Origin of the sequence: Campylobacter concisus, assembly GCF_003049085.1 — a bacterium.
Lineage (GTDB): Bacteria > Campylobacterota > Campylobacteria > Campylobacterales > Campylobacteraceae > Campylobacter_A > Campylobacter_A concisus_H.
In genome coordinates this window covers 229,697-284,846 of the sequence record NZ_PIQX01000002.1, presented here as the reverse complement: position 1 = coordinate 284,846, position 55,150 = coordinate 229,697, and the positions used below count along the sequence as shown (strand labels likewise).

General features: G+C 39.5%; 69 protein-coding genes, 1 tRNA gene and 2 pseudogenes (1 of these 72 only partly in view). 27 read left to right on the top strand and 45 right to left on the bottom strand.

Annotated elements, in window-relative coordinates:
• The 12 genes from CVT13_RS03815 to CVT13_RS03760 form a co-directional block, all read right to left on the bottom strand.
• Nucleotides 1–971, bottom strand: partial view of a DUF4055 domain-containing protein gene (locus CVT13_RS03815; protein WP_107811661.1) — the 5' portion only. It extends 427 nt beyond the left edge of the window; the window shows 971 of its 1,398 coding nt (coding positions 1–971); its start codon is at nt 969–971; its stop codon lies off the left edge, out of view.
• Nucleotides 972–1,000: 29 nt separating this feature from the next.
• The gene (locus CVT13_RS03810; protein ID WP_107811660.1) at nt 1,001–2,260 is read right to left on the bottom strand and encodes a phage terminase large subunit; all 1,260 of its coding nucleotides are present in this window, start codon (nt 2,258–2,260) and stop codon (nt 1,001–1,003) included.
• The gene (locus CVT13_RS10245) at nt 2,253–2,717 is read right to left on the bottom strand and encodes a hypothetical protein (RefSeq protein ID WP_199907270.1); all 465 of its coding nucleotides are present in this window, start codon (nt 2,715–2,717) and stop codon (nt 2,253–2,255) included. The genes CVT13_RS03810 and CVT13_RS10245 overlap by 8 nt, the downstream gene beginning before the upstream one ends.
• A gap of 9 nt (nt 2,718–2,726) precedes the next feature.
• Nucleotides 2,727–3,113 carry a hypothetical protein gene (locus CVT13_RS03800; protein ID WP_199907269.1) on the bottom strand — a complete coding sequence of 129 codons (387 nt, stop codon included), beginning with the start codon at nt 3,111–3,113 and terminating at the stop codon, nt 2,727–2,729.
• Complete coding sequence (locus CVT13_RS03795) at nt 3,114–3,509, bottom strand: VRR-NUC domain-containing protein (RefSeq protein WP_107811659.1); 396 nt, start codon at nt 3,507–3,509, stop codon at nt 3,114–3,116.
• Nucleotides 3,509–3,811: a hypothetical protein gene (locus tag CVT13_RS03790; protein ID WP_107811658.1), complete on the bottom strand. Its 303-nt coding sequence runs from the start codon at nt 3,809–3,811 to the stop codon at nt 3,509–3,511. Before CVT13_RS03790 ends, CVT13_RS03795 begins: the two co-directional genes overlap by 1 nt.
• Nucleotides 3,808–4,476 (bottom strand): DNA-methyltransferase, encoded by a 669-nt coding sequence (locus tag CVT13_RS03785; RefSeq protein ID WP_107811657.1) that lies wholly within the window; start codon nt 4,474–4,476, stop codon nt 3,808–3,810. The genes CVT13_RS03790 and CVT13_RS03785 overlap by 4 nt, the downstream gene beginning before the upstream one ends.
• The gene (locus CVT13_RS03780) at nt 4,476–4,658 is read right to left on the bottom strand and encodes a hypothetical protein (protein WP_107811656.1); all 183 of its coding nucleotides are present in this window, start codon (nt 4,656–4,658) and stop codon (nt 4,476–4,478) included. Before CVT13_RS03780 ends, CVT13_RS03785 begins: the two co-directional genes overlap by 1 nt.
• A 1-nt stretch (nt 4,659) precedes the next feature.
• Nucleotides 4,660–5,286, bottom strand: coding sequence for a DUF6475 domain-containing protein (locus CVT13_RS03775; RefSeq protein WP_107811655.1), 627 nt, complete (start codon nt 5,284–5,286; stop codon nt 4,660–4,662).
• Nucleotides 5,273–6,121, bottom strand: a complete 849-nt coding sequence (locus tag CVT13_RS03770; RefSeq protein WP_107811654.1) for a helix-turn-helix domain-containing protein — start codon at nt 6,119–6,121, stop codon at nt 5,273–5,275. The genes CVT13_RS03775 and CVT13_RS03770 overlap by 14 nt, the downstream gene beginning before the upstream one ends.
• 82 nt (nt 6,122–6,203) lie before the next feature.
• A complete protein-coding gene (locus CVT13_RS03765; RefSeq protein ID WP_107811653.1) occupies nt 6,204–6,473 on the bottom strand; it encodes a hypothetical protein in 270 nt (89 codons plus the stop codon).
• A complete protein-coding gene (locus CVT13_RS03760) occupies nt 6,460–6,693 on the bottom strand; it encodes a hypothetical protein (protein WP_107770841.1) in 234 nt (77 codons plus the stop codon). The genes CVT13_RS03765 and CVT13_RS03760 overlap by 14 nt, the downstream gene beginning before the upstream one ends.
• Before the next feature lie 109 nt (nt 6,694–6,802).
• Here CVT13_RS03760 and CVT13_RS03755 point away from each other — a divergent pair, with 109 nt between their 5' ends.
• The 3 genes from CVT13_RS03755 (at nt 6,803) to CVT13_RS03745 (ending at nt 10,149) form a co-directional block, all read left to right on the top strand.
• Nucleotides 6,803–7,474 carry an XRE family transcriptional regulator gene (locus tag CVT13_RS03755; RefSeq protein ID WP_107811652.1) on the top strand — a complete coding sequence of 224 codons (672 nt, stop codon included), beginning with the start codon at nt 6,803–6,805 and terminating at the stop codon, nt 7,472–7,474.
• A gap of 108 nt (nt 7,475–7,582) precedes the next feature.
• Nucleotides 7,583–9,265, top strand: a complete 1,683-nt coding sequence (locus CVT13_RS03750) for an AAA family ATPase (RefSeq protein WP_107811651.1) — start codon at nt 7,583–7,585, stop codon at nt 9,263–9,265.
• 11 nt (nt 9,266–9,276) lie between these two features.
• Nucleotides 9,277–10,149 (top strand): DNA adenine methylase, encoded by an 873-nt coding sequence (locus CVT13_RS03745; RefSeq protein WP_107811650.1) that lies wholly within the window; start codon nt 9,277–9,279, stop codon nt 10,147–10,149.
• A 190-nt stretch (nt 10,150–10,339) separates the two neighbouring features.
• Here the strand turns inward: CVT13_RS03745 and CVT13_RS10185 are convergent, their stop codons facing one another.
• The 3 genes from CVT13_RS10185 to CVT13_RS03730 are packed head-to-tail and all read right to left on the bottom strand — an operon-like array spanning nt 10,340 to nt 11,607.
• The gene (locus CVT13_RS10185; protein ID WP_159071100.1) at nt 10,340–10,765 is read right to left on the bottom strand and encodes a hypothetical protein; all 426 of its coding nucleotides are present in this window, start codon (nt 10,763–10,765) and stop codon (nt 10,340–10,342) included.
• Nucleotides 10,762–11,343, bottom strand: a complete 582-nt coding sequence (locus tag CVT13_RS03735) for a Panacea domain-containing protein (protein WP_107811649.1) — start codon at nt 11,341–11,343, stop codon at nt 10,762–10,764. Before CVT13_RS03735 ends, CVT13_RS10185 begins: the two co-directional genes overlap by 4 nt.
• A gap of 45 nt (nt 11,344–11,388) precedes the next feature.
• Nucleotides 11,389–11,607 carry a hypothetical protein gene (locus CVT13_RS03730; protein WP_107811648.1) on the bottom strand — a complete coding sequence of 73 codons (219 nt, stop codon included), beginning with the start codon at nt 11,605–11,607 and terminating at the stop codon, nt 11,389–11,391.
• 361 nt (nt 11,608–11,968) lie between these two features.
• Here CVT13_RS03730 and CVT13_RS03725 point away from each other — a divergent pair, with 361 nt between their 5' ends.
• The 18 genes from CVT13_RS03725 (at nt 11,969) to CVT13_RS03640 (ending at nt 21,720) form a co-directional block, all read left to right on the top strand.
• Nucleotides 11,969–12,187 carry a hypothetical protein gene (locus CVT13_RS03725; protein WP_107811647.1) on the top strand — a complete coding sequence of 73 codons (219 nt, stop codon included), beginning with the start codon at nt 11,969–11,971 and terminating at the stop codon, nt 12,185–12,187.
• 134 nt (nt 12,188–12,321) lie between these two features.
• Nucleotides 12,322–12,669, top strand: a complete 348-nt coding sequence (locus CVT13_RS03720; RefSeq protein ID WP_107811646.1) for a hypothetical protein — start codon at nt 12,322–12,324, stop codon at nt 12,667–12,669.
• 62 nt (nt 12,670–12,731) lie between these two features.
• Nucleotides 12,732–13,538, top strand: a complete 807-nt coding sequence (locus tag CVT13_RS03715; protein ID WP_107811645.1) for a PD-(D/E)XK nuclease-like domain-containing protein — start codon at nt 12,732–12,734, stop codon at nt 13,536–13,538.
• Nucleotides 13,539–13,570: 32 nt separating this feature from the next.
• Nucleotides 13,571–14,626, top strand: a complete 1,056-nt coding sequence (locus tag CVT13_RS03710) for a GTP pyrophosphokinase family protein (RefSeq protein WP_107811644.1) — start codon at nt 13,571–13,573, stop codon at nt 14,624–14,626.
• Nucleotides 14,627–14,628: 2 nt separating this feature from the next.
• Nucleotides 14,629–15,111 carry a helix-turn-helix domain-containing protein gene (locus CVT13_RS10385; protein ID WP_234411963.1) on the top strand — a complete coding sequence of 161 codons (483 nt, stop codon included), beginning with the start codon at nt 14,629–14,631 and terminating at the stop codon, nt 15,109–15,111.
• A gap of 176 nt (nt 15,112–15,287) precedes the next feature.
• On the top strand, nt 15,288–15,986 hold the full coding sequence (locus CVT13_RS03700) for a hypothetical protein (RefSeq protein ID WP_107811643.1): 699 nt from the start codon (nt 15,288–15,290) through the stop codon (nt 15,984–15,986).
• Between the two features lie 3 nt (nt 15,987–15,989).
• A complete protein-coding gene (locus tag CVT13_RS03695; RefSeq protein ID WP_107811642.1) occupies nt 15,990–17,042 on the top strand; it encodes a RecT family recombinase in 1,053 nt (350 codons plus the stop codon).
• A gap of 2 nt (nt 17,043–17,044) precedes the next feature.
• Nucleotides 17,045–17,239, top strand: coding sequence for a hypothetical protein (locus CVT13_RS03690; RefSeq protein WP_107811641.1), 195 nt, complete (start codon nt 17,045–17,047; stop codon nt 17,237–17,239).
• Complete coding sequence (gene ssb, locus CVT13_RS03685) at nt 17,224–17,697, top strand: single-stranded DNA-binding protein (RefSeq protein WP_107811640.1); 474 nt, start codon at nt 17,224–17,226, stop codon at nt 17,695–17,697. The genes CVT13_RS03690 and ssb overlap by 16 nt, the downstream gene beginning before the upstream one ends.
• A gap of 64 nt (nt 17,698–17,761) precedes the next feature.
• Nucleotides 17,762–18,610, top strand: coding sequence for a hypothetical protein (locus CVT13_RS03680; RefSeq protein ID WP_107811639.1), 849 nt, complete (start codon nt 17,762–17,764; stop codon nt 18,608–18,610).
• A 1-nt stretch (nt 18,611) separates the two neighbouring features.
• Nucleotides 18,612–19,040, top strand: coding sequence for a hypothetical protein (locus tag CVT13_RS10380; protein WP_234411962.1), 429 nt, complete (start codon nt 18,612–18,614; stop codon nt 19,038–19,040).
• Between the two features lie 380 nt (nt 19,041–19,420).
• Nucleotides 19,421–19,624, top strand: coding sequence for a hypothetical protein (locus tag CVT13_RS03670; RefSeq protein ID WP_107811638.1), 204 nt, complete (start codon nt 19,421–19,423; stop codon nt 19,622–19,624).
• A complete protein-coding gene (locus CVT13_RS03665) occupies nt 19,621–20,145 on the top strand; it encodes a Bro-N domain-containing protein (RefSeq protein ID WP_107811637.1) in 525 nt (174 codons plus the stop codon). Before CVT13_RS03670 ends, CVT13_RS03665 begins: the two co-directional genes overlap by 4 nt.
• A 187-nt stretch (nt 20,146–20,332) precedes the next feature.
• Complete coding sequence (locus CVT13_RS03660) at nt 20,333–20,641, top strand: hypothetical protein (protein WP_107811636.1); 309 nt, start codon at nt 20,333–20,335, stop codon at nt 20,639–20,641.
• Nucleotides 20,642–20,660: 19 nt separating this feature from the next.
• Complete coding sequence (locus CVT13_RS03655; protein ID WP_107811635.1) at nt 20,661–20,909, top strand: hypothetical protein; 249 nt, start codon at nt 20,661–20,663, stop codon at nt 20,907–20,909.
• Entirely contained in the window at nt 20,896–21,345 is a 450-nt protein-coding gene (locus CVT13_RS03650) for a hypothetical protein (RefSeq protein ID WP_234411961.1), read from the top strand. The genes CVT13_RS03655 and CVT13_RS03650 overlap by 14 nt, the downstream gene beginning before the upstream one ends.
• Before the next feature lie 10 nt (nt 21,346–21,355).
• Nucleotides 21,356–21,538 (top strand): hypothetical protein, encoded by a 183-nt coding sequence (locus CVT13_RS03645; protein WP_107811633.1) that lies wholly within the window; start codon nt 21,356–21,358, stop codon nt 21,536–21,538.
• Nucleotides 21,535–21,720 (top strand): hypothetical protein, encoded by a 186-nt coding sequence (locus CVT13_RS03640; protein ID WP_107811632.1) that lies wholly within the window; start codon nt 21,535–21,537, stop codon nt 21,718–21,720. The genes CVT13_RS03645 and CVT13_RS03640 overlap by 4 nt, the downstream gene beginning before the upstream one ends.
• On the opposite strand, the gene CVT13_RS10375 is transcribed toward CVT13_RS03640, so the two are convergent.
• The 15 genes and pseudogenes from CVT13_RS10375 to CVT13_RS03570 form a co-directional block, all read right to left on the bottom strand.
• A complete protein-coding gene (locus CVT13_RS10375; RefSeq protein ID WP_265094419.1) occupies nt 21,694–22,137 on the bottom strand; it encodes a tyrosine-type recombinase/integrase in 444 nt (147 codons plus the stop codon). The genes CVT13_RS03640 and CVT13_RS10375 overlap by 27 nt on opposite strands.
• 6 nt (nt 22,138–22,143) lie before the next feature.
• Nucleotides 22,144–22,884: an integrase arm-type DNA-binding domain-containing protein gene (locus CVT13_RS10370; RefSeq protein ID WP_234411959.1), complete on the bottom strand. Its 741-nt coding sequence runs from the start codon at nt 22,882–22,884 to the stop codon at nt 22,144–22,146.
• A gap of 200 nt (nt 22,885–23,084) precedes the next feature.
• Nucleotides 23,085–23,175 (bottom strand) — tRNA-Ser (locus CVT13_RS03630).
• Between the two features lie 106 nt (nt 23,176–23,281).
• Entirely contained in the window at nt 23,282–23,524 is a 243-nt protein-coding gene (locus tag CVT13_RS03625) for a helix-hairpin-helix domain-containing protein (RefSeq protein ID WP_107792775.1), read from the bottom strand.
• 89 nt (nt 23,525–23,613) lie between these two features.
• Nucleotides 23,614–24,294: an orotidine-5'-phosphate decarboxylase gene (gene pyrF / locus CVT13_RS03620; RefSeq protein ID WP_107792776.1), complete on the bottom strand. Its 681-nt coding sequence runs from the start codon at nt 24,292–24,294 to the stop codon at nt 23,614–23,616.
• Nucleotides 24,291–24,686 carry a transcription antitermination factor NusB gene (nusB, locus tag CVT13_RS03615; protein ID WP_021090843.1) on the bottom strand — a complete coding sequence of 132 codons (396 nt, stop codon included), beginning with the start codon at nt 24,684–24,686 and terminating at the stop codon, nt 24,291–24,293. Before nusB ends, pyrF begins: the two co-directional genes overlap by 4 nt.
• Before the next feature lies 1 nt (nt 24,687).
• Complete coding sequence (gene ribH / locus CVT13_RS03610; RefSeq protein ID WP_021090940.1) at nt 24,688–25,158, bottom strand: 6,7-dimethyl-8-ribityllumazine synthase; 471 nt, start codon at nt 25,156–25,158, stop codon at nt 24,688–24,690.
• A gap of 50 nt (nt 25,159–25,208) precedes the next feature.
• Nucleotides 25,209–26,345, bottom strand: a complete 1,137-nt coding sequence (locus CVT13_RS03605) for a DUF262 domain-containing protein (protein WP_107811631.1) — start codon at nt 26,343–26,345, stop codon at nt 25,209–25,211.
• On the bottom strand, nt 26,342–27,193 hold the full coding sequence (locus CVT13_RS03600; protein WP_265094417.1) for an adenine-specific methyltransferase EcoRI family protein: 852 nt from the start codon (nt 27,191–27,193) through the stop codon (nt 26,342–26,344). The genes CVT13_RS03605 and CVT13_RS03600 overlap by 4 nt, the downstream gene beginning before the upstream one ends.
• A gap of 130 nt (nt 27,194–27,323) precedes the next feature.
• Nucleotides 27,324–27,539 (bottom strand): adenine-specific methyltransferase EcoRI family protein, encoded by a 216-nt coding sequence (locus CVT13_RS10530; RefSeq protein WP_199907268.1) that lies wholly within the window; start codon nt 27,537–27,539, stop codon nt 27,324–27,326.
• A 50-nt stretch (nt 27,540–27,589) separates the two neighbouring features.
• Nucleotides 27,590–27,912, bottom strand: a pseudogene (locus tag CVT13_RS10365) (DMT family transporter).
• Nucleotides 27,909–28,238, bottom strand: a complete 330-nt coding sequence (locus tag CVT13_RS03585; RefSeq protein ID WP_107811629.1) for a DMT family transporter — start codon at nt 28,236–28,238, stop codon at nt 27,909–27,911. Before CVT13_RS03585 ends, CVT13_RS10365 begins: the two are co-directional and overlap by 4 nt.
• Nucleotides 28,228–29,034: a 3-deoxy-8-phosphooctulonate synthase gene (kdsA, locus tag CVT13_RS03580; RefSeq protein WP_107811628.1), complete on the bottom strand. Its 807-nt coding sequence runs from the start codon at nt 29,032–29,034 to the stop codon at nt 28,228–28,230. Before kdsA ends, CVT13_RS03585 begins: the two co-directional genes overlap by 11 nt.
• A gap of 10 nt (nt 29,035–29,044) precedes the next feature.
• Complete coding sequence (locus CVT13_RS03575) at nt 29,045–30,094, bottom strand: hypothetical protein (RefSeq protein WP_107811627.1); 1,050 nt, start codon at nt 30,092–30,094, stop codon at nt 29,045–29,047.
• Nucleotides 30,095–30,103: 9 nt separating this feature from the next.
• Entirely contained in the window at nt 30,104–30,994 is an 891-nt protein-coding gene (locus tag CVT13_RS03570; protein ID WP_107811626.1) for a DMT family transporter, read from the bottom strand.
• A gap of 152 nt (nt 30,995–31,146) precedes the next feature.
• Between CVT13_RS03570 and der the strand changes: the two genes are divergently transcribed.
• From der to CVT13_RS03540, 6 genes are all read left to right on the top strand, one after another.
• A complete protein-coding gene (der, locus tag CVT13_RS03565; protein ID WP_107811625.1) occupies nt 31,147–32,535 on the top strand; it encodes a ribosome biogenesis GTPase Der in 1,389 nt (462 codons plus the stop codon).
• The gene (locus CVT13_RS03560; protein WP_107811624.1) at nt 32,516–33,037 is read left to right on the top strand and encodes a shikimate kinase; all 522 of its coding nucleotides are present in this window, start codon (nt 32,516–32,518) and stop codon (nt 33,035–33,037) included. Before der ends, CVT13_RS03560 begins: the two co-directional genes overlap by 20 nt.
• Before the next feature lie 531 nt (nt 33,038–33,568).
• Complete coding sequence (gene trpS, locus CVT13_RS03555) at nt 33,569–34,531, top strand: tryptophan--tRNA ligase (protein ID WP_021090733.1); 963 nt, start codon at nt 33,569–33,571, stop codon at nt 34,529–34,531.
• 12 nt (nt 34,532–34,543) lie between these two features.
• The gene (locus tag CVT13_RS03550) at nt 34,544–34,984 is read left to right on the top strand and encodes a copper resistance protein CopD (RefSeq protein ID WP_087585163.1); all 441 of its coding nucleotides are present in this window, start codon (nt 34,544–34,546) and stop codon (nt 34,982–34,984) included.
• 9 nt (nt 34,985–34,993) lie between these two features.
• Nucleotides 34,994–36,238 carry a serine--tRNA ligase gene (gene serS / locus CVT13_RS03545; RefSeq protein WP_107811623.1) on the top strand — a complete coding sequence of 415 codons (1,245 nt, stop codon included), beginning with the start codon at nt 34,994–34,996 and terminating at the stop codon, nt 36,236–36,238.
• Nucleotides 36,238–38,607 carry a tetratricopeptide repeat protein gene (locus tag CVT13_RS03540; RefSeq protein ID WP_107811622.1) on the top strand — a complete coding sequence of 790 codons (2,370 nt, stop codon included), beginning with the start codon at nt 36,238–36,240 and terminating at the stop codon, nt 38,605–38,607. The genes serS and CVT13_RS03540 overlap by 1 nt, the downstream gene beginning before the upstream one ends.
• A gap of 145 nt (nt 38,608–38,752) precedes the next feature.
• Here CVT13_RS03540 and CVT13_RS03535 read toward each other — a convergent pair whose 3' ends face one another.
• The 15 genes and pseudogenes from CVT13_RS03535 to selA all read right to left on the bottom strand — a co-directional run bounded on the left by CVT13_RS03535 (nt 38,753) and on the right by selA (nt 55,116).
• Complete coding sequence (locus tag CVT13_RS03535; RefSeq protein ID WP_107811621.1) at nt 38,753–39,331, bottom strand: hypothetical protein; 579 nt, start codon at nt 39,329–39,331, stop codon at nt 38,753–38,755.
• Between the two features lie 8 nt (nt 39,332–39,339).
• Nucleotides 39,340–39,834 (bottom strand): TlpA family protein disulfide reductase, encoded by a 495-nt coding sequence (locus CVT13_RS03530; RefSeq protein WP_107811620.1) that lies wholly within the window; start codon nt 39,832–39,834, stop codon nt 39,340–39,342.
• Nucleotides 39,824–40,513: an ABC transporter ATP-binding protein gene (locus CVT13_RS03525; protein ID WP_021090626.1), complete on the bottom strand. Its 690-nt coding sequence runs from the start codon at nt 40,511–40,513 to the stop codon at nt 39,824–39,826. The genes CVT13_RS03530 and CVT13_RS03525 overlap by 11 nt, the downstream gene beginning before the upstream one ends.
• A 1-nt stretch (nt 40,514) precedes the next feature.
• Nucleotides 40,515–41,657, bottom strand: a complete 1,143-nt coding sequence (locus CVT13_RS03520) for an ABC transporter permease (RefSeq protein ID WP_107811619.1) — start codon at nt 41,655–41,657, stop codon at nt 40,515–40,517.
• The gene (locus CVT13_RS03515; RefSeq protein ID WP_107811618.1) at nt 41,644–42,936 is read right to left on the bottom strand and encodes an ABC transporter permease; all 1,293 of its coding nucleotides are present in this window, start codon (nt 42,934–42,936) and stop codon (nt 41,644–41,646) included. Before CVT13_RS03515 ends, CVT13_RS03520 begins: the two co-directional genes overlap by 14 nt.
• Complete coding sequence (locus CVT13_RS03510) at nt 42,933–44,312, bottom strand: Fe-S-containing protein (RefSeq protein WP_107811617.1); 1,380 nt, start codon at nt 44,310–44,312, stop codon at nt 42,933–42,935. The genes CVT13_RS03515 and CVT13_RS03510 overlap by 4 nt, the downstream gene beginning before the upstream one ends.
• 50 nt (nt 44,313–44,362) lie before the next feature.
• Entirely contained in the window at nt 44,363–44,884 is a 522-nt protein-coding gene (locus CVT13_RS03505; protein ID WP_107811616.1) for an iron transporter, read from the bottom strand.
• A 20-nt stretch (nt 44,885–44,904) separates the two neighbouring features.
• A complete protein-coding gene (locus tag CVT13_RS03500) occupies nt 44,905–46,845 on the bottom strand; it encodes an FTR1 family iron permease (protein WP_107811615.1) in 1,941 nt (646 codons plus the stop codon).
• Nucleotides 46,846–47,112: 267 nt separating this feature from the next.
• Complete coding sequence (fdh3B, locus tag CVT13_RS03495) at nt 47,113–47,673, bottom strand: formate dehydrogenase FDH3 subunit beta (protein WP_103629194.1); 561 nt, start codon at nt 47,671–47,673, stop codon at nt 47,113–47,115.
• A gap of 10 nt (nt 47,674–47,683) precedes the next feature.
• Entirely contained in the window at nt 47,684–50,338 is a 2,655-nt protein-coding gene (locus CVT13_RS03490; RefSeq protein WP_234411969.1) for a formate dehydrogenase subunit alpha, read from the bottom strand.
• Nucleotides 50,339–50,398: 60 nt separating this feature from the next.
• Nucleotides 50,399–50,593: pseudogene (locus tag CVT13_RS10635) on the bottom strand (hypothetical protein); the annotation flags it as partial.
• 77 nt (nt 50,594–50,670) lie between these two features.
• Nucleotides 50,671–50,877, bottom strand: coding sequence for a twin-arginine translocation signal domain-containing protein (locus tag CVT13_RS03480; protein WP_009294906.1), 207 nt, complete (start codon nt 50,875–50,877; stop codon nt 50,671–50,673).
• A gap of 302 nt (nt 50,878–51,179) precedes the next feature.
• Nucleotides 51,180–51,920, bottom strand: coding sequence for a thioredoxin domain-containing protein (locus CVT13_RS03475; RefSeq protein ID WP_103583332.1), 741 nt, complete (start codon nt 51,918–51,920; stop codon nt 51,180–51,182).
• A gap of 53 nt (nt 51,921–51,973) precedes the next feature.
• Complete coding sequence (gene selB / locus CVT13_RS03470; RefSeq protein WP_107811613.1) at nt 51,974–53,794, bottom strand: selenocysteine-specific translation elongation factor; 1,821 nt, start codon at nt 53,792–53,794, stop codon at nt 51,974–51,976.
• A complete protein-coding gene (gene selA, locus CVT13_RS03465) occupies nt 53,791–55,116 on the bottom strand; it encodes an L-seryl-tRNA(Sec) selenium transferase (protein WP_107811612.1) in 1,326 nt (441 codons plus the stop codon). Before selA ends, selB begins: the two co-directional genes overlap by 4 nt.
• Nucleotides 55,117–55,150: the final 34 nt, after the last annotated feature.

Here is a 55,150-nt window from a genome sequence, read left to right as displayed (position 1 = left end):
ATACGGTTTTCAAGCGTACTTAAGCCGGCACCGCTAAATTCTAAAAAGCCAACCTTTGCGCTCGGATCGTTTATGACCCAAACGGCGGTAGAGCCTATTTTTAGCTTTTCGCTGCTCTCGCCTTGATAGCCCGTGACGTAAGGCGTAGGCAATGCCGTAAAATGCGTGCCGTGCTCTAAATCGACCTCGCTTCTAAAATGGCTGATATTAACCTTGGCCAAATCAAGCAAAGGCGGCTTTTCTACCGCTGTTTTTAAATCGTTCACGTTAAAAAACGTAAACGGTAGATACGCAAGCTTTTGCCCGTTTGCGCTCGGATAAATTTCGCTAACTACTTCAAAATTACCCGCCTTGGTTTCGCTAAATACTCTTTGGCGGTAGTAGCCCTCGTGTAAATCAAGCACTCGGTAACGCGTTTTTATCTTGTCTACAAACTCGTCCTGCGTCGGCTCGGCGTAAGTTTCAGTAAGCACCACGAGCGACGTAACGTTTGAGCCGTTTATTTTTGTAGTTTTCCAGTTGATGATATTTTCGGCCTTGTAAAGCGTGGCGTAGGCTCTTAAATTTAATCGTTCGGCTTCAAGTTTGGAGTATTCCGCCTTTTCGACGCTAGGCAGATCCACGAGCACGCCGCAACGCCCGACGCTTAGGCACTCGTTGGCAATGTTTTTGGCAAGGGCTTCTAGCGTATCGTCATCTAAACTCACATTTTCGGCTATGATCTTTAAGGCTTCGGGCAGCTCAACTTTAGGCGGCTTTGCAAATAGTAGCCCTGTTAGCGCGACCTGCGTTCTAGCCGTCACATTATAAAACTCCGCTCGCCCTACGTAGGAGCTGTATTCCTCCGCTTCTTGATCACTTAGTTTAGGCACGTATTTTTCTTTTGCCACCTCGCCCGCTAAGGCATCGCGCATTAGCTGCCATTTGGTTAAATTCTTAGAATATTCGGGATGTTTTGCATTTACCGCCATAAGAAGCCTTTTTTCTTTGCATTCTACTACTAAATGCCGACTACCTTGATTTGGTAATCTCGCGCCGTGATAGGGTATTTATACGCGATTAGATACCCTAGCGCGTCGTTGTAGTCGTCGTTTGCGGGGTGGGCGTCGCTTTTTTCGGGTAGCTGGGTTTTATTGTCCCACGCTTGCTGTTCAAGCGCCTTTGTCAAATTTGGGCATTTTGAGACATTGACGAGCAAGCGGCGTTTGTCAAATAGGTTATTTACGCAATTTACGCGGTCTTTAATGCTCGGATTTGAGTGATTTACGAATACTAAATGCCCCGCACCTCTTAAAATTTGCGCGTCCGTTTCGCTCGCGCTGGTTTTTCTATTTTGTCCGCTAGCATCGGGATATACGATAATTTTATGCCCTTTATACTTATCTTTTAGTGTCTGCGCCATTGCGTAGGTGTCGTAACTAATAACCTCATCTACCGCGTGCGTGGTTATTACGCCTTTTTTATCCGCTCGCTCTACGCAGACTACGTTTATGCAGCCGCCTACGTTAAAATCCGCGCCGATGTGTAGCGTTTCGCCCTCTTTGATAATCTCCGCGCTTGCGTGAGTGTCGCGGCTAAAATAGCTATACACGGTGCCGCTGATTAAATTTACGAATTCACCCTCTAAATACGCCTTAAGCAAATTCTCGGGGTATTGCTCTTTTAACGTGTCGATAAAATCGGGCGGCAGATATTTATTATCGGCGGTTTTTGCTTTGATTAGCCGTTTAGCCTCGCCGCCTTTTTCTATGAAAATTTGATACGTGGCGCGGAAACCCTCAGGCGTCGTCGTGATGATAAATTGCCTAGTATTGCCGGCTCTTAAACGCCCCAGTAGCTTCTCGTAAGCTTTTAGTGCGATCTCGGTTTTTGACGTATCAAACTCGTCGCATATTATCCAAGCGGCGTTTATGCCGATAAGTCGCTCCCAGTTTTCCATACTGCGGCATAAAATAGGCGTTTTGGCACCGTTTACGTCCAGAGTAAATACCGCGCTTGATTTATTAAATTTATACGGCACGCGCCATTCGACGAGCGCGTTTTCAAGATCGCCGAATAGTATATCGCGCAAGAGCGGATACGTTGGCTCGGTTATCACGCCCGCGCAACCCGGGTTTAGAAACGCTAGCTGCAAGGCTTTTCTAACCGCTGCGTAGGTTTTGCCCGCGCCGTAACCACTCACTAAACCTATAATTTTCGTGCTTGTGTCGGCTAGTAGCTCGTATTGGTGCGGTAGTAATTTGACCTCTAGTTTACTCATCTTTGCTTATGATTATTTGCGTATTGTTCTGCTGGGCGTTGGTGTTGGTTATCTGCGCCGTCGGCTCTTTGCCTAATACGGTTTCTTTATTGCGCGCGGTAATCCTGCTGTGGGCGTCAAGGTCGGATAAGTCCTCGACAAATTCTAAAAGCTCGTTCGCCTTTTGCTGATTTTTAATAGCGGAGTTTTGAAAATAAAGTAGGTGTTTTGTTTTTTCGTCGGCTATTTCGTCTAAAACGGAGATAACATTTTCCCTTTCTTTCCCCTTTTTTTCCGCAATTGTCTTTTTAGCTTCGATGTAGTCGGCGTTCTTGCCTTTTTCCCATTTTTCCTTTTTTGCCCTCTCGCTTATCTTGCTTATACTTATGCCCGTCTTTTGATTTATCTGCGATAGGGTGTATTGCCCGCTCTCAAAATATGCTTTAGCGCGCTCCCACTTTTCTACACTATACGCCACCCGCTCCCCTTAAAATTTAAACTCTAATTGTTCTTTTTTAACCCTACGCGGGCATTTGGTTTTGTTCCTTAGTTTCGCGCCGCTTTTGTCGTACGACCTCTCAAATACGCTATACGCCTCAATGTTTGCGAAGTCGTCGCGGCTAAATATAACGTCCGTTTTAGGGATTGTAGCCAATACGACTTCTTTATATGGTTTCATCGGATCGGTTTTAAATTCAGTACGCACGCCCTCTAGCACATCGAGGTATTCGGGCTTATATCTGGCAAATTCTAGGTCTTTATATGCCCGCTTCGGCTCTATGCCGATTTTTAGCGATATTACGCACGCCATAAGACGGAAGTCGTCATTAAAAAACTCCGATAATGCATAAAATCTATTGACGTCGTATTTCAATCAGCGCGTTCTCCATAGCTCGCTCTTGATAAAATCTATCGCCTCGCCCGAGCCGTAGCAAACTTTCGCCTTTGCGTAGTCGTAGCAGTTGATAGTATCTACCCAGTCCTCTTGTTCGTCCGATACTCTGCTTAGGCTCTTTTTTGCTCGTTTCATCTCTACAAATACGATCTTGCTGGGCAAAAATACGAGCATATCGGGAAAACCCGCGCTAGTTCCCATAGCTTTTAGTTTCTTTTTGTATTGCACGCTAGCTACTCTTTCGTTTGCTACGTGGGTAAAAGGGATTTTATTTACCCGTAGCCAGTCGGCAAAATACATCATCTCGTGATCTTCCAGCGGCACTTGCCCCGTAGCTTTCGCATATGCTAGGGTGTTTTCGTATTTTGGTATCATTAATATCCTGCCTCTACATATTCGCCCATTTCTGCGTCTAATGAGTAGTGTCCACGAATGCAAAAATAAAAATAATCCGAGTTTGAGCTTAGTCCCGCACCCTCGCAGAACTCTATCGCGTCTTGCTCGCTTGCGAATAAGGCCACTAGCCAACTTTTTTCTATCTCGCCCGCTTCTTTAAGCGTATCAAATAAAAATCGCTCTTTATATTTTAGACGTCCATTAGCATCAAACCAATCGTCGCTACCCTCTATCTCATCAAGATCTAGTTTATAAACTGCATAATTTAAGATTTCGCTCATATTAGCCCCTTTATCGTTTTTCTTAACCTTTTTTCGGCCATTTCGCAGTATTTAGCCTCTATCTCACAGCCGATAAAATTTCTATTTAACTCTTTGCACGCCGCCGCCGTTGTGCCACTACCCATAAATGGATCAAAAACTAACTCACCATCGTTTGAGCTAGTTAAAATCAAGCTTTTGATAATACTTAGTGGCTTTTCACTAGGATGTCCGTATTCGCTCTTTTTTGCGTTTTGAGTAAAGAGCTTTGATCTGCCTCTTATCTTGACGCCTTTGGCTCTTATGTAGATAATATTTTCGATGTCACTTTTAAAAGTATTGTTTGTAAAAGGTGCTGCGTTAGGCTTGTGCCAAAATAACTCAGCTACGTTAAGCCCTTTTTCATAAGCCCAGCTCATTATCTCAGGCTTTTGTTTGGTAGAGCAAAAGATGAATATATTTGTTTTTTTACAAATTCGTTCAAGCTCATTTAATGTAGCTTTAACGTCAAAGCCATCAGCTATCTTTGCCAAATCGCCCTTTTCATAGACTGGGCGCTTACCTAATCCACCGCCTTTTGTATTTATGATGTAAGGTGGGTCAGTAACGACCAAATCAACGCACGCATCAGGCATATTTTTCATAAAATTTAAGCAGTCAGTGTTATAAATTTTATTTAGTTCCATCAAAATAGCCCATTTATGTCATCGTCTTTGTGCTTCTCGTTCCACTTTCTCATTATTTCAAGTACACCGCTTGCGTCTTTACGGCTTATCTCAAAGCTATCAAGTATCTTTTTGTTTTCGTCCGCTACTTTTGCGATTATGCTAGCTCCGCTTTCGGTGATTGTGATATATATGGCTTTCATCTCACGCACCAATCCTTTTTATCGCACCCGCCACTATCGACTTAACGGGCGATTTTTGCGCCGTTAAGGCTTTAAATTTAGCCACATCCATAAATTTACCGTCGTTAGCTCCACCGATAAAATATACTGGCTCGTTTCCGCCTACGCCGTTAAAGCCGTTATTCGCCTCGCTCTCGCCGATTAGATAATCGGGACAAATTTGCGGGGTTTTCGCGTAAATCTTATAAAGCTTGGCAAAGTCCCACTTTTTAAAATTCTCCCAGTCTTGCCCTTCTAGGTTGCAAACCTTTACCCAGCCACCCCTAGCACGCACTACTGACATTATCGCTCCGTCTTTAAAGCACACGCTACGATAAGGTCCGTAGCGTCCTATCGCGTAAACCAGCTCGTCTAACGCTTTTTGCGCTTTGTCGCCCTCGTCTCCGTTAAGTGCTTCTAAAATTTCCGCAGACGTAGGCATCGTAGGATATTTTCGCGTTTGTCTGACTAGTTTTAGTGCCGCGGCTAATTCATTCGCCTCGTAGTCCATTAAGTCCTCGAAATAAAGTGCGATAACCGCCGGGCTAAGATCAGCCTTGTAGTATTCGACTATCGGCATAAATACGTCATAAAACTCATTTGTCGTCATAATTTCCTCCTACTCTGTGACCTTGACCGCTAGCTATTAGCTGGGCTTCAAATTCCCTAAAAGCTCGCATTGTGTTTAGTGTGCCTTGATTTAGGCCGTGCGGGTTTGTCGTAGCATTGTTTGGCACGTTGCGCCCGCTACCCCCTTGCGTCTTGGGCTTAAACACCCCTTGCCACTCGTTACGCATTGCTTCTCTTAGGCACTCATTGACGTCTATGCCCTCGCTCGCCCATTTAGCCCACTCGCTAAATTTCATCTCGATACCCTTTTGCGTCAATTTTTCCCTGCGCTCTTTTTTGTAAGATAGATATTCTTGCCAAAGGTTTGGATCGATGAAGTCAGGTAGTGAAACACCCTTAGGGGGTAGGGGGTTATTATTAGCTTGTAATTTTAATAGCTTGTAATTTTCTTGGCTTGTATTATTATTACGCGCGCATACATTATATGGCGGACGTTGGATTTCCCGTTCGCGGACGTTGGATTTTCCGTCGGCGACCTGATTTTCTCCGTCGGCGGACGTTGGATTTTCCGTTCGCGGACGAGCTGCGTTTTCTAGGGCTACGATCTTAATTTTTCGATTAGTTACTACCGCGCCGAATTTTTGCAATTCAACCTCGATGTAACCTAGATTTTTTAATTTTGTTACACCAGAGCTAGCCCAATCTTTAGACTTACCCAACTTCTCGCCTAAATACTCGTTAGACGCGTAACAATAGCCCTCTTTTGCCGACAAGGAGGATATTAAGATCAACAGCCTAAGCTCGTTTTGTATCCTTTCATCAAATAGCCAAGAATTAAAGCAAATTGCATATCCGTTTTGCAAATTATCACTCATCTTAGCCCTTTCCAAATTTCAATAAATGTGTCAAGTATCGCCATAACACAAAGAGTCACTAAAAGATATAATGGAGTATTCATCACGCTATCCTTTTAGCGGGTTTTAGTATTGACGTGCTGCACCCACTTATTGCGTCTTTTTTTGATCCGATCTCTATCAAATAGCCACGCTCTACTAGCTCATTTACACGGCCGCAAACGCTATTTATTGCTACGTTGTACCAGCGTGCTATTTCTTGCCTTGTTGCACCCTCTTTGTGCTGGCAAAACATCTCATATACGGCTCTACGCTTGCCACTTAACTCAGGCTTTAGTTTGTTATATGCCTCTAGGCTGTTACTCGCTACCATTTTTATTTTTCTCCTGCTTTTCTGCCTCTAAAATATATGCATTTAGCTTGTCGCCCCAAGCATAAAAGGGATGTCCCAACTCTTGCAAAGCTGCGTATCTCACATCCCCATTAGGTTTTTTGTTGTTTGATCCACATGCGTATGTATTGCAAGTCCCAGCCGACTTGTAAAATTTACCAAGCCATTTTCTAATCTTTTTTCTATATTCTGTCTGTTTCATAACCTTATATTACTATCTGTTATATAAAATATAACTTAAGGTTATTTGATTTTTAATGATTTTAGTTATAAAATATTACGCAAAGTTATATCTTGCAAAGGGGTAAAAAATGAAAGAATTTAAAGATAAATTGTCAGATTTACTAAAAGAAAAAGGTATAAATACTATACAATTTGCCGATATTTTAGGCATTTCACAGCCTTTAGTTAGCCAGTGGTTAGCTGGAGAAAAGAGGACAAAAAAACATTTATTGCCACTGGCTAAATTTTCAGGCTATCCGATCGCTTATTGGCTAGATGATGCCATAGAAAAACCGATAGAAGCCCATAAATATACAGATAATATATCTTCTAACAGTACCAAAACTGTATATATCCCTTTTTATAAAGACGGGGTAGTTTCTGCAGGTCGTGGCGCCGAAAACGACGATTTTGGCGAACCTGAATTGCTGCCTTTTAATCCAAACGATTTAAAAATTATGTTTAACGTTAGCCCACACGCAAAGTTAGGCATTGTTCCTTGTTTCGGTAACTCAATGGAGCCGACTATTAAAGAAAGTGACTTGGTTGTTTTTTGTGATGACATAAACCAAATAGAGGGCGCTATTTATGTTTGCAAATATGAAAACGAAATATTTATAAAAAGAATAAAAAAACGTCCTACATTGGCGTTAATAAGTGACAATAAGGACTATGAGCCAATAATTATCGAGGAAGAGTTAAACGTCGAAATTTTAGGGCGTGTTGTTGGTTGTTATGCCATAAACTCTAAACGAATTTAAAAGTCCATTGCGAAGTATATAAAGGGCTAACGTTTGAGGATTATGGGATAAAGTAGACGCGTAGTCGGTATCCATAAATTCAAAGAGGTTTTAGGGAAAGGATAGATAGTGAATGAAAAAGATATGCGCATTTTTATAAAGAAAATAACAATACATGACTTTAGAGCTTTTTCCGGCAAAAATCCGGATGGCAGCTCTAAGATATATGAAATCGAACTTGGCGAACATATAACTTGCATATCCGGACACAACGGAATAGGCAAATCTACCATTTTGGCCATGCTTAGTAATTGTGGCGAACTTAAAAAACGAGATGGAATTTTGCTAAATGGAGATCAATTTTCGGGTGAATATAGTTCAATTATAAAATATGATAAAGAATATGATACTACAGGCGAAAAATGTAGTATATTTTTTAGAACGCCAGACAATACGACGGATACATCAGGCTTTAGACTTCCAAAAATACTTAATTTTAGAGCTGCCGTCCAGCAGGATGGAACTAGGTATAGGTTGCTACCCAAAAAAACAGAAGAAAGACAAACTGAAAGTAAAATAGAGTGGCCAACTTATTATTTGGGCCTTTCAAGACTATACCCTATCGGAGAATCCGAAAATGTAGATATAAGCGGATTAAGAATTGATACTACAATTAAAGAAGAAATGTTTAGGGCATACTCTCATATTTTAAATGCCAATATTGCCGATAACATAGACTCAAGCTTCATAAGTCCGTCTGATGCCAAGAAAAAAAAGGGTGTTGGAATAAAAACGGATAAATACGGAGTATTATCTAATTCGTCCGGGCAGGATAATTTGGGACAAATTTTAATGACAGTATTTTCGTTTCAGAATCTAAAAAATACTCTAGAAAAAAAAGAAAATTACTGGCATGACGGCGGAATCTTACTTATAGACGAGATAGATGCTGCATTACACCCAGCTGCCCAAAATAAGCTCTTTAGGTTTTTATATAAAAAATCTCAAGAGTTAAACCTACAAATAGTCTTCACTACCCATAGCTTAAGTCTTTTAGAGTATATAACAAAAGCGCACACCCTAAATACACACAATAAATCTCTGGTCGTTCAGTATCTTACAAGCGGAAGGGGCGATGTTGAAATTTTAAAAAACCCAACGATAGAAAGAATTCGTCGCGATTTGCTAATATTAACCGGCGAAACAAAAGAGAACCCAAAAATAGATATACTTACGGAAGATGATGTCGGAAGATGGTTTTTAGAAAAGATTATCGATCAGTCTATCCTGGACATAAAGCTAAATTTTATAGACTGCACCTTTGGTTGCGGAGAGATAGCAAAGCTAGTTAGCGGTAGTAAAATTTTTAATAATATTATCGTGGTTTTAGACCCTGATATTTCAAGCCAACAAAGCAGGCAAGACGTAGAAAATAACTTAAAAAAAGGTAATGGTTATTGGGCATTGAAAAACCCGGTAGAGCGCGACGGTAGATGTATTTTTGCTCTACCCGGCGATAAACCTATCGAAAATATGCTATGGGAATACGTCAACGCTTCGCCAGAAAATCATAAAATGTATTTTGACCAAGCATTAGAGGAAGAAGGAATTTATAAAAGAAATTTAATTGATGAACAAATAAACGAGTTAACAAAACAAAAAGAATGGTTTTACAAGAATAAATATATAATGGATACAGTGCTTTATTATTGGATTGACGATAATAAAGATATTATTAATGACTTTATTAAGAATTTTAAGTGCGAATATAATAAAATAGCCAGAAAAATAGGCATAGATAAAATACAATAACCGAGGTAAAAATGCCGACAACGCTGTCTCCCCTCCGCTATCCGGGCGGAAAAAGCAAACTAGCCGACTTCGTGGATAATACCATAAAGCTAAACGGTATAGAAAAACCTATTTATTGTGAACCTTTTTGCGGCGGCGCGGGCGTGGCCATAGATTTATTGCTAAAAAATAAAGTAGATAAAATCATCTTAAACGACTACGATATAGGCATTTATTCTTTTTGGAAAGCCGTATTAGATGATACTGAAAGGCTTGTCCAAAAAATAGTTTCTACCAAAATAACAATACAAGACAGAAATAACCAGCGACAAATTTATGATGAACTATCAAAAAAAAGGGAGTATAACCTAGACCTTGCGTTTGCTACGCTATTTTTAAATAGAACAAGCGTGTCGGGCATCATAAGGGGCGGAGTTATAGGGGGAAAAGACCAAAAGGGCAAATATAAGATCGGCGATAGATTTAATAAAGAAAAGATTTTAGAAAAAATAAATCGTATAGCCGCCCTCAAAGATAAAATAGAATTATTTAATCTTGATTGTAGCGAACTTATAAATACTTACCTGAAAAACTATACCGATAAAAATAACTTATTTATATTCTTTGACCCGCCGTATTATAAACAAGGTAAAAACTTATATACTAATTTTTTTACCCACCAAGATCACGAAAATTTGGGCTTGGCCATAAAAAACATGGATGAGTATTTTTGGATATTAACATACGATCATGCCCCTGAAATATTGGAGATATATAAAAAAAACAACCCTAAAAAATATATGCTTCAATATTCGGCCAACATCAAAACTATGTCCACAGAGTTGTTTTTTTGTAGTCCAAGAACAATAGTCGAGTCTTTTGGGAAAGTAGAGTTTGAAGAATAAAGTAGTTTCTTTTGCTATATTATTACCGTTATATCTCTTTGCCCTCTCCGGCAAGGTTATCTCTATTCACGACGGCGACACGATCACGATACTTCAAGGCAAACAACAAATTAAGGTTAGATTGTTCGGTATCGACGCACCCGAACTAAAGCAGCCATACGGCAAGAAGTCAAAGCAGTTTTTGGCAAATTTAAAGGATATGTTTTTTGATTTGCCTTTTGACGACGGGACTTTGCTTTATGGCGGTTTTTATTTTGACGATAAATTCCGTCGGCAGTTTAACGCATTTTTTTAGGACGGCTCCGTTATTTATCAGCTCGTCCTTGCCCTTTTTAAAGCAATCGTTACAGTCTATGATACTATCTTTATAGATAAAATCAAACTCGCCGGCTTTGACGTCTATTATGCATTCTAGCATAGCGGGATTTGCGGCGCGTTTGCTAAACTCCGACGACGTTATCAGCGCCAACAGTAGCGCGCTATCGTCGTTATACGGCACCATGATATACATATGAGCCGATACGTTCGGATTGCGCTTGATAAATTCGGGGTCTTTGTAGATTATCAAAAATTCATCGGGCGTTTTTAGCGCGTCCTCTAGCTCGCTAATCGTCATTCAAAATCGCCCGTAAACCATTTTTTATTTAAATCTACTTGAGCTTGCGGGATGCTATCGTATGGACTGTCGGGCGGGTTTTTGCCGAAAAAGTCCAAAATATCCATATCTACGCATTTTTTATTTTTAAGCTCTTTTTTGTGCTTTCCCCACTCGCGATACTCGTGGGTGCTGTCTACCAGCTCCCACTGATCCATGCGTCCGAAATTTTCGAGCGCGAAATTTAAAGCTTCGAGATCGGTATCGCTTAGCTCGTCATAGTCCTCTACGTCGCCCAAAGCCTGAACTAGCCTATCGTCAAAGCTATGTATTATTTTTTGAGAAAATTTTTTATCGTCCTCCAAGACTTGATAAAAATTTTCCCTCATAATATCCAAAGCGATGCTAGATACCGGGCCGTGATCCATAGCCACGAACCTGTCTTTGGCTATTAGCCTGCCGTAAGCCCTTAGGTGGTATCTTTGCGCAAAAAAGAATAATTTTAAGATGGCCATTCTATTGGCGATTTTTTCCTTGTTGCCGCTGTATTTAGTTATAAGATAATGCAAGGCGTGCGCTATCGCTTTTACTTCAAACATTCGCGCTCCTTTCTACGTATTTGTTAAATTATATCGCAAGTAAGTTTAAAATAAATATTGGTTTGCCCGAACTCTCATTTCCTCGTGCGTATATCCTCCCGTATCGCCGCTCTCTATCTGCGATATTTGCGCGTTTAGCCGCTCTTTTATCTCGTCGTCGTGCGCGCGGGACTCTTTTATGATTTCTAATCTCAGCATAATCGCTTTAAAACTCTCCGGCACGGGCAAAAACGAACTATCAACGTTATTTAGTACTAATTGCATTTTACGCCTCTAAATAATTTCTAAGATTATATCACAAAAGATTTTTAAAATATATAACTTTAAGTAATATATAAAATAACATTAAGTTATATTTAATATAACCTTTGGTAATATTCTCTCATCAAAACGGAAAACGTTTTGTAGGCTTCAAAGCAAAGCTTGACAGAGTGAGCCTCCTGCGAGTTGCAGGTTAATCACGTTTCAATCTGAAGCGTCAGTGATAGGGCGAAAAGCTATCACTCAGCACCGACCCTGATTTAGGATAGTTTTTCACAGGGTTATTAATAAAACGAAAAAGACCACTAAAATTTTAACTAAGAGCTTAAAAGAGCTTTTATTTAAAATTTATAAGGAGTATGAGATGAAAGTAGAAAACGCAATAAAAGCGATGTCAAAATATGGCGAGGTTGTGGTAGAACCACGCGAGATAAGCATAGTCATACGTGGTCGTAAGGTAGTAGCCCTAAAGCCTAATCACAAATCTGACGAGGTTTGCAGCTATTTAACTTGCGACTTAAGGGGCGAAAGTTGCGTCAGTTTTAAAAGCCTACGATCAGCCTTACAAGCCCAAATGAGGTAAACCCACTAAAAGTGGGTTTACCTCTTTAAACAAGGAGCAGTAATGAAAAAGCTAATCAAGTTTTTTAGGGTGCTTTTCAGCAATGGCGGCGAGATAAAGAACATCGCCTATTTAAATATCAAAAGGGGTTAAAAATGAGTTTGAACTATGACTTAGCGCGTGCTAAAAGCGACGTGGCACACATAAATTTAAATCAAGAATACGACGAGCTAATAACTGATATTTTGGCGGTGTATAACCTCCACCGCTACACATTTAAAAATGCACTTGGCGAAGATAGTGGCGAAATAGTTGATCTGCTTATTGAACACTGCAAAAAAGACTTTTTCGCCTACGCAGCGCTTGTCTATGTGCTATGCGTTGAAGCTGAAATGAGCAACGATGCAGTTTTAAGTTATACGGCTACTTACCAACAAACACTGAAAAAGCTACGAGAGGAGGCCCAAAGAGATGCGATACTCCACACTAAAAAGGCTTGTTGAATTTTATTATGAGCCAGGTATGACAATAGGCGAGTTTTTAGAAATTATAAAAGGACTTAACAATGCTAACAAATAAAGAATACCACGCACGCCCTGAAATATCAAAGAGTGACCTTGACCTACTAGCACGTAGCCCCTTACACTTAAAAATGAAAAACGAGCTTAGGAGTGAGCCTACAAAAGCTTTGCTCTTAGGCTCTGCGGTGCATAAGCTAGTATTAGAGCCAAAAGATTTTTCAAATGAGTTTAGCGTGGAGCCTGACGTTGATAAACGCACCAAAGAGGGCAAAGCGATCTACAACGATTTTTTAGAAAATTTAGGCGATAAAACCTCGCTTGATCTTGATATTTTTGGCTCAGCCGTAGAGATAGCAAACTCGGTTAATTCCATGCGTGAAACAGCTGTATTTTTAAGAGACGGACTAGCCGAACAAAGCTATTTTAGTGAGATAAATGGCGTTGCGGTTAAATGTCGCCCTGATTTTTATAATGAGAAAATAGGAGCAGTGATCGATCTAAAAACGACCTCAGACGCTTCGGCTACTGGCTTTGCTAGATCGGTAGCTAGTTTTAATTACCACGTGCAAGCAGCGTTTTACAGCGATATTTTAAGAAGCTTAGGCAAAGAGGTAAATTATTTCTTGTTTATCGCCGTTGAAACGAAAGCCCCTTATTTTGTAGGCTTTTATGAGCTTGACGCCGCAGCGATAGAGCAAGGTCGCAAGGCATATCTTGAACTACTAGAGCTTTACAAATATTGCCGTGAGCGTGACGAGTGGTGGGGTTATGCGAAAAAAGACGGCGACAAGATAGAGGCGGTGCAAACTTTAAGCCTACCGACGTGGAAATTTTACGAAAATACAGCGTAGATTTAGTATAATCTAGCTTTTAAAGGAAAAATATGAGCGAAAATGCAACTCCGATGTCGCGAGAAATAAACGCCGTCGGAAAATCCATAAGGGACGATACTTTTGCTGAAGAAGGTCAACAGCGTTTAAATTCATATCGAAGCCTGCATATACCTATTATGCGAGCACTAGCCACGGTCGTAAGGAATAAAAAGCTAAAGCCAAAAATTACCGCAAGGAGGCTAAAGCGTTTTTCATCGATAGAGAAAAAGCTTAAACGATTTCCGACCATGAGACTATCACAAATGCAAGATATAGCTGGCGTAAGAGCAGTTTTTGACAATATAAAAGAAGTCTATAATTTTGCAAGCGATATGCGACGAACCTACAAAAATCAGCGCAATTTTAAATTCCTTAGCGATAAAGATTATATAGGCGAGCCTAAACCGGATGGGTACCGCTCAATACATCAGATTTTTACCTATCAAAAAGGGCAATTTGAGCAAGAGAGTAAAGGACTTAGCGTAGAACTTCAGATTAGAACGCTTTTACAGCACTACTGGGCGACAGCAGTTGAAATTTTATCTTTTAAAACTAGCTCCAATCTAAAGCTCGGCGAGGGAGAGGAATATTACAAAGAGTTTTTTCGGCTGTGCAGCACCCTAATTGCACATCAAGAAAAAACGCCCATCCACAACGACTACAAAGAGCTAAATAAAGCGGAAATTATCCATAAAATCGCCAAGCTGGACCAAGAGCACAATATTCTTAAAAATTTATCGGCTCTTACTTTGACGAGTAAAAATATCCAAGCCGATACGAAAAATAAAAATTTCTACTACTACGTCATGGAGTTAAATTTGGACAGCAACCAGCTTTTTATTAGGGGCTTTAGACAAAAAGAAGCAAATGACGCTAAACTCTACTATGCTGCGCTAGAACACCGAAAAGATACAAGCAATATCGACGTAGTGCTTATATCAATAGATAAAGTAAAACAGCTAAAAGGTGCGTATCCAAACTATTTTCTAGATAGTAAAAATTTTATTAGGTTTATTGAAAAACACTATGAAGCGCTAGATAAGGTTTTATTTACAGAAAAGGAGTAATAATGGCAGATGAAAAAGAAATATATTATGACAACGAAATAGACCATGTAGTGATTGTGTCTGGCAAATATGTCGATAAAATAAAGCTAGATACAGAGCCAAAATACTCAAATTATACAAAAATAGAGGAAGAGCTAATACAAAAAGTTTCGGCGCTATACGGGTCACCTGTTGCTCCATCTAAGGGCGGAACTAAGCACATAGAGCTTAAGTCTGAAAATGGCGATGAGCTTTATGTGTTAGAGTGGCATTACGAAAAACAAAACATAGTTAAGCGTGTGTGTAAAGAGCTTGGCATCACGCAAAGAGAGTTGGCGGAGAGAATAGGAATGAGTGCGGATAGCTTGCGAACGCTAAGCGCAAAAGGGCAAATCAGCACGCAAACCGAAGCCGCCATAAATTTGGTGCTTGAAAACGAAAATTTAAAAAAGGAGCTTGAAAACTACAAAGCGTTAAGAACTGCGATAAAAACGATGATTGATTAATAGACAAAATTTCTGGCTATTAAAAAACTTAATGGCTGGGATTTCCAGCTATTAAAATTATCCACACTTTTAAAACTATTTTGTGAATAATATCTACAAAACTACTTGACAAATCTAAATAATATTGCTATATTTTTGCCAAATATTTAAATAATATCCACACAAGGGGCGAAAATATGCAAAGTTTATTTCAAACAGAGCTGGCACAAGTTGAAATTTTAAATTTCCAAACCTTTACTTCAGAATACGTGGCACAACGTTACGGCGTGAGTGAAAAGACGATCAGAGACCATAAACGCGAGCACGCAGATGAGATAGTCGAGGGCATTCATTTTGTCATAGTTAAAAACGACCGCAACCGCCCACTCATTAAATGGACGCTTCGTGGCATAATCAAGCTTGGTATGTTTATCAGAAGCAAAGAGGCTAAATACTTTAGGCTATGGGCGGAGCAAGAGCTAGAAAAAACAATACTTAGCGAGCTAGCCCAAGCAAAAGAGACTAGACAAAAGAATTTATCACTTGTTAGCCAAGTTTCAAGCCTTAATGCACTCTTGATCGACAATGCCAAACGCCACCGCCGTGAGATCAACGGCTACAAAAGCCAACTAAAACAGCATAATGAAAAGATAGTTGTTTTAAAGCACGAGCTAGAAAAGGCGAGTAACCCACGCCCAAGCGATCCTATATACGCACAGATAAAGGCAGAGCGTGACTATTACAAAGAGAGATACAACAAGCTTTCACAAAGCAAAGACGAAACGATCATTTTAAATTTAGCAAAGATACAAAAAGAGTTAGAAAAGAGCTATACAGCCATAGGAGCAGTTATGGCGTATGCTGACGGAGACGATTATTTCATAAAGAAAGGATAACAAATGAACCAAATACAACAAACTAAACCCCAAAGTCCGGCAAAGAATTTCAACAACCTGATGGCGAAATTCGCCGAGCAAAAGATGAGCGAGATAGTAGCCCTTAGCGGTGGCAGCAAAGTCAAGGCGGATAAATTCGTAACCGATTTAACCCTGCTCGGAATGGATAAGAATATTTTAGAGTGCGAGCCCATATCGGTCTTTAGCGTCGCGCTAAAAATCGCACAGGTAGGTCTATCTATCGTAAAAGAGCAAAAGCAGGCCTATATTGTGCCATTCGTGGAACAAGGTATTAAAAAAGCTCAATTACAAATAGGCTACATCGGCTGGCGAATTTTAGCTAAGCGTGCAGGATACGATATAGATGCAGAGCTGGTGTACGAGTGCGATAAATTTGAATATACCGTCGATGAAAACGGCAAAAAATTCATATTTGAAGCCAATCTAAAAGACCGCAACGAAACAGACGCCGCATGGATAAACGAGAATTTACTCGGCGCAATGGTATGGGCTAGAGACAAAAGCGGCGTAACTAGAGATTTTATCAGCGCGAAAAAGCTAAACCAGCTAAAGAATACCAACCAAGCGGTAAAAAAGGGCAAATTTTCGGCATGGACGAACTGGAGCGAGGAGATGTTTAAAGCAAAGGCCATTAAATACGTCGCTTCAAAGCTGCCAACCGATGATTTTATGCTAATGAGTGCGGTAAATGCCGAAAACGAGGCTTACAAAGACCAACCAAGAATAGAGCAGCAACCACAAAACCTAAACGAGCTTTTGAGTAGTTCGGAAAAACCGAACAGCTCAATTGGTGCAAAAAATTCACAAACTGAATACATCGAAGCTACGCCCCTTGAAGTTGAAATCGCAACTGTAAAAGAAAATTTGACAGTTGAGCCAATGCCCCTCGATCTATTACAAAGCGAACTGGTGAAACGAGGTGCAAGTGAAACAGAGGCTGAAAAATTAGTTGAGAGGTTAAGTATTGATGATGCTACTGCCTATCTAAACGACCCAAATAGCATAGACAATTTAATAGAAAATTTAAGGAACTAAAAATGAAAGCATTAGGAATTTTAAGCGCATTGTTTGCAGGGCTAAAAGGCGTAGATGATTTTCAAGGTGCGCCACAAACAAAAAAGAGCAAAGCCCACATGCCACACTCAAAAACTAGACGCACAAAAGGCGCTTACAATAGAAGCCAAAGAATAAGGGCAAACAGACGAAAGGCTAAAAGATGTTTAACAAAATAGTTTTAGTGGGACATCTCACGCGAGACATCAAGCTTAGATACACCCAAGGCGGCGCGGCGATAGGCAGCTCCGGCATTGCCGTAACCCGAAAATACACGCTAAACGGAGAGAAGCGCGAGGAAACTTGCTTTATAGACATAACGTTTTTTGGTAAGCAAGCAGAGATAGCAAATCAGTATCTCAACAAGGGATCGAAGCTGCTTATCGAAGGAAGACTTAAATTTGATCAATGGACGGACAATAACGGACAAAATAGAAGCAAGCATACGGTAGCCGTCGAAAATATGGAAATGCTAGGTGATGCAAAACAAAACAATCAAGGCTATCAACAAGGAGCGCCTAAGAAACCACAGCAGCAAAAACAGCCTCAACGCCAACAATATAGCGAGCCACAATACCCTGAATACCCAGATGTAGATAGTGACGAGATAGACGGCACTAATGAAATACCATTTTAAGTCGTAAGGTCTTTTGAATTTGGCTTTTTGTAGAATTTAGTCTAATTTTTGTAAAAGGTCAAAAATGGACGCAAGCTACGACCTGCATTTTGATTTCGACGCGGACGGCGGAGCGGACTTTTTTAAAAACGTATCCACCTTTATTGCTAGCTTAGACGAGCTAAACGTCGCTATTTGCTCCTATGTCGATAGTGAAATAACAACCCGCGTTATTTTAGAGGGCGTAGAAAATGGCTCGCTAAAAGCTAAAGTAAAAGACGTGCTAAAAAGCATAGATAGCGACAAGATAAGGAGCTACGTGAAAGACCCAAGAGACGCCATAGCCGATTTGTTGATTAAGGCTAAAGATAAACTAATAGAGCTACTAGAGGACGACCCAAAGCAGTTGCCATATAGAGCCGACGAGATAGTTTGTGAGATTATAGAGGATAGTGAGTTAAAAAATTACGGCTACAAACACAACAAGACCACTCTTTTACGGGCGATGTCAAACCTATCCCAAAGCACGAAAGGATTTAAAATGCCACCACGCATAAATTTAAAAGGCAAAGAGCGAGAAGTAAAAAGTGGTTACGAGTTTAGCGCCGACGATTTAGACGGTGCAATAGAACAAAAAAGCGAGTTTAAAGGTACTTTTATTATCAAAAAGCCAGATTTGGCTGGCGCTAGCAAATGGACTATCATAAATGGAGCTGCCATAGACGTAAAAATCATTGACGAAGCGTGGCTAAAAAAACTAAAACGCCATGAGATAGCACTAAGATATGGTGATAAGATAGCAGGCACGCTAATATCCAAATCCGTGATAGACGCCGACTTAAACGTCGTTAGCACGGATTATTATTTAGACGATATTTTGGGCATCGAAGCGCCTAAAAACACCGAGCAACGAAATTTAGAGATAAAGGAATAAAATGTATAAATGCCCTAAATGCGGAAGCACTAGAGTGGAGAAAGAGCGAATTTATATCGAAGAAGCTGAACGAGAAATCGCTACTGGCGATAGAATATGTCAAGATTGTAAATTTGTTGGTACATCTAATGAATTTAACCGAGACATATACGATCAAGAGTTAGATGATGAAATTTTCGATCATCCAAATTTGCATATACCCAAAGAAAATCTAATCAAAGCTACCTGCAAGGAGCTAAACCTAACGTATAAACAACTAGGCGAGGCGATAGGGCTAAGCGAAGGAAGCATTAAGCGACTAGCGACTAGCGACGAGATAAACACGCAAGCTATTAAATCGTGTGAAATGTTGCTTGAAATCAAAAGCCTAAAAGAACGACTATCAAACACCGAGACGCTAAAAACCGCGCTAAAAACGCTCTTAGATTGACCGACGCGCTTTTGCGTTGGTTAAAAGTCTCAAAATATTACTCAATTTTTTATAAAAAATCTCATTATAATACTAAAAACTCTTGACTTAGTCTCAAAATAATGCTATAATTCTTTTATCAAGCAACAAAATGATACTTGTTTGATAGAAAGGAGTAGCACAATGCAAAGGTTAGATTTTTTAATTCGACTCGCAATGTTGATTTATCTAATCTGCAAAATCCTTAAAATCTGGATTTAGCAAGGGGGCGAAAGCCCCTAACCCAAAACATTGTGCATACTCCTATTTTAGCAAAAGGAGCTTAAGATGAGCGAAATTTTAGAAGTTTTGCAAGTGGTACTTCTGGCATACATTGCATTAATGCTTACGAGGGGGCGCAAATGAACGCCCCTACTAAACAGAAATTTGCCGAGTATTTAGAGCTATACAAGATAGAGCCAAGCAATAGCAACGAGGAAGTGAGCTACAAGGTGCTTGACTGCGCTTATGATCTATTCTGCGCCTTGGAAGCGTTAGCAAAAAATCATAATGCGATGAGAGCCAAAATTTTAAACATACTTCAACTAAAAGGAGAAACGAAATGAATTTAGAAATTTTTAAAAACGAAAATTTTGAGATCAGAGTTGCGGTCGATGAAAATAACGAGCCGCTTTTTTGTTTAGCCGACGTTTGCAAGATTTTAGGACTTGACGGCGTTAATAAAGTTGCAAATGCGATAAAATCTGAGTTTGAGCTGGGGGAATTAAATACCGGTAGCTTTGATACCGGCTACGGCGTTAAAGAATTCACTATGATAACAGAACCGCAGCTTTACTTCGTGCTTATGCGAAGCGGTAAACCGAACGCAAAGCCGTTTAGGATGTTTGTCAATAAAGAGGTATTGCCTAGCATTAGAAAAACGGGAAGCTATACGCAAAAACCGCTTAACTCTATCGACTATCTGCAAATGCAATTAAACGTAATGCGAGAGCACGACGAAAGGCTGACGGCGATCGAGCAAAAACGTCAAAAAGACGAAAGGCGGTTTAGAAATTTAGAAAATACCGCAAAAAGAGACGAGAGCCTAAAAGAATATACGACGGCAGTCGGCTTTGGCATCTCTTAAAAGGCCTTAGCCTAGATAAAATACAATGCCAAAGGCTAGGCACTAAGGCTGCAAAAATAAGCAGAAGCGTGGGCGTGTTGATTGTAGATATTCCCGATCAGAAGCACGGCAAAGTAGGTACAAGGTACATATAGACGCGATATTTTAGAACAAGCATTTAACGAACTAAATTTTAGAGGAGCATATGATGACACATTATAAAAAATTTAAAATTTTACAAGAGCTAGAGCTTCACTTTTGTGGCGAAATGATATTTTCGCCTGAAAACGCCGCCAAAGAATACGGAGCAGCTTTTATTGATGATAAATTTAAACTTGGCAGAGATTATGAAGTACATCAAGGTTGTATATTAGACAAAGATGGAGTAAAGCCGCATGTGCCTTACGTAGTATTTACATATAAAGGCGTAAAAAGGCTTTTAAAAGTCAGTCAAAAAGCAAGAGATAAAATCGACGAGCTTTGGAGAGAGTATATCGTCGATGCAGATATGTGTTAATATCTTAAAAGGCAGTGTGATGACTTACGGCGAAGCGATTATGAACGCAAAAGATAAGATGAAGCTAGTAAAAGGCACGTTTAAGATAGGCGTGCCACTGCCACAGCGGTTAAATTACGAAAGTGCGATGAAATACTACTGCGAAAAACTAGACCGCTACTGGCTTAGTAAAATTGAACTAAGCCCAGCCTCTAAATTTTCAAAGCAAGACGTGCTACAAATATTAAAAGGTAAAAATCTAAATGGAGCGAGCGATGACAACGGCTGAGATAAAAGACGCAGCTATTTTTTTGATGGCGTATTCGTTTCTGAAAATGGATAGCACGCAGGAGCTAGGGCTATTTATCAATAAAAAAGCGAGCAAATTTATTGATGAGCTAATAGAGGCGATGACGCCAATAGTAGGACACTATCACGCTTTTAAAAGGCGGATAGAAACTCAGATAAACGCTTTGGATAACAAGGCGAGCATTGCCAAGCAAAGCTTTAGCACGACAGCGCCACAGTTAGCTTGCGATCTGCTTTATTTGCGCTTAGCGCCAAACGAACGCAAAGGGCAAAGGCTGGCGCCGATACTAGCGGAGTTTTACGCGGCGAATAAAGACAAGATAGCGTATATCTCAAACAAGAGCTGCGATACAAAATACCGCAAAGAAGCAGAGGATAGCCAAACGCTGGCTTATTTTTATATTGAGAATATTTGAAAGGATAAAAATGAGTAGTCCAGAAAAAGAAAAGCACTTGGCTGCCCTTGCAAACCTAGAGGCGTTTTGCGAGGCACACAATAAAAAAACAAAGCTAGTCGAGCAAATACAAGGTTTGCTCTTTAAATGCGACGTCCGCTATTTACGACACGCTCTGCGAGATCTGAAAGATTATATAAAGGAGAAAAAATGAGCGATAAATTTATTACTCGTGATGAAGCCTTGAAAGAGTTAGGGCTAACATCGCCTATCAGTCTAAGGCGATTAGTGCTAGCAGGCAAGATCACAGCAAGCAAGATCAACTCTAAGATAATTTATTATTCTCAAAACTCTATTTCTGCCTACAAATCAGGCAAAGCCGCCCAAACTATCTAAATAATCACTCCACCACTGCATAAGCCTAGCCCTTGCTTTTAAATTTTTGGCGTGATTGTATGCGTCTTTAACCTTGTTACTCTCAACGTGTGCGAGGCAAAGCTCGATAACATCACTATTACAGCCGTGCTTATCTATATTTTCGTTAGCGATCGTGCTAAATGTGGCCCTAAAGCCGTGTGGCGTTACCATATCATTATTAAAGCCTAAATTTCTAAGCATTGAGCGGATAGTATTATCACTAATTGGGCGTATATTTGATTTTACGGACGGAAAAATTAACTCACTTTTTAACGGCAGACGCTCACGATAGGTTTTTAGTAAATCGATAACACTTTTACTTAAAAATACTTCGTGAGCCCTTGCCGTTTTCATCTCGTCTGCTGGGATATGCCAAAGGCAATTTTCAAAATCTATCTGCGACTACTTGGCATTTCTAGCGTTTTGCCCTCTTACTGCGGTATATAGTTGAAATATCGCACACGTTTTTACTCTTATATCTCCAAAGTAATCTCTTATCGCCATTAATACGGCTCTTATCTCATCATCATTTTTTAAGTATGCAAAATGTTTTACATCTTTTTTGCCGATTAGCGCGCTTTTATCAATATCCGAGATGATATTATGCTCTACGTACTCGTGTAAAAGAGCAAATTTATAGAAGCTATTTAGTGTCCCTAACGTTTTTCGTATCGTTTCTTGCTTGTCATCGCCAAGAAGTGGTGCAAGGGCAGCAATAATATCTTTTCTAGTTATCTCTTTTATCCCCACCTCTCCAAATTTTGGCAAAAATAATGTTTCAAACCGCCTTTTTATCCAAAACTGCTGTTTCTCACTCAACTTTCCCTTTGTTTTATACCACGCTTCAAATACTGCCTTAAATTTTGTTTTTTCTGCTGTTTGAGTTAGGCTCTCACCTTGATTAAGCTTTAATCTTAGCTCGTTTCTTTTATCTCTTGCTTCGCTTAGGCTCATCTCGTCATATTTACCCAGTGTTAGGCGGTGGCGCTTGCTATTTTCTCGAAACTCATATATGAAAAATTTTGTGCCGTTTGGCATTATTTTAATTAGCAAATTATCGCCGTCGCTGACAAAATATGGCTTCTCTTTTGCTTTTAGGTTTTTAAACTGCGTGATCGTGAGTTGGCGTGAAAGCTTAGGCATTTTAGCTGTCCTTTTGGCTGACTATTATTATATTTTTAGCTACTTTTTTGGATGTGATCAGCTAAAAGTCAGCTAAAAAGTTGTGATAATAATAGTTTGTCATTGTTTATAATTTTATGTATAAAGGCTTTAAAATAACGTTAAAATCGTGGCTCAATGTTTGCAAAAGTTGATAAAAGTTTGGGATTGTTTATAAGTAGTGGCGGACAGAGAGGGATTTGAACCCTCGAGCCCCGATTAAGAGCTGCACCCTTAGCAGGGGTGTGGTTTCAGCCACTCACCCATCTGTCCATAAAAAGAAATCGCATTATAATTGAACGCCGCTGATATCTTGCTTAAATTTACATTTCACAATCGCAGACCTCAGATAGAAAATCTAAAACAAAAATTTATAAATTTAGCCCTTCCAAAGCCACCATTTTAGCTTGGCTTTGTCTGGGTGCGGCGTATTTACATAGTAGCAAATCATACGGTAAACATAGAGGATACACCTATCGCTGCCGCGTCCGAGCGCCTTTGTGCGCTCAAACATCTCGTCTGGATCTGCACCCTTTAACGAAGCAATGTCTATATAGCCGAGTGCCAGCAGATCGGCCTGCGTCGCTTCGCCAACATAGAGGATTTTCTTAAAATCACTCAAATTTAGCTCCTCACTTCGCTTTGATATCATCTTCACGCAACATTTTGTAAAAAAGCTTAGTTAAAAACCACTTCACACAAGTTCAAATTTTAAATTTGCTCCAAAATTCGTTCACAAATTTCTCTTGGATTTGCATTTTCATAAATCGGCCTGCCAACAACTATAAAGTCACTACCCTCTTGCTTTGCACTCACTAAGTTTGCTACTCTTTTTTGATCTCCAGCGCTCTCTCCAAAAGGCCTAACGCCAGGACAAAGCGTGATAAATTTCTCATTTGTAACATCTTTGATGAGCTTGCTTTCAAAAACAGAACAGACCATTCCATCAAGCCCTGATTTAAAACTCATCTGGCTAAATTTTCTAACTGAGCGAGCAAGCGTATCGTTATAAACCATCCCAAATTCACTCTCGCTAAAGCTAGTCAGTGCCGATACTGCGAGCACTAAAGGACGATTCCCAAGACCAGCTAGCCTATCCATAACTGTCTTCATCGCGCGCTCACCAGCGCTAGCATGCACATTTATCATATCTACGCCGATTTTTGAGACGACTTCAGCCGCATCTGCCATCGTATTTGGGATGTCATAAAGTTTTAGATCGAGAAAAATTTTAAAACCTTCAATCCCTTTTAGCTCTTCTATAAATTTTGCCCCATCCCTAAGATAGCTTCTAAGCCCTACTTTTAGCCAAAGATCAAGCCCTTTTAGCTCGCGAGCAAGGGCTAAATTCTCTTCGCGACTAGCCATATCAAGTGCGACACAGAGCCTCACAGATCGCCCTTTAGCTTATCAAGTACACCGTTTATAAATTTTGGTGCCTGATCACTTCCAAGTTCTTTCGCAAGCTCAATCGCTTCGTTTATGATGACAGCCTTATCAGTTTGGCTAAATTTCATCTCATAGAGCCCAAGTCTAAGGATGGCTAGTTCAGTCGCACCAACCTTACTAAAATCGCCGTCTTTTAGATATGGTTTTAAAATTTCATCTAGTTTTTCTTTATTTGCGAGCACCTCTTTAAAAGTCTGCTGCGCCTCACTTTTTCGCTCGTTTCTTATCTTTTTCTCTTCTAAAAATTCCTCTTCAAATGCAGCAGTTACCGGATTTATCTCGTTTGAGTATAGTAGCGAAACGACGGCCTGCCTAACCTGATGACGAGTCGCCATTTTACGCCTCCAAATTTTTATATAAGCTTAGCATCTCGATTACGCCCGTCATCGCTTCAAAGCCCTTATTTCCAGCCTTTGAGCCCGCTCGCTCGATGGCTTGCTCGATGCTATCTACCGTTAGCACGCCAAAGGTCACCGGTTTGCCGTATTTTAGCGTGACGTTTGCGATGCCCTTGGTGGTCTCGGCGCTAACGTAGTCAAAGTGAGGCGTAGAGCCGCGGATAACCGCTCCCACGCAGCAAACTGCGTCAAATTTACCGCTTGCTAGCGCCTTTTCTAGCGCCATAGGTATCTCAAACGCGCCAGGCACCAAAATGAGGCTCAAATTCGCCTCATCCCCGCCGTGACGCAAAAACGCGTCCCTCGCGCCCTCCACCAGCCTATCGGTGATGATGTGGTTAAATCTAGCGCCCACTATGGCAACCTTCTCGCCGCCTTTTAGAGCCAAATTTCCTTCGATTATTTTCATGATTTTCCTTCGTTAAAATTTATTGCAATTCTAGCGAAAAGTTGTATAAATTATCTATTTCCTTTTTTTCTATTACACTCTGCGCAGAGCATTTGGCAGTTTTCGCGCACAGTTTTGCCACCCTTGCTCCACGGCGTTATGTGATCGGCGTCCATCTGTTCTATTTCAAATTTTTGACCGCAGTGAGGGCAAATTCCGCCTTGTTTTTCGTATATTTCGCGTTTCACCTCATCGTCGAATGCGCGCAAATTTAAAAATTTCTCGTCGCCGCTTAAAACGTATTCGTAAATTCCCGCTTTTTTGCCTACTTCGCTATCTCTCATCAGCTGCAAAATTCGCTCTTCCAATTCCCTGGCGTCAAGCGTCTTGTCTTTAAATTTATTGTAAAGAAAGCCCCATTCCAGCCCCTTCATCTCTTTACGATATTTTATAAATTTTGCCTTTACCCAGTCGATGACGCCGCTAAAATAAAGCCACAGCTCGTCGGCGTTTTGCGCGCCCGTTTGTTTTTGATGAGCCGTATATTTTTCTATATCTTCGGCATTTTTCGAGCCCGTTTTCCACATTATCGCTTGCTCCAAAATATCCTGCCGTAGCGGATCGCCTTTTAGATAGTCCTTGCCTTTTTGTGCGGCTAGGCAGTTTCTTTTGCTAAATTTTAACTTCGCATCGCTTAGCCATTCGCAAGTAAATACCGCATTTCTTAGCTCTTGATCGGTTAGTTTTTCGCCGGCTATATTTATAGTTTTAAACCATTCTAGCTTCTCGCTGTCGCTACCCTCGCAAATGTAAATCATAAGCTCATAGTTTAAAAATTTTTCTTTTTTATCATCAGGCATCGTGTGAAAAGCCGTTACGCTACTCGCCCACTCGGCTTTAAACGCCATTTTATCGAGGCTAAAATCCCCATTTACAAAGTCGCAAATACTGATAGTTCTTTGTTGTCCATCAAGCACTTCATATTCGTTTTCGCCGTTTTTTACCCAGTACATCGTATTTAGCGGGAAACCCCAAAGGCAAGTGTTTATCACAGCATCTCGCTGTTTGTCGCCATAGACAAATTCGCGCTGATATTTTGGACGGATATTTAAAGCTCCGCCATAGCCTATAACCTGTCCATTTTCTTCATCTCTGACGTAGCCATTTACTAGTTCTTTTATGGTGATTTTCTTTAACTCAATTTTCACTTTGTCTCCTTTTTGGGCATTTTATTTTTAATCAAAATTCGTGCGTAAATACTTGAATATAATTCACCAGTTTCATAGTCCTTAAAGGCTGGTTTTTTATCAGTTTGTGGATTAAATTTGCGATACAAAGTCCCTTTGGCATTAAATGTAAATTTACCAGTAGGAAGTCCTTTCTTATCTAAAATTTCCATTCTTTTATTGCAAGAAAATTCTATTGAGCCAACAATTCCAAGTGCATTAATCTCAAATTGTTGTGGATTGTATTTATCTAAAAACGTTATGGGCACGCCCATCGCGCCTTCGTAATCCATCGGAATTTCTATAGTTTTATCGACGTTTATCGCGTCGTAATTATCGTATTTTGAGTATTTTTGCGGATCAAAAGTGTAGATAGTTTCTAAAATTTCGTTACGTTTTTTATGAGGCAAATTTGTAAACCAATTTACACCAGAAACCCTTATCATTCCTTCTATATGATGACTCGCGGTTGCATAGTCTTCGTAGTGTATGTTTATAAAATGCGCTGCACCGCCTTTAAAACCGTATCCTAGCCAAATTTGGTTATCTTTTATGAGTTTAAAAATTTCCTTGTAAGTTATGGCATTTTGATGACCAATAATTACAAACTTTTTATCATATTCAACTAGTTGCGCGACATATTCACGAAATAGCGAAAATGGAGGATTTGTTACTACGATGTCAGATTGTTTAAGAAGTTCTATGCATTCAGCGGAACGAAAATCCCCAGCTGGATAATTTTCATCATGATTTAGTAAATTTGGTTTTAAACGAGCGATAAATTCATCTATTTTCGCTCCGTCATTTAAAATTTCGCCCTTTTCATCCACACCTTCATAGATGAAATAGCTCGATTTCTCAAGCGCGGCGCGCTCGTCTCTCTCGAAGCTTCGCCATCAAACAAAGTTGGATTTTTTAAAGCCGAAAACTCTTCTCCGCTTGCATTTTTATAGCAGGTAGTCACAAGTCTTTTAAGCCCAAAAGATAAAAGTTATAGGCAAAATATTTAAAGAAATTTGACTGCTTAGGATCGTCGCAGTTGCAAAACACAATTTTGTCTTTAAAATGCTCTTTGTAGTGTCTTACTTCATTTTGAATATCATTAAACTGCGTGTAAAATTCATCATTTTTACCGCTTTTAGCCTTATGTAAATTTGCATTTTTACTTTTTGCCATTTTACCTCGATTTTATATTTTTAGGATTTAGCTAGCCGCTCGTTTTAACTTTAAATTATCTTTAACATTACCGCGCTTAGCGTTATTAGCGATAAATAAAAAGCCCTTTGCGCGCTCATTTTTTCGCCGTTAAAAACCACTCCGACGCCCACGGCTCCGACCGCTCCGATACCCGTCCAGATCGGTACGCTACCGACATCGCCATCGCCTGCATCGCGTAACTCAAAAGCTAGAGCGAAAGGGCGAAATTCGCGGTTAAAATCAAAAAATTTGCCGCCTTTTTCACGCCGAAGCTTTTTTGAAATTTGGTTAGAAAAAACACGCCCGAGACCTCGCAGAACCCGGCCGCCACAAGAGCTAAAACGTGCGTCAAGATTTTAGCCTTTTTAGCCCCAGCACGCCCGCGATCAGCGTCGCTATGAAAAATAGCCGCAATAAATCCGGCGTCTGACCGCTCGCGCGAAATTCGCTCACGATCTCAGCAATCACTACAAAAAAGGCCCCAAGCCCCACGAACACGGTGTACGTGATGCTAATGGGCAGGTATTTCATAGCGATTATAAACGACGTGAAGCTAACGCAAACGAGCATCGCCGTGAGCGCGATCTCCGGTGCGCTTGAGGCGTGCTTTAGCCCATACGCCCAGCCGCACTCGGCGACCGCGCCGCCCAACACCCACAAAAAGCCCTTAGTTTGCATCGCCTAGGGCGTCTTTTATCTTAAAAATTTGAGCGATATTTGCGTCTAACTCATCCAAATTTAGCATATTCGGCCCGTCGCAAAGCGCCTCGCAAGGATTTACGTGCGTCTCGTAGAAAAATCCGTCCACGCCCGCAGCCGCCGCCGCACGCGCCAAATACGGTACGAATCTCGCGTCCCCGCCGCTTTTCTCACCCAAAGCCGACGGCATCTGCACGCTATGCGTAGCGTCGAAAATCACTGGCGCAAATTCGCGCATTAGCACCAAATTTCGCATATCTACGACTAAGTTTCCGTAACCAAAGGTGCTGCCTCGCTCGGTTAGCCAGACGCCATTTGCCTTTGCGACCTCGTATCCATCGATGCTCACACCTCTTGTCTCAAGCACCTTTTTAACAGAGTGCTTCATAGCAGATGCTGCTAAAAACTGCCCTTTTTTGATATTTACGACCGCTTTTGTCTTTGCAGCTGCCACGAGCAAATCAGTTTGGCGGCACAAAAATGCAGGAATTTGCAGCACATCAGCCACTTCGCTAACAGGCTGAGCTTGATAGCTCTCGTGGATATCGGTTAAAATTTTAAAGCCAAATTCTTTTTTCACCTCAGCTAAAATTTCACAACCCTTCTCTAGCCCAGGGCCACGAAATGAGCTAATACTCGTGCGATTTGCCTTGTCAAAACTCGACTTAAAGTAAAAATCAAGCTTTGGATTTTCATTAAATTTAACTAGCCTCTTTGCCACTTCAAAAACAAGCTCCTTACTCTCTATCACGCAAGGTCCAGCGATTAAGATCATCTTTTCTCCTTTATTTTTCTCTAAATTTTCTAATCCAATTTATCAAAAGCGGTCTATCATCGTTTGCAGGCACTTCAAACCATTGAGAACAAAGTTTATAGTATATGCCATTTATTAGTATTGGGACCGCATAGTAGCGAACTTTTTCATATTCACTATCTGCCTTAACTAATGCAGCATAGTTTAGCCCGAGATAATCTTTGCTATATTTTTCACTTTGTAGCCTGCTTATCTCATCCGCACCCACTCTACCACTTTCTAAAATTTCTCTCATTATGATACGCGCTATTTGTCCGACTTTTAGCTCTGCGTATTCATCTTGATTGTTTTTGTTGTCAATATATTCTTTAGAAAATTGATAAGCATTTGAGACTATTTTTCGCTTCTCTTTTTCGATTTTTCCAATACTTTTTGGCTCTTTTTTATCAAATAAAGTTAGCATCTGATAAGAGCGCATAAAAAGCTCTGCTGTGTCGGCTATTTTGCCACTTACTTCCAAAATAGGTTTTAAGACAGAATTTAAAAAGTCATCATTAGCAATTATTCTAAAATCAAATTCCAATCCCATTTTAAGCATCATCTCATTTAGATCAATAAAGCAAGGTTGCAAGGAATATAAAATTTGTTTGTTTATTTTTGGAGATGCAAAAATAATATTGGCTTTTTTAACACCGAAATATCCATAAATACATATAGCTGTTCTTATGCATTTTTTTACAACTCTAGCCACTGTTTCATCAAGCCCACCATAATTTAGCCCAGACTCATGAAAAGCAACATCAACTGCGTAAATTTCACTAACTCCATCTCTCACACAAGTGCCAAGCGCATCACACTCTGCTTGTTGTAAAAGTTGTTTTAATGATGTATTTTGTTTATAAATTTTATATCCGTATTTGCTAGAAAAAAGCTCATCTGTTTTTGACATTATATTTTCTAACTCGTCTGAAAATTTTATCTCCCATTTTGAAGAAATTTTCCAATTAGTTTGCACTATTTGGCACTCTTTAACATGACGAAGCCAGGAGTAAAATAAAGATTCGCCGATTTCGATTTTCATAGTATTGTCCTACTTTTCTCTAACAACTAAAATTCCACTAACCACGACAAGCATGATACCTACAAGCGCTAAGTGATTTGGTAACGCATCGCCCATAAAATAGCCAATTATAAGCGTGAAAATGACGTCTGCGTAGCTAACCGCAGCGATCACTCCAGCCTTTTTGCCAACCGCAAACGCCTTTGTCATGTACGACTGAAAAAAATATCCGCTAAGCCCCATTAGCAAGATAAAAATAACGTTATACCAGCTTGGCATGCTAAATTTTGAAAACAAAAAATCAAGTGGCTCGTAGGTGAAAAATTCTGCCAAACCCATGCAAATAAGTGGCAAAAACGAGCCCCAAAGCATAAAACTTAGCACGATAACATTTGTACCGTAACTCTTGTTTAGCTCCTTTACACTCGTATATGCGATCGCTGCACCAAGGCCACTCCAAACGCCGATAATATCAGTCTTGCTTATGCCTAAATTTGGCTGGATAACAAGCAAAATTCCCCCAAATCCCAAAAATACAGCAAACCAGCCAAGCGAGCTTAGACGCTCTTTGAAAATAAAGGCTGCGAGGATGGCTGTAAAGATTGGATTTGTCTTTTGAAATGTAAAAGCTGTGGCCAAATTTACATGAGCGACATTATAAAAAAAGGCAAAAAGTGCGACCGTACCCACAAAACCGCGAAACATCAGTAAAAAAAAGTGTCCACCAGCTTGCTTAAATGGAAATCTATAAATGGCATAAATAACGATGAAAAGGCCTATTAAATTTCTAAAAAATACAACTTCGATAGATGGCATATCTTTGCTAAGATACTTTGCGAATGCGCCAGTAACGGCAAACATAAAGCAAGCAAAGAGCATATAAAAAATGCCAAGATGCGAAATATAAAACCTTTTTAACATCACAAGACCTTTAAATTTAAAGTAGCCATTTTAATGAAAAGTGGCTTAAATTTTGGTTGATTTTTTCTTTTATTTTGGCGCTTTTAAGCAAATTTTTATACTTTATATAAGTCAAAAATTTGTATAATCAGCCATCACGAAAAGGACAAAATTTGCAAAAAGTAATATTAGTAGGCAAGCCAAATGTCGGCAAAAGCTCACTTTTTAACCGCTTAGCTGGTCGTCGTATCGCTATAACAAGCGATGTTAGCGGCACGACAAGAGATACGAACAAAGCTAAGATCGAAGTTGAGGGCAAAGAGTGCATTTTAATCGACAGTGGCGGCCTTGATGATAGCAGCGAGCTTTTCAAAAATGTAAAAGCAAAGACCTTAGCAGAGGCTAGAAATTCAGACGCCATTTTATACATGGTCAATGGCAAAATGATGCCAGATGATGAAGATAGAGCCATTTTTTATGAGCTTAGCAAGCTAAATTTACCAATCGCACTAGTCATCAACAAAATAGACAGCAAAAAAGACGAACAAAGAGAGTGGGAATTTGTAAGCTTTGGTGCGAAAAATGCCTTTGGAATTTCCGTAAGCCACAACACAGGCATAGATGAGCTTAGCATGTGGCTAGCAAAGCACATAGAAGATAAAGCTCAGATAAAGGCCGATACAAGCGAAGATTTTGATGATTTTTTAGAAAACTATAACGACAAGGGAGAGCTAAGCGACGAGATAGACTATGAGAGCAAAAACATCAGAGTTGGTATCATAGGCCGCGTAAATGTCGGCAAAAGCTCGCTTTTAAACGCTCTTGTAAAGGAGAGTCGCGCTGTCGTTAGCGACGTGGCAGGCACTACGATAGATCCAGTTAATGAAATTTACGAGCATGATGGCAGGGTTTTTGAGTTTGTAGATACTGCTGGCATCAGAAAGCGTGGCAAGATCGAGGGCATCGAGAGATACGCACTAAATAGAACTGAGAAAATTTTAGAAGAGACGGACGTAGCGCTACTAGTGCTTGATAGCTCTGAGCCATTAACTGAGCTTGATGAGCGTATCGCTGGCATCGCTTCAAAATTTGAGCTCGGCGTCATCATCGTGCTAAACAAATGGGATAAAAGTAGCGAAGAATTTGACGAACTCTGTAAAGAGATAAAGGATAGATTTAAATTTTTAGCATACGCGCCGATCATCAGTGTTTCGGCACTTGGCGGCAAAAGAGTGCATAAAATTTACCCGCTCATAGTTGAAATTTATAAAAACTACACTCAAAAAATCCAAACTTCAAAGCTAAACGAAGTGATTGGCGAAGCGACCAAAGCACACCCACTGCCACGCGATAAAGGCAGGGTCGTGAAAATTTACTATGCAGTGCAGTTTAAGACAGCGCCGATCATGATAGCGCTCATAATGAACCGCCCAAAATGCCTGCACTTTAGCTACAAACGCTATTTAACAAATAAGCTTAGAGAGAGCTTTAATCTAACTGGCGTACCTATCGTGCTAATCCCTAAAAAACGTGGAGAGAGTGATGAAAACAAAGAACAATAATATCGTTTTGATAGGATTTATGGGCGTTGGCAAAGGCACGACCGCAAGGGCGTTAAGCAAGGCACTAAAGACGATAAACCTTGACTGCGACGACTTGCTAGAGAGCTCTCAAAATATGAAGATAAAAGCTATCTTTGAAGAGTACGGAGAGGAGCATTTTAGGCAGCTTGAAAAGGATCTAGCCAAATTTTTAGCCACAAATGTCAAAAATGCGATCATTTCGACAGGTGGCGGCTTTGCAAAGGTTAAAAATTTAAAAAAAATTGGTACCGTGATCTATCTAAAAGCTAGTTTTGAAGCGATCATGCAAAGGCTAAAAAATAGCAAAAATAGCGAGAAAAAACTCGCCAAACGTCCGCTTTTAAGCGATCTAAAAAGAGCTGAGGCGTTACATCTGGAGCGAGAGGAGCTTTATGAGAAAAAGGCTGATTACATCGTCGAAGTCGAGGGTAAAACTCCAAAGCAAATCGTAAAAGAGATAAGGATGCTTTTAAAAATTTAGTTGTAAAGTGGTGCGAAATACTACTTGCAACAATAAATTTTAAGATCAGGCTGGATGGCTATCTCGCGTGGTGTTAAAATTTGAAATGTTTGAGCTAAATTTAACGTTTTATAGTGAGAAATTTTGGCGAAGTATCGTGAGATGATTTTTTGCTTCACTTGTTCGTAACGCTAAAGCGATGAGAGTTGTGTGATAAAAATTTTAAGATTAAGTTGGACTAAAAAGTCTAACGTGATGTTAAAATTTAAGAGCTTTTGGCAAAGAATTTTTTGTTTAGGCGAAGCAAAATTTTGTTTTTAAGCGAAGGCTAGACGCATGGTCTACCAGTTAAATTTTAAGATTAGATTAGATACAAAAACTCTAATGTAACGTTAAAATTTAAAAAGCATTTTGGCGAAGTATCGCGAGATGATTTTGATAGTTGTGTAGAAATTTTAAGCCGAGGCTAGACACATAGTCTGCCGAAAGTTTAAAATTTCAAATCTCTATCAAAAGCGCTCGCGAGAAAAAGCCAAAATTTGAAAGGATAAGATGAGAGTATTAACCGGCCTCCAACCCTCCGGCAAACTACACCTTGGCAACTACTTTGCCTCGATAAAACAGATGGTTGATATGCAAGAGCAAAATGAGATGTTTATGTTTATAGCAAACTACCACGCGATGACAAGCCTTAGCGAGGCCAAAGCCCTAAAGCAAAACACTTTTGAGGCTGCGTGTGCGTTTTTGGCACTTGGGATCGATCCAAATAAAAGCATATTTTGGGTGCAAAGTGACGTTAAAGACGTGCTTGAGCTTTACTGGGTGCTAAGCCAGCACACACCGATGGGCCTACTTGAGCGCGCGCATAGTTACAAAGATAAAGTCGCAAAAGGTCTTAGTTCGCACCACGGACTCTTTAGCTATCCAGTTTTGATGGCAGCTGACATTTTGCTTTATAATGCACAGGTCGTACCCGTGGGCAAAGACCAGATCCAGCACGTAGAGATCGCACGTGATATTGCGATAAAATTTAACAACGAGCATGGAGAAATTTTTACATTGCCTGAGGCGAAGATCGATGAAAATGTCGCCACCGTGCCTGGCACAAATGGCGAAAAGATGAGTAAAAGCTACGGCAATACAATCGACATCTTTGCTGATGCTAAAACGCTTAAAAAGCAAATTTCTAGCATCGTGACAGATGGCACGCCGCTTGAAGAGCCAAAGCAGTGGCAAAACTGCAACGTCTATAATATCGCCAAACTTTTCTTAGACGAGAGTGGGCAAAAAGAGCTTCAAGCTAGATATGAGCGTGGTGGCGAGGGGCATGGGCACTTTAAAGCTTATCTAAATGAGCTTATTTGGGACTATTTTAAAGATGCGAGAGAGAAATTTGAGCATTATCAAAATAATCCTGACGAAGTGTCTGGAATTTTAGAAATAGGAGCCAAAAAGGCAAGTAATGTTGCTCAAACAACGATAAAAAAAGTTCGTGAAGTAGTCGGAATTTATTAATAAAGGAAAAATATGCAAAATTTATATCCATACGCACAAATAATTCATCTTTTTTGTGCAATCATTTTTGTTGGTTACCTCTTTTTTGATGTAATCATTTTTAAGGCAGCTTGTAAAAAAATGCCACCTGAGCTTGCTCAAAAGGCAAAACAGGCTATCGGTTCAGTTGCTATTAAGATAATGCCACTTTGCATCTTGCTTTTGGTATTAACTGGAGGCATGATGATGAGTAACTGGGTCGGATCAAAGGCTGGAGGCTACTTTGAGACAAATTTACAAATCATTTTTATGATCAAATTTTTCTTAGCAATGCTAATCGTAGCTGCGGTTATAACAAATTTGAGCTGCAAATTTATATTTAAACGCCCTAGCCCACTTGGCAACATACATCCATTTGCGCTAACAGCAGCAGTTTTTATAGTACTTTTTGCAAAAGTTATGTTTATGGTTTAAGGATACGGAATGATAAATTTAAAACTACTCGAGACAAATTACGATGAATTTGTAAAAAAACTTGAGGGAAAAAATGTAAAAGCTCAGCTGATTGACGAGCTTTTACAAACTTTTAACGAGCTAAAACAAAAGCGCAAAGCACTTGAAAATTTCCAAGCGATCCAAAATGCAAAGAGCAAAGAGCTTGGCATAAAGGCAAGAGCCGGTGAAGACGTAAGTGAGCTTAAAAATGAGCTAAATTTAAACAAAGCTGCACTTGCTGATGCTGATGAGATCGCTAAACAATATGAAGAAAAGCTTGAGCAAATTTCATTTAACGTGCCAAATATAACCGATAATGATGTGCCATTTGGTAAGGACGAGGACGATAATGTCTGCATAAAAACGGTGCTTGAGCCAACTAAATTTAGCTTTACACCAAAAGAGCACTGGGAGTTAGGTGAGAGTCTTGGCTGGCTTGACTTTGAAAGGGGCGCAAAGCTCTCAGGATCTCGCTTTACCGTGCTTAGAGGCATGGGAGCAAGGCTTAGTAGAGCGCTTGTTAATTACATGATCGACTTTAACAGCGCGCGTGGCTTTGAGCTTGTAAATGTCCCTTATCTAGTAAGCTCAAACACACTTTTTGGTACTGGTCAGCTGCCTAAATTTGAAGAGGATCTTTACAAGGTTCGCGACGAGGACCTTTACCTCATCCCAACTAGCGAAGTACCTGTGACAAATTTATACAATGACACGATCATTGAGGCCGAGCAGCTTCCTATAAAAATGACTTGCTACTCAGCATGCTTCCGCCAAGAGGCAGGCTCAGCAGGACGTGATACTAGAGGTATGATCCGCCAGCATCAGTTTGAAAAGGTCGAGTTGGTAAGCATCACAAAGCCTGATCAAAGCGAAGACGTGCTAAATGAGATGGTATCGTGCGCAAGCGATCTACTAACTAGCCTTGGACTTCCTCACCGCCATATGCTTCTTTGCAGTGGCGATCTTGGCTTTAGCGCGGCAAAGACGATAGACCTTGAGGTTTGGTTGCCAGGTCAAGGTAAATATAGAGAGATCAGCTCTATTTCTAATACTCGTGATTTTCAAGCAAGGCGTGCAAAAATTCGCTTTAAAGATGGTAAGAAAAATATGCTTGTAAATACGCTAAATGGCTCGAGTCTAGCTGTGGGTAGGACGCTAATAGCAATAATGGAAAACTACCAAAAAGCAGATGGCACTATCGAAATTCCAGAAGTTCTTAAAAGGTATATGTAGTGGCTGAAGAAGAGGTTGTAGTTTTAAAACCACCTGGCGAGCAAGCAGAGCAAGCGCCTGAAGAGGCAAAAGCCGAGGCACCTGAAGAGATCGTCTCACTTGAGAGTATCGCAAGTGAGGGTGTGCTACAAGATGAGAGCATCCCAGAGCCAATTCCTGTAAAAAAGAGCAATAAAAAGCTCTTTATAATAGCAGGCGTGGTCGCTCTAGTGCTTATCATCTTAATAGTGGTTTTGCTAGTTATCTTGCTAAAGAAAGACAAAAAAGAGAACATAGATACTGCAAGTATCGTAAAAAATATAGAAAACAACTACCAAACGCAAAATTTTGGCGCTTCAAAGATCGATGAGATGATAAATAAAGCCAATCAGTTCTATGAGCGTGGCAATAAATTTGAAGCGTTAAAAATTTATGAAAACATAGCTGTTTATAACCAGTCTCTCTCAAACTACAACCTCGGTGTTTCGCAGATGAAACAAGAAAGATGTGATGAGGCGATCGTATCTTTTAACAAAGCTATAACTGATAGAGAAAACACGGCGGTTAGTGCGATAAACGCAGCCGTTTGCTCACTTGAGCTAAATAACACTAAAAATTTTAATTACTATATAGGACTTGCTGATTCATTTTTGCAGTATGAAAACAACTCGCCACTTTATAGCTATTACTACGCGCTTATAAACTACTATAAAGGCAACTATTACGAGGCGCTTCAAGCACTTTCTCATCCAAATACCACAGATTATAAAAACGAATATGCATATTTAAGCGCAAAAATTTTATCACTTCTTGGAGATGATGAGAGAGCAATAGCTAAGCTTGAAGGGCAAAAGGCATTTAAGGCCGACTTCACGCTAGCACAGCTCTATGCAAGACTTGGCAAATACGATAAGGCAAGGGATTATCTAACAAAAGCTTCTAAAAATACGCCAAATATCGATCTTATCAAGATGACTGAGGCGCTAATTGATCTAAAAACTGCTGACTACGGCGACGCGGCAGCATTTATCAAAGATGTTTACGACTACAATGCTTCTTTGCCAAGCAAAATTTACAAGATAAAAACGATACTAAAGCCTGATCTTTTTGATGTCAGCCTAGCTCAGGCACACTTTAGTGATGATATGTTTTTTGATAGAACAAGGCGCTATGAGACGCTTTTCTACTTCGCACCCTACAAGGTCTTTGACGCAAAACAGAGCATCGAGCAGATAAGAAAAGGCGGTGTTAGCGTCTTTTTAGACGATACATCAGCAGCAAACGACTATCTTAGCCAAAGTGCAGCTGCTTCAAAAGTAAATGCAAAACTTAGCGAAGCTATCGCAAAAGCACTAAGCTACCGCTTAAAAGAAGCGAATAAAGAGTTTGAAGAGCTAGCTAGCACTTATCCAAATCACTCTATCTTACAATACAACCTCGCCCTAAGCTACGCTCAGCTTGGAAATTTTAGCCTTGCTGCAAAACACTTCATAGCAAGCTATCACCAGGACGTAAATAACCATCTTGCAGGTATTTTTGGGGCAATCTGTCTAGATATAAATAGAAATTTGAACCCAAAACTCATTGAAGAGATCGGCGAAAATTTAGAAAATGACAAGAGTTTAAAGCCTGTAAATTTATATGCCTCGCTTCTAAGCCTGGTTAGCGGCAACCAAAGTGCGATGATAAGGTGGCTTGAAGAGCCAAAAGAGCAGACAATGCTAAATTTAGCCTTTGATATCATCATCGCAAAAGTAACAAACAATGATGAGCTAATGGCAAAGAAAGCTGATGAACTACTAAAAATTTTGCCAAATGATATTATTGCAAATATCTTAAATTTCATCTCGAAAAACAAAGAGCAAAATGTCAAAGAGTATGCAAAAGCGATACAAATTCACTTTAATGGCAAGCAGCTTGATTCAAACGCTTTCTATCACGGTGCTGATATCATCAAAAAACAATACATCAAGCTACTTCAAATTTCGGGCTTACTTACAAGAGAGCGTGATAAATTAAGAGCTGAGCTAAAAAATACTCCAAAGAATATAAATTTAATCCAAACTCTGGCCTATGTCGATATCTTTACAAACGATTTTGAAGAAAGTTATAAACTTTACAATCAGGCAATCGATGAGTTTAAAGTAAATGACGCTAGCACATTATTTTTAGCATCTGTGGCTGCAACAGGAGCTGGAAAAGTATCAAACGCGATCGCACTTTTAGAGCTAACAAAACTAAATGATGCTAATGCTATCGAAAATAGAATAGCTCTTGGCCTAATGTATCAGCAGATAGATAATATAAAAGCAGCTCTTATACAATACAGCAAAATAGGAAATGTTGAATATGAAAGCGAATTTTACGACTTTGAGATAGATAATGAGTAATAAAATTTAACTAGGCCTTGACCTAGTTAAATCCATGTTATAAGAGCTTTAAAAATTTCTCAAAATTACCAACCAAGAAAGTAAAAATTTTATTAAAGTTTAGCTTTTCATTCGAGCTTAGTTTAAATAGCACTCGTTAGTGCCCCTACCTTTGCGAGACATTATAAAAAAAGCTAACAATCTGTTTTGCTAGACGTTCTTTAAAAAACGGCCAAATGTAGCTTGGCGAATAGACATTGCCAGCTTGCATAAGCGAGATATTTGTCGCCTTTTCGCCACCATTTTTTGGACGCACTAGCACGCTTACTTGCATGTGATAAGTATAGCTATTTGTACTAAAGTCATCATCGTCGTAATAGCCAAATGGGAAAAACATCGAGTAACCAAAACCAAAGCTTGGTCTACCAAAGCCATATCCCATGCCCATCGAAAATCTAGGATCTCTTTTGATTATCCTAGAAAAGCTTTGCACATCTCCAAGGATGATGAAGTCAGCGTTTTTGATATTTGGCTCGTTTCTAAAGCCAGCCTTTATAAATTCGCTTAAAATTTCAGCATTTACATCTTGTCCGGTCGCACTATTTTTAAAATTTACATAGACGCTTCTGTTTGATTCATTAAGCGTAAAAAAGATCGGATCACTCGTTTTGACCGAGATATTTGGAGTGCTACTAGCACATCCAACAAAAAATACCGCTAAGACAAATAAAAAGAAATTTTTCATATTCACTCCTATAAGAGCGATCTTATAGCACTTTCAAGTACACTTTTTGGCGTAAGACCGATAAATTTTGATCGCATCTTACCATCTTTATCAAAAAAATAGATAACTGGCACGCCCATGACACCACCAACTGCCTTGCTAAAGTAATCAACTGAAACCTTGTCGCTCGTAGTTTTAAAGGTGATGTTGTGCTCTTTTAAAAGCTCAATATCTTTATCAAAGCCTTTACTAGGTCCTAAAACACCAATGAATTGAACCTTTTTACCATACTCTTTTTCAAGCGCATTTAGGTCAGGTATTGCGGCCTTGCACACTCCGCAGTCAGTGCCAAAGAAAAATAGCATATATGGCTTATCACCTATCTTTAGCCTCTTTTCCGTTGGAAAAAACTGCGTATCAATACCGCTTGAGTCATTTAGAGTGATGTGATGCTTCTCATACTGTTTGACGCAGCCCATAACTAGGGCTGAGACTAGACATAAAAATAAAATTTTATATCTCATTTGGCACCTTTGGATTTTCAATAGTGCGAATTTTCTCTAGCTTGCCATGTCTTAGATAGACGATCTTATCGCCATACTCACCAAGATCAGGGTTGTGAGTTACTAGAAGTATCGTCTTGCCCTCTTTTCTTAGCTTGCAAAATAGATCAAGTATAACTCTTTCATTTGCTTCATCAAGGTTACCAGTTGGCTCATCTGCTATTAAAATTTCAGGATCGTTTATGAGCGAGCGTGCGATACAAAGGCGTTGTTGCTCACCACCACTTAGCTGACTTGGTCTATGCGTTAGCCTGTGAGAAAGACCAACTGCCTCAAGTGCCTTTTTAGCGTCCTCTTCATCAACTGAGCTGTGATAGTACTGAGCGATCATCACATTTTCAAGTGCGCTAAGATATGGCACTAAGTGAAACTGCTGAAAAATAAGACCGATCTTCTCGCGTCTAAATTTAAGTGTATCATCAGCATTTAGATTGCTCGCATCATCGCCACCGAGCATATAAGTACCACTACTTGGAGTATCCATTAGTGAAAGGATATTTACAAGCGTACTCTTACCACTACCACTTGGCCCCATTACGCTGACCCACTCACCTTTTTTAACCTCAAAATTTATATCATCAAGTGCTTTAACATCGCCAAAAATTTTACAAATATTTTTTAATTCTAGTGCATTTTGCATATCATTCTCCTCTTAATGTATCTGCCATTTTATTATTAAGTGCCCGTTTGATCGGATAAAATGCTGCGATCGCTGCAAATAAAAGCGATATTATCACAGCTACTGGGATGCTTAAAATTCTAAAATCAATACTAGAATCAAATATCGCATAACCTAAAATTTGAGCTAGTAAATATCCTAAAAATGCACCAACTAATGCTGAGATGAGCGCCGTCACAAATGTTTCAAAGCCAAATAGCTTTAGTACATCTTTTTTGCTTGCACCTATGGCTCTTAGAAGTGCGATCTCCTTTGAGCGAGAGAGCAAGATAGCACTAAGCGTTGTGTTTACGCACATTGAAGTAATGAGCAAAATAACAAGGCTAACAAGTGCCATTAATAGCTTTATTTTCTCCAAAATATAGCCCTCAGACTTTGAGACCTTTGCCACTGGTTTTGCAGCTATTTCATCATTGCTTATAGTCTTTGCAAGCGATGTTATCTCGTCAAAGTTACCAAGCACAACAGCTTCAGCATAGTTTATTTTGCCAGCTTTATTTGAAATTTTTTGAGCCAAAGATAGTGATGTGATCAAAAGTGCGTCCTCTTTGTCGCCGCTTGCCACTACGCCTTTTATCTTTACATTTATGCTCTCATTTGAGCCAATGGCACGAATTTCTATATCATCGCCTGCTTTAAAGCCAGCCTGACGAGCAAGATCAACGCCTATTAGCACGTTTTTATCGTCAAAATCGACACTTATCATCGTTCCATCTCTAACATCCAAAAACGGCTTAACCTTTTTTAAATTGCTAAATTTTGTCCCCATGACGATGGCATTTGTTGGACCAATATTTGCCTGAGCAAAGAGATATCCACTCTCGCCAAGAAGCTTATCTTTTGGCACTTTAGCGATCATTTCATTGTAAGTTTTTTCACTCATATCATCGCTTGTAGCCATATCTTTTGGAGCAAAGATCATATTTGCTCCATAAGTTTTTAGCTCACGTGAGACCTTTGAGTCAATGTCAAGATAGACATTGACAAACGCAGCACACACGCATGCTCCAAGCAAGATAGAGATGACGATAACCATTACTCTTGATGAGCCATTTTTTAAACTTTTATAAATTGTATTGTAAAAGAATTTGCTATTTGCGGTCATATAGCACCTCCGCAGGTAGTAAATTTATGACGTTTCTCATTGGCATTAGCGAGCCAACAACTGAGATAAGCAGGGCAAATGCCACGCTAATTGGTAGTACGATCCAAGCTATGCCTATGCCGTGAGAGAAGATAATGTAAGACATCACGTAGCTTAGAGCGTAACCCAAAAATGCTCCAGTGATGCCCGCAAAAAAGGCTACCACAAGGCTCTCGCTAGCAAACAAAGCGTAAATTTCAAAGTTGCTAGCACCTATAGCTTTTAAAAGGCCGATCTCTTTTTTACGGCGGTAAATTTCACTTGTCATTAGCGATGTTATGCCGATGGCTGAAACCACGAGAGCGATGATACTAACGATACCCATTAGGCTTTGGATTTTCTTTACGATGTTGCTCTCTGCATCGCTTACTTGAAGGCTAGCTTTTGCGCTAACGTTTGGTAAATTTTCTTCTATCTGAAATGCGATTGATCCTGCATAGGCTGAGCAGTACCATTTGTCGTACTCTGCACTATCAAGGTTGTCTAAATTTCTTCTTGCCTTTAACGATAGGTCATTTTCTGGGATCGTCATAGCTGAGACTTCAGCCTTTGTGTATGAGTTTGCGTGTCCAGAGAGATCTCCAGCAAGCTTTAGTGAGCCAACTAGCTTATGCGTCTCGTCACTAGCTCCTTTTAAAATTCCAACTATCCTAACCTCTCTTACGCCATTTTTGCCCGCAAGGCTAAGCTTGTCGCCAACTTTTAAATTTTTAACCTTAGCAAGTTCTTCGCCAACTAAAATTTCATCCATGCTTTCATCTTTTGGCCAAGCGCCCTCAACACCCCAAAATCCATACAAGCTCTTAACGCCTGTGCTAAATTCTGGCTCATCTTTTAGACCGATGTTTTTATCAAAATAGGTTCCTTCAAAGGCAAATTCAATTCCTTTTTCATCTTTAACTTTTGCCTCTAAAAACGGCGCAAAAGCAACGATGTTATTTCTCCAAAAGATCTCTTTTATCTTATAAATATCAGCTTCTGGAAGTAAATTTTGTGATTTTAGTGGGGTGAAATTTTTACCCTCGATCTCAATGCTTAAGCTCTCACCTCGTGGCAAAACAACTATATTTGAGCCATATCCTCTAAGCTCGGTTGCTACTTGATCACCGATTTTTAGTGTGATATTTAGCATGCAAGCTATCAAAAGAGCAGCTAGTAGTATGGTGATAAAGGCCATCGTCTTTTGCACCTTTGAGCCCGTGATCGAGCTTTTTATCATTCTTAGTTGCATATTTTTCATTTTAACGTTCCATTTATTTCTACATATTTTTCTGGATTTGCTTCAAATTTCGCCTGAGTTTCGTTATTTTCAAAGAAATATGTGCGTCCATAATATAAATATGATCTTGACTCAAGGTTGCTCACTTTTTTGCGACTAACTGGGTCAAGCACCATTTTTTCGACAACCTTACTAAAGAAATTTGCTCCATCTGTAATAGTTTTATAATCAACTATGATATTTTTGCCATCGAAGATAAATGGCATTGGTATCGGATTGCAACCACCTTCTTTGCCAACTGATGGCAAGAAAATTCTAACATTACAAGAGATACAAATAAGGTCATTACCTCTTTTTATATAGCCCATATCGCCGCAAATCATACAAGAGTCAAAGACGATAACAGGCGAGACGCGGTCGCTAAAGCGGTTTAACAAGAAAAATCTTATCTGTTTGCCCTCATCTGTGATGTAGGCAAATCTATGAAGTTCATTATCTTTTAGCATATCAACATCAAATATAAATTTATCTCCCACTGGCTCAACCAAGACTGGCTCTGAAATTTCAGGTGGACGAGATGCGTAAAGATCGTAATAGAGCGAAAATCCAAGTGCTATCAAAATACTACAAAATGCAAATTTTGCATTATCAGAAATATTTTCTCTAATGGCTTTTGTAAAGCGGTATTTGATAGAACCAAATTTATTTTTATCAATACTTTTTGGCATAAAGAAAAGCGCGGTGATGCATAAAAGTAAGATCACAAAGATATAAAAATAAGTACCAAATTCTGATACGTAAATACCTTTTGCACTAACAGATAGAATCTGAGAGTTTAACTCACTACTTATTTTTAAAGCCCCAGCACGTAAAAGCTCAAGTGCCGTCTGAGAACTTCTATCGATTAGCAAGAAAACTAAAGTGATAAGGGCTAAAATTTTAGCTATTAATGGAGAAATGCTAGATTTTAAATTCGAAATAAAAAAGAATAAAAATACGAGCAAAATCATTGCAAATATCATTAGAAAGAAGCTAATGACAGAAAGCGTATCTAGTAGCTCACCACCAAATAGTGGAAATAACACACTGCTTGAACTATAGCCAAAGCCAAAGCCGATGCCTAAAATAAAAAACGTTACAATTTTTGCTATCTTAAGCTCAAGAAATATCCATAAAATGCTAATTAACAGAAAAACTAGCGTCACTGAATCAATGAAAATTTTAAACTGATCGTCTATAAGTGCGTGACGAACGACTTTAAAGATAAATACGCCAGCTACGACTCCAAAAAGTGACGGTAAAAAGAGTGTTTTTAAACTTTTATCCTTGTTATTTAAGGCAGCAAAAAGCGTAAATCCAAGGAGGGCTAAAAAGACCTGATAGAAATAAATTGACATAACTAAACCCTGTGAGAATTTTTTAAAAGGGGCGAGAACGCCCCTGGTGATTATTTAACAGGACCACCTGTCCATTGAAATTTATAAGTTGTTGTGAAAGGCTCAAACCATTTACCAACACCGCTCTCTTTATCAGCGTGGCGACCAAAACCTTGTTTTTCTGGATTGTCGATGTGGAATTTAAGCTCATAGTTACCAACACCTGTATCCATTTTTACGTTAGCACCGTAGTGTGGGCCATCGCTTGCAACCATTGGCATAAAGGTACCTTTTTTAACTTTGCCGTTATCAAGGTTTTTTAGCTCGTAGTTAATCTTTAGGTATGGGATCCACTCACCTTCGCCAAAGCCGTTTTTATTACCAGCAATAGCGTGTATGTCAGCTTCTAGGTGAAAATCAGCTAGACTTGGAGCTAGATCAATACCCTTTGGTTCCATGTCGATTGGTTGCAAATAAACTGCAGCTATCTCCATACCATTAGCCTCTACAGGCTCACCAATTGGATGCTCACCAGCAAGTGCAAAACCAGCTGCTAGACTAAGTGCTAGAGCTGAATTAAGAATTTTATTCATATTCTCTCCTTTAAATAAGATTAATTTTTATTTTGTTTTGATTTCATAATAACGATGCCAATAACTAGGGCAAGCACCATAATGATTTGAGGCACTAAGCTCTCGTAATATGGCTGAAGTCCTAGCCAGTCTCTCATCCAGTCAGGGAAGCTAAGTCCTTTTATGATAGTTGGGATGAAAATTTTGCCCTCAACTAGTTCGCCAACACCCTTTCCAACAAAGACGATCGACATATAAAAGATGATCGCTGACGTAAATATAAAAAATGGTTTAATAGGAATTTTAACAGCAAAAATTTTAAATAAGAAATAGACTATTAAAAGAACAACAAGTCCTATCACAAAGCCAGCTGCAATCATCGAGTAACCAGCTGAATCTTTAGCTCCAAAAATAAGTGCCTGATAAAATAGCACTGTCTCAGCACCCTCTCTAAATACTGCTAAAAATACAGTCCACCAAAGTGTTGTGGTTGAGCCACTTGAGATAGAGTCAGAGACGTGTGATTTGATGTAGTCATTCCATTTTTTAGCACCAGCATTTGAAAGAAGCCAGAAACCAACATAAAATAGAAGTCCCACTGCAACAAGCATCGTGATGCCTTCCATAAGCTCTCTTTTTTGACCTGCTGCCTCGCCAAAGATGACATTCATTAGCCATGCCATGACAAAACTTAAGATAACAGCCACGCCAACTGAGCTATAAACAACTTTGCCCATCGCTTTAGCATTACCAGTTTTTACAAGATATGCAACAACAGCAGCAACAATGATAAGCGCCTCAAAGCCTTCTCTTAAAATAATAGTCAAAGCCCAAACAAATAAAGACCAAGGTGAGCTTGAACTGCTAGTTTTCTCAAGTGCAGCTACGAGCTGAGATGACATCTTGCTTGCGCTTTCTTGAAGAGTTTTTTCATCTGCGCCTGACTTCATAAAGGCTACGAGATTGCCAAATGTAGCTTCAATAGCTGTTTTTAAATTTACATCTATTGCGCCTACTTTATTCTCCATGCCGCTGCCTTCAAACTCATCAAAGTAGATGTCTTGGATATCGCCCATTGCTTTTTTTGCATCACCTTTTTTATAAAGTGTGATAGCGACTTGAATTTTATCGTTTATGTTTTGAACGACTTTGGTATAATCTACACCACTATCTTCTTCAGAAGCTGCTTCTACATCGCTCATATCAACTTTTGCAAGTTTTGCAGTATCAGCTGGGAGTTTTGAGATAGCATCATATGCTAGCTTTTTGATCTCATCTAGCTTGGTTTTAAAGTCATCTTTACTTATACCATTTGTGACACCGCTGATCGCTTCGCCCATCTTTCTTTGGATATCAGCATCTATGCTTTTACCATTTTCTATATACTGACGAATAGCTATTTCAAGTTGAGTATTTCTATAGTCTGTAAATTTAGCATCTTGGATAGCACTTTTAGCATCATCTTGCTTATCACTCTCATAGCTTGCTATTGCTTTATCTATATCAGCTGATAAATTTGTAAATGCCACCTTCCATTCAGGGATAAATTTAGAAGTATCATAGTCAGTCGCAGCAGCTTGAACTGGGCCGTCTGAATACTCACCAACTAGCCTATGTCCTTTTAAGATAACTGGTAGAACTTCAGCTATCTCGCTATTTATCTGATCTATTCTTTTTTGCACATCATCTGGTGCTTCGCCTGCTTTTATCGCCTTTCTAATCTCGCCAAATTGCTTCTCCATAGAGTAAGCTTTTTTCTGGCCTAAATTTATTCTAATACCAGCTTCAACGTCTTCAAATAAGCCAAAATAAGCATTTTGAGTATCGCTAACTGCTTGCTCGACGTTGCCAGCTCTATACTCTGTTATTACTTTTTGTAGCGACTCTTTTATCTGAGCTGCGACTTGCTCATAGTCGTCATTTTTTGCCATAAGCCAAATAGGCAACAACATAATTAGCATAAATTTTAAGAATTTATTCATTAAATAAACCACCTGTGAGATTTTTTGAAACGAATATTATCAAGGCTTTACTTTGATTAAAATAAAAACGATTATCATAAAATAGAGCAAATTGAGATAATGAAGAGAAATTTGTCCTCAAATAGCCAATTTTAAATGGTTTTGGAAATTTTCTAATGTAAATTTAAAATTTATCTTTTGAATATAAAAATAGTAGTCTTATAAAAAATAAAAAGGTTTTAAGTTTAAAATTTAGAATTTAAAGGAGAGCAAATGCTCTCCTTCTTGTTAGGCATTTAGCCCAGTATTTCTTAGCATAACGCGTTTACGATATACATTTGAAACCTCAGCAGCGTCGCCAACTAAAAGCGCGTTTGTAGAACAGATAGCCGCACACATAGGCACTTTGCCCTCAGCCATTCTGTTTTGACCGTAAAGCTCTCTCTCCTCATGTGAGTTAGTTGGCTCTGGACCGCCTGCGCACATAGTACATTTATCCATTACGCCTTTTACGCCAAATGCCCCATCTTTAGGAAACTGTGGCGCACCAAATGGACAAGCATATAAGCAGTATCCACAGCCTATGCACTTGTTTTTATCGTGAAGCACGATGCCATCAGCTCTAATGTAGAAGCAATCAACCGGACAAACTTGCTCGCAAGGTGCATCGGTGCAGTGCTGACACGCGATAGTGGTTGAAACCTCTTTGCCCTCGATACCATCGTGAAGTGTGATAACCTTTCTTCTATAAATTCCTACTGGAAGCTCGTGAGCAGAAGAGCAAGCGACTTGACAACCAAAGCAGCTGATACATCTATTAGTATCTACAAAAAATTTCATTCTTGCCATTTTTCTCTCCTTACTCTTTACCTAAGGCGTCTCTCTCGCCATACTCGTGATAAAACGATGTTTTAAAGGTATTCTCCTCAGCTTTTTCTATGCGGCAAAGACCTGCGTTAAATTCTGAAATTTGAGTAACAGGGTCAAATCCGTAGTTAGTAACTGTGTTAAAGCTCTCGCCGATAACATAAGGCTTAGTGCCCTCTGGGTAGCGAGCTGAGAGATCGACACCTTGCATAACGCCAGCGAAGTTGTAAGGCATACAAATTCTATCTGGAGTGACCATATAGCTGTGGTAGCATCTTACTTTGATCTTCGTGCCTTGTGGGCTGTGGATCCACATCATATCGCGATCTTTTATGCCGTATTTTAAAGCAAGCTCAGGGTGAACGTTAGCAAACATCTCAGGTGTGATAGCTGAGAGATATTTACTTGTTCTTTCTATCATTCCCGCACCACTTAAATTTACGACGCGTTGCGTACTAAATACGATAGGAAACTCTTTTGACCAGTCTTTTGCTTGTTGCTCTGACTTAAATCTTGTAGAAACACGGAAATTTCTAGCTTGATCATCAAATGTCGGATACTTTTGAACAAGATCCCAGCGTGGTGAGTGGATAGGCTCTCTATGTTTTGGGATAGGATCAAGAAATTCCCAAACGATAGCTCTAGCCCTTGCGTTACCATACGGCACGACCCCTTTTTCACGACATTTTTCTAAGATGATACCGCTGTAGTCCATGCTCCAGCTAGGTCCGATCTTAGCTTTCTCTTCTTCAGTTAGAGTGATGCCTAGGACTTTTTCTATATTATCTTTTGTGATTTGTGGATAGCCACCTTTTATGGCTGAGCCAACAAGTGTGCTCTCTTCGCTAGCTAGCTGACTAACGCCGTTATGCTCTAAGCCAAAGCGGTTTCTAAAGCCAGAGCCACCCTCTGCATAAGGCTTGCTCATATCATAAAGTATCGGTGTGCCAGGGTGTTTTTCATCCCATGCTGGCCATGGCTTGCCGTAGTACTCGCCTTTTACTTCACCACCAAGACCTATTAGCGTATCTGGGTCAAATTTATCCCAGTTTGCTTGGTGACGTCTAAACATCTCAGCAGTTCTGCCGCCATAACCGATAGAATTTCCAACCCTTGCTATCTCGTTTGTCGCGTCATCTGGCCATACAAAGTCATCTTTTACTTGTTTTAGCTCTCTATCTACGACAGCCATCTTCATGCCTTTTACGTACTCGTCATAAAAGCCAAATTTCTTAGCAAATGCAAACATTACTTCGTGATCACCCTTACTCTCATAAAGCGGATCAACGACTTTTGTTCTCCACTGACCTGAGCGGTTTGTAGCGTTTAGGTGACCTTCGTTTTCAAAGGCAGTTGCCACTGGCAAGATATAAACGCCATCTTTTCTATCTGAAAGGATAGAAATTTCATTTACAAATGGCTCAGCAACTACGATCATATCTAGTTTTGAAGCTGCTTCTTGGATTTTAGCTAGGTGCGCCATAGATGTAAGACCAGTTCCTTGAACCCAAAGAACTCTCAATGCACCACTACTAAATGTGTTCTCCTCTTTCAAGACGCCTTGCCACCATTTTGAAAGTGACCAGCCTTTTTCATTTCTCCAGTTTCTATCTTCTGGATGTTTAGGATCGTGGTAATAATACTCTTCAAAAACAGTGTTTTTAACTGGTGTGCCGCCTTGTTTTGGCTCTTTAGTTGAAACCGCAAAGCGTTTTATAAACTCGTCATAATCAACACCCCAGCCTTGGCAGTAGTACTTCCAAGCTGCATCAGTTAGTCCGTAATACATCGGCAAGCTATCTGAAAGGTTACACATATCGGTTGAACCTTGAACGTTGTCGTGGCCACGGATGATGTTACAACCGCCACCTGGTTTGCCCATGTTGCCTAGGATTAGCTGAAGGATAGGCAAAATTCTCGTATTTGAGCTACCAACTGAGTGCTGAGTGATACCAAGTGCCCAAATAACAGTGCCTGGTTTTGTGTGAGCTAGGATATTTGCAGCTTCCATTAGTTTATCAACTGGTACGCCTGTAACATCAGATGTAACCTCTGGTGTCCAGTGTTCAGCCTCTTTTGCTATCTCGTCGATACCATAAGTTCTATTTTTTATAAATTCTTTATCTTCCCAACCATTTTTTAAGATGATGTGGATAAGACCATAAACAAGCGCTATATCAGTGCCTGATCTTTGTCTTAGATAAAGGTCAGCGTGTGCAGCTGTTTTTGTAAAGTTTGGATCAGCTACGATCACCTTTGCGTTGTTTCTATCTTTTGCTTGTAAAGTGTGCTTCATGCCACCAACTGGGTTTGCCACAGCTGGGTTTGCTCCAATGATAAATATACATTTTGAGTTCGCAGCCATATCTCCAAAGTGGTTTGTCATCGCGCCATAACCCCAAGTATTCGCCACACCGGCGACTGTTGCGCTATGTCAAATTCTTGCTACGTGATCGTTACTGTTTGTACCCCAAAATGCACAAAATTTTCTAAAGTAATATGCTTGCTCGTTGTTAAATTTCGCAGATCCTAAGAAAACAACACTATCAGGGCCATCTTCTTTGCGAATCTGAAGCATCTTATCGCCGATCTCATTTACAGCTTGATCCCATGAAATTCTTTGCCATTTACCATCAACTTTTTTCATAGGATATTTGATACGTTGTTTGCTGTGTGTAAGGTCGATCTGATCGATACCTTTTGAGCAGTGTGAGCCCTGAGATATCGGATGATGCATCGCCATATCTTGACGAACCCAAACACCATCTTTTACCTCAGCCTCGATACCACAGCCTGCTGAGCAAATAGAACAAATCGTTCTAACCTTTTTTGAGCCAGGGAAAGGATTTTTTATCTCCTCATCACTTGCTTTTCTTATCGTTTCATTTTCTCCAAAAGCCATTGTGCTTCCAGCACCAAGTGCGGCTAGCTTTAAAAATGAACGTCTTCCTATACGTGCATCACTCATGGTTTTCTCCCTTAGTAAGCGATTTTATAGTAGGTTTCCCAGTTCTTGCTTTTTTTATAAAGCACCTCTTTTTTGTTTGACTTGCCAACGACGACACCATTGTCATCAGGAGCTAAGTCGTCACTAGTCACTTTTGCTACGGCTGAGACTGCTAGTACACCGCCGGCAGCACCGACTTTTAGAGATTTTTTTAGAAAATCTCTTCTTGATCCTTGCATTTTTTCTCCTTAGCTCTCAAACTTAAAAATTTGAGAATTTGGTTTGATTGGTCTTCACAATTTGCAACTTTAGAAATTCTAAAATATTGCAAGGCCTATTTCAGGGCTTTTTATAGCCTAGATTTAAACTCTGCAAATTTAGCATAATTGCAAGATAATCAAAGTAAATATAAAGCTTTAATTAAATATGTTAAGTTATTGTTAAAAATATAAGAAAATATATTTAATATTTTAACTTTTATGAATTTTGAGATAAAGGCTAATTTAAAGTATAAATTCTAGGGAGAGCTCCCTAGAAAAGATTATTTTAGATCACTTTTGTTTATGATAAATGGCACTGATCTAACGCCAGCTGAGAAATATTTTTTACGTAAAGTATCGATCTTGTCGCTCTCTTCTTTGCTAACATTTTTTTCATCTACGTTATAATCTTCAGAGAAATACTTTCTTAAAATTTTAACCTTATCGCTATCACTTTTTGCATTTTTGATATCTTTATAGATCAAAGCACTTTTTTGCAAAGACGATAGTTCATGCACTGGAGTTAAGATAATTTCAACGTTATTGTCTTTTAATGTCGTTTCAATCTTTGCTAGCTCGGCTCTACAATATGGGCATTCAGGATCTGAAAACATGATAAGAGTTGGCTTTTTGCTATCATTGCCAAGAGTTACAACATTTGCCTTGTCTTCATTTTTATAAATTTTAGCTAGTGATTTTACTAAATCAAGTGCTGCCTTTTCTGCGATTACCTTTTTTTCTTCAGCTAAATAAGACTTTTGCTCTTTTAAATTTACAACATCAGGAAACATAAGATCGCCCTTAACAAAAGTCACATCTTCTTGAGACATATCTCCTTTGCTAAATTTTAAGCTTACTTTTTCTATATCATCTAAAATTTTAGTGCGTTCTACGACTTTTACATTAACACCATCAATATTTTGATTTTTAAAAACTTCTGAGTAAAAATCTTCTATTTGCTTATTACTAGCTGCCATTAGGCTAGTTGCCGCGATGATTGAGGCTAAAACCACTTTTTTCATTTTTTTCCTTTTTAAAAATTTGGCGGATTATATTTGCTTTTTGTAAATGAATACTAACCACGAAAAACCCTATCATTTCCTTGCTTCATTATGTCACTCTCAAGGTCAAGTTGCTCAAGATAAGCGATTACATATTTTCTACTTAAATTTAGTGCATCCTTGGCGTTTGTGACATTTACAAAGCCTTGATTTTTGATGATCTCTCTTAGCTTATCAAGTGCCATTTTTAGCGAATTTCTAGTGATGAAAAGGTTATGCTCCAGCCTTACAACTCTACCCATTGCAGTTAGTTTTTTAAGGGCATTATCGCCACTTAGCCTATCTATTTCCAGCTCATCATATATATTATAAGGTGCCGTTGGAGCTAGCTTTCCGCTTTCTAAAATTTCATAAATTTTCTCTTCAAGCCTTACCTTTAGTTTGCTTATATCAACGCCTTTTTTTGTATAGACGCCATCATTTTTAGAGATTAAGTTTATACTTTCAAGCTCATCAAGTGCTTTTTGAGCCAAATTTTGACTAGCCCAAGCAAGCTTTAAGCTTATACTTTGAGCTGAAAAGACAGCAAATTCATTTTTCTCTATCATAAATTTAACCACAGATTTTATCCGCTCAACCGCGCTTAGATCGTAGATATTTAAAGCCTTTTCATCAACAAAGACGTTTGAGACTTTTTTGGCCACATTTACGGCCTCTTCGTGACTTAGTCCAAACCTTTGATAAGAAGAGATGATGCCAAAGCCATTTTTGTGAGCCTCTTTTAAGATAGAAAAGGCTCCAACAAAATCATGCTTTAAAAGTGCAGCCAAAAAGAGAATTTTGCCAGCTTTTTTTAGTGGCTCAAGCACAGGATTTAGCACTCTGCCACCTCCTATCACGCGTGCGTCCGAGATAAGCACAAAGGCCTCGTCAAATTTCAAAAACATATCGCTTTGAAATTTAAAGGTAACAAAGCAGCTATCATCTTTTTGACTAAGGATCAGCACCTTTGCAGGGACATTTTTAGCACCCACGCAAAATGTTACACTTTGCGAGTGGATGAGATTTTTAGCAGTTACGACCGCATCAACCTCTCTAAATCCCCTAAAAAAGCCTTTTTTACTAAGCAACTGCCCTTTTTTTAGCTCGCTAAGCTCAATGCCAGTTAGATTTAGCGCCACACGGCTGCTAACTCCTGCGCTATCAACGAATTTATCGTGGCTTTGCACGCTTCTTACTAGCACCTCTTTACCAGCGTCATAGTTAAAAAGCTTCTCGTTTTTACTAACGCTTCCCTCTATAACGGTACCAGTCACGACATTTCCGATACCTTTTAGGCTAAAGACCCTATCGATGTAGTATCTAAAAACGCCCTCCTCATCGCGCTTTTTAGCTCTTAGCGTAAAGAGGTAGTTTCTAAGCTCGTCGATACTTGCCTTATCCTTTATACTAACGGCAAAAATTTCTAAAATTTGCAGGTTTTTAAATTTAGAAATTTCATCTTTTATCTCTTTTTTTCTTAAATTTATAGTCGCTTCATCTACGAGGTCACACTTAGTAAGTGCCACGATCAAAGACTTCACACCAAGAAGATTTAAAATTTCAAGGTGCTCCAAGCTTTGAGGCATAAGTCCGTCATTTGCCGCCACTACAAATAAGCACGCGTCAAAGCCATACGCACCACTTATCATCGTTTTTATGAGATTTTCATGGCCTGGCACATCGATAAATGCGATATTTTCATCATTTTTACTTAAATTTGAAAAACTTAGATCGATCGTTATGCCACGCTTTTTCTCCTCTTCAAGATTGTCTCCCTCAAAGCCGTTTAGCTCCTTTATAAGCGCGGTTTTTCCGTGGTCGATATGCCCTGCTGTTCCTATTATTAAACTCATTTTTCTTCCGTTTCATTTATTATTTTTATTAGTTCATTTACATCGTCATCTAAAAGTGTTCTTAAATCAAGTAAAAATTTATCATTTTCTATACGGCCGATCACCTTTTTTTGCCTAAATTTTTGCTCATTTAAAACTACATCTCCACTAACCGCCAAAGCCATGCTTGGAATTTTTTTATTTGGCATCGCACCGCCTCCTACAAAGGTTTGTGTACGCACCATCTCAAGCGGAGTTTTTAAATTTTTATTTATAAAAGTTGCTAAGTTTTCAAGCTCTTTTACGCTTTTGTGAAGCAGTTTTTGAGTTGTGATTAGCTCAAATTCTTTATTTAAATAAGCTTTCATGCTCTCAGCCAAAAGTGAGATGATCACTTTATCGACGCGAAGCATTCTTAAAAGCTGGTTTTTCCTAAGCTTCGCGATGAGCTCTTTTTTGCCAACAATTATGCCACACTGCACCGCACCAAGCAGTTTATCACCGCTAAAGCTAACTAGCGAAACATCTTTTAAATTTTTTAGATCTGGCTCATTTTTGTCTAAGTTAAATGGCAAATTTCCGTAAAATCCACTGCCAAGATCAAAATAATCTATCAAATTTTGCCTGCTTGCTAGCTCGCTTAGCTCGTTTGCTGTGGTTTCTTCGCTAAAGCCCACGATGTCAAAATTTGAGCGATGAACCTTTACAAGCATCGCCGTATTTTCACTAATTGCCTCTTCGTAGTCTTTTAGCTTAGTTTTGTTTGTCGTGCCAACCTCTTTCAAAAAGCAGCCCGCATTTGCCATAACTTCTGGCACTCTAAAACTACCGCCGATCTCGACTAGTTCGCCTCTGCTAACGACGACTTCCTTGCCCTTTGCAAAGGTGTTTAACACCAAAAATACAGCACTTGCGTTATTATTTACGACGATAGCGTCCTCAAAACCAAATGCTCTTGCGATCATCTCACCGATATAGTCATATCTGTTGCCACGGCTGCCTGTTTTTAGATTGTATTCAAGGTTTGAATACCCTGTGATTACCGGAGTTGCACGGCTTAAAATTTCTTTATCGATGACACTTCTAGCAAGGTTTGTGTGAATGGTCACACCAGTTAAATTTAGCACTCTTTGAAGGCTTGATTCATTAAATTTATGATATTCGTTTAGGATTAAATCTATTATTTCTTGCAACGCAAAATTTGCATTTTCATTTAAAATTTTAGCTCTAACTTCATTTAAAATTTGCCTTGCAAGCAATGTGACTAAATTTATATCAAATCCTGAAAATGCTTCGTTTTTTATGATCTTATCAACTTGTGGGATATCTCTTAAATCGCTCAATTCGTGCTCCTAGTAAGTTAGTTTTACCAAGCCG

What these genes read in the sequence shown, in the direction of transcription:
- CVT13_RS03665 (WP_107811637.1), top strand. Translation starts at nt 19,621, where the DNA reads ATGAATTTAGAAATTTTTAAAAACGAAAATTTTGAGATCAGAGTTGCG.
- CVT13_RS03700 (WP_107811643.1), top strand. Translation starts at nt 15,288, where the DNA reads ATGCAAAGTTTATTTCAAACAGAGCTGGCACAAGTTGAAATTTTAAAT.
- CVT13_RS03520 (WP_107811619.1), bottom strand. Translation starts at nt 41,657, where the DNA reads ATGACCGCAAATAGCAAATTCTTTTACAATACAATTTATAAAAGTTTA.
- CVT13_RS03570 (WP_107811626.1), bottom strand. Translation starts at nt 30,994, where the DNA reads ATGTTAAAAAGGTTTTATATTTCGCATCTTGGCATTTTTTATATGCTC.
- CVT13_RS10380 (WP_234411962.1), top strand. Translation starts at nt 18,612, where the DNA reads ATGTATAAATGCCCTAAATGCGGAAGCACTAGAGTGGAGAAAGAGCGA.
- CVT13_RS03655 (WP_107811635.1), top strand. Translation starts at nt 20,661, where the DNA reads ATGACTTACGGCGAAGCGATTATGAACGCAAAAGATAAGATGAAGCTA.
- CVT13_RS03795 (WP_107811659.1), bottom strand. Translation starts at nt 3,509, where the DNA reads ATGATACCAAAATACGAAAACACCCTAGCATATGCGAAAGCTACGGGG.
- ribH (WP_021090940.1), bottom strand. Translation starts at nt 25,158, where the DNA reads ATGAAAATAATCGAAGGAAATTTGGCTCTAAAAGGCGGCGAGAAGGTT.
- CVT13_RS03710 (WP_107811644.1), top strand. Translation starts at nt 13,571, where the DNA reads ATGAGCGAAAATGCAACTCCGATGTCGCGAGAAATAAACGCCGTCGGA.
- CVT13_RS03780 (WP_107811656.1), bottom strand. Translation starts at nt 4,658, where the DNA reads ATGAAAGCCATATATATCACAATCACCGAAAGCGGAGCTAGCATAATC.
- CVT13_RS03730 (WP_107811648.1), bottom strand. Translation starts at nt 11,607, where the DNA reads ATGCAATTAGTACTAAATAACGTTGATAGTTCGTTTTTGCCCGTGCCG.
- CVT13_RS03505 (WP_107811616.1), bottom strand. Translation starts at nt 44,884, where the DNA reads ATGAATAAAATTCTTAATTCAGCTCTAGCACTTAGTCTAGCAGCTGGT.
- nusB (WP_021090843.1), bottom strand. Translation starts at nt 24,686, where the DNA reads ATGGCGACTCGTCATCAGGTTAGGCAGGCCGTCGTTTCGCTACTATAC.
- CVT13_RS03810 (WP_107811660.1), bottom strand. Translation starts at nt 2,260, where the DNA reads ATGAGTAAACTAGAGGTCAAATTACTACCGCACCAATACGAGCTACTA.
- CVT13_RS03680 (WP_107811639.1), top strand. Translation starts at nt 17,762, where the DNA reads ATGGACGCAAGCTACGACCTGCATTTTGATTTCGACGCGGACGGCGGA.
- CVT13_RS10370 (WP_234411959.1), bottom strand. Translation starts at nt 22,884, where the DNA reads ATGCCTAAGCTTTCACGCCAACTCACGATCACGCAGTTTAAAAACCTA.
- CVT13_RS03475 (WP_103583332.1), bottom strand. Translation starts at nt 51,920, where the DNA reads ATGAAAAAAGTGGTTTTAGCCTCAATCATCGCGGCAACTAGCCTAATG.
- CVT13_RS03650 (WP_234411961.1), top strand. Translation starts at nt 20,896, where the DNA reads ATGACAACGGCTGAGATAAAAGACGCAGCTATTTTTTTGATGGCGTAT.
- CVT13_RS03515 (WP_107811618.1), bottom strand. Translation starts at nt 42,936, where the DNA reads ATGAAAAATATGCAACTAAGAATGATAAAAAGCTCGATCACGGGCTCA.
- kdsA (WP_107811628.1), bottom strand. Translation starts at nt 29,034, where the DNA reads ATGATCTTAATCGCTGGACCTTGCGTGATAGAGAGTAAGGAGCTTGTT.
- CVT13_RS03760 (WP_107770841.1), bottom strand. Translation starts at nt 6,693, where the DNA reads ATGAAACAGACAGAATATAGAAAAAAGATTAGAAAATGGCTTGGTAAA.
- CVT13_RS03770 (WP_107811654.1), bottom strand. Translation starts at nt 6,121, where the DNA reads ATGAGTGATAATTTGCAAAACGGATATGCAATTTGCTTTAATTCTTGG.
- fdh3B (WP_103629194.1), bottom strand. Translation starts at nt 47,673, where the DNA reads ATGGCAAGAATGAAATTTTTTGTAGATACTAATAGATGTATCAGCTGC.
- CVT13_RS10185 (WP_159071100.1), bottom strand. Translation starts at nt 10,765, where the DNA reads ATGACGATTAGCGAGCTAGAGGACGCGCTAAAAACGCCCGATGAATTT.
- selB (WP_107811613.1), bottom strand. Translation starts at nt 53,794, where the DNA reads ATGAGTTTAATAATAGGAACAGCAGGGCATATCGACCACGGAAAAACC.
- CVT13_RS03535 (WP_107811621.1), bottom strand. Translation starts at nt 39,331, where the DNA reads ATGAAAAATTTCTTTTTATTTGTCTTAGCGGTATTTTTTGTTGGATGT.
- CVT13_RS03660 (WP_107811636.1), top strand. Translation starts at nt 20,333, where the DNA reads ATGACACATTATAAAAAATTTAAAATTTTACAAGAGCTAGAGCTTCAC.
- CVT13_RS03480 (WP_009294906.1), bottom strand. Translation starts at nt 50,877, where the DNA reads ATGCAAGGATCAAGAAGAGATTTTCTAAAAAAATCTCTAAAAGTCGGT.
- CVT13_RS03785 (WP_107811657.1), bottom strand. Translation starts at nt 4,476, where the DNA reads ATGGAACTAAATAAAATTTATAACACTGACTGCTTAAATTTTATGAAA.
- CVT13_RS03550 (WP_087585163.1), top strand. Translation starts at nt 34,544, where the DNA reads ATGCAAAATTTATATCCATACGCACAAATAATTCATCTTTTTTGTGCA.
- CVT13_RS03695 (WP_107811642.1), top strand. Translation starts at nt 15,990, where the DNA reads ATGAACCAAATACAACAAACTAAACCCCAAAGTCCGGCAAAGAATTTC.
- CVT13_RS03585 (WP_107811629.1), bottom strand. Translation starts at nt 28,238, where the DNA reads ATGCAAACTAAGGGCTTTTTGTGGGTGTTGGGCGGCGCGGTCGCCGAG.
- CVT13_RS03510 (WP_107811617.1), bottom strand. Translation starts at nt 44,312, where the DNA reads ATGTCAATTTATTTCTATCAGGTCTTTTTAGCCCTCCTTGGATTTACG.
- CVT13_RS03725 (WP_107811647.1), top strand. Translation starts at nt 11,969, where the DNA reads ATGAAAGTAGAAAACGCAATAAAAGCGATGTCAAAATATGGCGAGGTT.
- CVT13_RS03575 (WP_107811627.1), bottom strand. Translation starts at nt 30,094, where the DNA reads ATGAAAATCGAAATCGGCGAATCTTTATTTTACTCCTGGCTTCGTCAT.
- CVT13_RS03525 (WP_021090626.1), bottom strand. Translation starts at nt 40,513, where the DNA reads ATGCAAAATGCACTAGAATTAAAAAATATTTGTAAAATTTTTGGCGAT.
- CVT13_RS03720 (WP_107811646.1), top strand. Translation starts at nt 12,322, where the DNA reads ATGAGTTTGAACTATGACTTAGCGCGTGCTAAAAGCGACGTGGCACAC.
- CVT13_RS03790 (WP_107811658.1), bottom strand. Translation starts at nt 3,811, where the DNA reads ATGAGCGAAATCTTAAATTATGCAGTTTATAAACTAGATCTTGATGAG.
- CVT13_RS03715 (WP_107811645.1), top strand. Translation starts at nt 12,732, where the DNA reads ATGCTAACAAATAAAGAATACCACGCACGCCCTGAAATATCAAAGAGT.
- CVT13_RS03755 (WP_107811652.1), top strand. Translation starts at nt 6,803, where the DNA reads ATGAAAGAATTTAAAGATAAATTGTCAGATTTACTAAAAGAAAAAGGT.
- CVT13_RS03690 (WP_107811641.1), top strand. Translation starts at nt 17,045, where the DNA reads ATGAAAGCATTAGGAATTTTAAGCGCATTGTTTGCAGGGCTAAAAGGC.
- ssb (WP_107811640.1), top strand. Translation starts at nt 17,224, where the DNA reads ATGTTTAACAAAATAGTTTTAGTGGGACATCTCACGCGAGACATCAAG.
- CVT13_RS10385 (WP_234411963.1), top strand. Translation starts at nt 14,629, where the DNA reads ATGGCAGATGAAAAAGAAATATATTATGACAACGAAATAGACCATGTA.
- CVT13_RS03775 (WP_107811655.1), bottom strand. Translation starts at nt 5,286, where the DNA reads ATGACGACAAATGAGTTTTATGACGTATTTATGCCGATAGTCGAATAC.
- CVT13_RS03640 (WP_107811632.1), top strand. Translation starts at nt 21,535, where the DNA reads ATGAGCGATAAATTTATTACTCGTGATGAAGCCTTGAAAGAGTTAGGG.
- CVT13_RS03645 (WP_107811633.1), top strand. Translation starts at nt 21,356, where the DNA reads ATGAGTAGTCCAGAAAAAGAAAAGCACTTGGCTGCCCTTGCAAACCTA.
- CVT13_RS03560 (WP_107811624.1), top strand. Translation starts at nt 32,516, where the DNA reads ATGAAAACAAAGAACAATAATATCGTTTTGATAGGATTTATGGGCGTT.
- CVT13_RS03500 (WP_107811615.1), bottom strand. Translation starts at nt 46,845, where the DNA reads ATGAATAAATTCTTAAAATTTATGCTAATTATGTTGTTGCCTATTTGG.
- CVT13_RS03765 (WP_107811653.1), bottom strand. Translation starts at nt 6,473, where the DNA reads ATGGTAGCGAGTAACAGCCTAGAGGCATATAACAAACTAAAGCCTGAG.
- CVT13_RS03670 (WP_107811638.1), top strand. Translation starts at nt 19,421, where the DNA reads ATGAACGCCCCTACTAAACAGAAATTTGCCGAGTATTTAGAGCTATAC.
- serS (WP_107811623.1), top strand. Translation starts at nt 34,994, where the DNA reads ATGATAAATTTAAAACTACTCGAGACAAATTACGATGAATTTGTAAAA.
- CVT13_RS03745 (WP_107811650.1), top strand. Translation starts at nt 9,277, where the DNA reads ATGCCGACAACGCTGTCTCCCCTCCGCTATCCGGGCGGAAAAAGCAAA.
- CVT13_RS03735 (WP_107811649.1), bottom strand. Translation starts at nt 11,343, where the DNA reads ATGTTTGAAGTAAAAGCGATAGCGCACGCCTTGCATTATCTTATAACT.
- CVT13_RS03530 (WP_107811620.1), bottom strand. Translation starts at nt 39,834, where the DNA reads ATGAGATATAAAATTTTATTTTTATGTCTAGTCTCAGCCCTAGTTATG.
- CVT13_RS10530 (WP_199907268.1), bottom strand. Translation starts at nt 27,539, where the DNA reads ATGGCAAAAAGTAAAAATGCAAATTTACATAAGGCTAAAAGCGGTAAA.
- trpS (WP_021090733.1), top strand. Translation starts at nt 33,569, where the DNA reads ATGAGAGTATTAACCGGCCTCCAACCCTCCGGCAAACTACACCTTGGC.